Source organism: Roseovarius atlanticus (assembly GCF_001441615.1).
Classification (GTDB): domain Bacteria; phylum Pseudomonadota; class Alphaproteobacteria; order Rhodobacterales; family Rhodobacteraceae; genus Roseovarius; species Roseovarius atlanticus.
Genome location: NZ_LAXJ01000023.1, coordinates 56,146 through 112,671, shown reverse-complemented (window position 1 = coordinate 112,671; position 56,526 = coordinate 56,146). Strand labels below are relative to the sequence as shown.

General features: G+C 60.3%; 51 protein-coding genes and 12 pseudogenes (2 of these 63 cut by a window edge). 33 read left to right on the top strand and 30 right to left on the bottom strand.

What is annotated here, in order from left to right; all coding sequences use genetic code 11:
- The 6 genes and pseudogenes from XM53_RS18050 to XM53_RS24080 form a co-directional block, all read right to left on the bottom strand.
- A protein-coding gene (locus XM53_RS18050; RefSeq protein WP_057795863.1) for an AMP-dependent synthetase/ligase crosses the window boundary here: on the bottom strand, positions 1-1,390 show its 5' portion. The gene continues 530 nt to the left of window position 1, outside the view; the window shows 1,390 of its 1,920 coding nt (coding positions 1-1,390); it begins with the start codon at positions 1,388-1,390; its stop codon lies off the left edge, out of view.
- A complete protein-coding gene (locus XM53_RS18045) occupies positions 1,383-2,189 on the bottom strand; it encodes an ABC transporter ATP-binding protein (protein ID WP_057795861.1) in 807 nt (268 codons plus the stop codon). The genes XM53_RS18050 and XM53_RS18045 overlap by 8 nt, the downstream gene beginning before the upstream one ends.
- A 38-nt stretch (positions 2,190-2,227) precedes the next feature.
- Entirely contained in the window at positions 2,228-3,082 is an 855-nt protein-coding gene (locus XM53_RS18040) for an SDR family oxidoreductase (RefSeq protein WP_057795859.1), read from the bottom strand.
- A gap of 95 nt (positions 3,083-3,177) precedes the next feature.
- Positions 3,178-3,606 (bottom strand): annotated as a pseudogene (locus tag XM53_RS23790) (acyl-CoA dehydrogenase family protein).
- Between the two features lie 132 nt (positions 3,607-3,738).
- The gene (locus tag XM53_RS23785) at positions 3,739-4,353 is read right to left on the bottom strand and encodes an acyl-CoA dehydrogenase family protein (RefSeq protein ID WP_236544553.1); all 615 of its coding nucleotides are present in this window, start codon (positions 4,351-4,353) and stop codon (positions 3,739-3,741) included.
- Positions 4,354-4,706: 353 nt separating this feature from the next.
- Positions 4,707-4,859: pseudogene (locus XM53_RS24080) on the bottom strand (efflux RND transporter permease subunit); the annotation flags it as partial.
- Positions 4,860-4,893: 34 nt separating this feature from the next.
- Here XM53_RS24080 and XM53_RS24125 point away from each other — a divergent pair.
- Together XM53_RS24125 and XM53_RS18030 are read left to right on the top strand one after the other, a co-directional pair.
- Positions 4,894-5,208, top strand: coding sequence for a hypothetical protein (locus tag XM53_RS24125; RefSeq protein ID WP_236544552.1), 315 nt, complete (start codon positions 4,894-4,896; stop codon positions 5,206-5,208).
- Positions 5,209-5,217: 9 nt separating this feature from the next.
- Positions 5,218-5,997: an ABC transporter permease gene (locus XM53_RS18030; protein ID WP_236544551.1), complete on the top strand. Its 780-nt coding sequence runs from the start codon at positions 5,218-5,220 to the stop codon at positions 5,995-5,997.
- A 31-nt stretch (positions 5,998-6,028) separates the two neighbouring features.
- Here the strand turns inward: XM53_RS18030 and XM53_RS18025 are convergent, their stop codons facing one another.
- The gene (locus XM53_RS18025; RefSeq protein ID WP_057795857.1) at positions 6,029-6,487 is read right to left on the bottom strand and encodes a universal stress protein; all 459 of its coding nucleotides are present in this window, start codon (positions 6,485-6,487) and stop codon (positions 6,029-6,031) included.
- A gap of 96 nt (positions 6,488-6,583) precedes the next feature.
- Between XM53_RS18025 and XM53_RS18020 the strand changes: the two genes are divergently transcribed.
- From XM53_RS18020 to XM53_RS17950, 15 genes and pseudogenes are all read left to right on the top strand, one after another.
- A complete protein-coding gene (locus XM53_RS18020; RefSeq protein ID WP_057795854.1) occupies positions 6,584-7,048 on the top strand; it encodes a MarR family transcriptional regulator in 465 nt (154 codons plus the stop codon).
- The gene (locus XM53_RS18015; protein ID WP_057795849.1) at positions 7,041-8,198 is read left to right on the top strand and encodes an HlyD family secretion protein; all 1,158 of its coding nucleotides are present in this window, start codon (positions 7,041-7,043) and stop codon (positions 8,196-8,198) included. Before XM53_RS18020 ends, XM53_RS18015 begins: the two co-directional genes overlap by 8 nt.
- On the top strand, positions 8,185-9,735 hold the full coding sequence (locus XM53_RS18010) for a DHA2 family efflux MFS transporter permease subunit (RefSeq protein WP_057795847.1): 1,551 nt from the start codon (positions 8,185-8,187) through the stop codon (positions 9,733-9,735). The genes XM53_RS18015 and XM53_RS18010 overlap by 14 nt, the downstream gene beginning before the upstream one ends.
- Before the next feature lie 293 nt (positions 9,736-10,028).
- Positions 10,029-10,424, top strand: a complete 396-nt coding sequence (locus tag XM53_RS22700) for a transposase (RefSeq protein ID WP_082631105.1) — start codon at positions 10,029-10,031, stop codon at positions 10,422-10,424.
- A gap of 143 nt (positions 10,425-10,567) precedes the next feature.
- Positions 10,568-11,260: pseudogene (locus XM53_RS22695) on the top strand (IS6 family transposase).
- Positions 11,261-11,311: 51 nt separating this feature from the next.
- Positions 11,312-11,892: pseudogene (locus XM53_RS23595) on the top strand (Tn3 family transposase); the annotation flags it as partial.
- Positions 11,875-12,330: pseudogene (locus tag XM53_RS23775) on the top strand (IS66 family transposase); the annotation flags it as partial. The pseudogenes XM53_RS23595 and XM53_RS23775, both read left to right, overlap by 18 nt.
- Positions 12,331-13,362: 1,032 nt before the next feature.
- Positions 13,363-14,904 carry a class I adenylate-forming enzyme family protein gene (locus tag XM53_RS17985; protein ID WP_057795839.1) on the top strand — a complete coding sequence of 514 codons (1,542 nt, stop codon included), beginning with the start codon at positions 13,363-13,365 and terminating at the stop codon, positions 14,902-14,904.
- Positions 14,901-15,674: an SDR family NAD(P)-dependent oxidoreductase gene (locus tag XM53_RS17980; RefSeq protein ID WP_057795837.1), complete on the top strand. Its 774-nt coding sequence runs from the start codon at positions 14,901-14,903 to the stop codon at positions 15,672-15,674. Before XM53_RS17985 ends, XM53_RS17980 begins: the two co-directional genes overlap by 4 nt.
- A gap of 9 nt (positions 15,675-15,683) precedes the next feature.
- Positions 15,684-16,922 (top strand): ABC transporter substrate-binding protein, encoded by a 1,239-nt coding sequence (locus tag XM53_RS17975; RefSeq protein WP_236544549.1) that lies wholly within the window; start codon positions 15,684-15,686, stop codon positions 16,920-16,922.
- Between the two features lie 55 nt (positions 16,923-16,977).
- Positions 16,978-17,859 (top strand): branched-chain amino acid ABC transporter permease, encoded by an 882-nt coding sequence (locus tag XM53_RS17970; RefSeq protein WP_057795835.1) that lies wholly within the window; start codon positions 16,978-16,980, stop codon positions 17,857-17,859.
- Positions 17,849-18,778, top strand: a complete 930-nt coding sequence (locus tag XM53_RS17965; protein WP_057795832.1) for a branched-chain amino acid ABC transporter permease — start codon at positions 17,849-17,851, stop codon at positions 18,776-18,778. Before XM53_RS17970 ends, XM53_RS17965 begins: the two co-directional genes overlap by 11 nt.
- Positions 18,775-19,527 (top strand): ABC transporter ATP-binding protein, encoded by a 753-nt coding sequence (locus tag XM53_RS17960; protein WP_057795829.1) that lies wholly within the window; start codon positions 18,775-18,777, stop codon positions 19,525-19,527. The genes XM53_RS17965 and XM53_RS17960 overlap by 4 nt, the downstream gene beginning before the upstream one ends.
- Positions 19,524-20,246, top strand: a complete 723-nt coding sequence (locus XM53_RS17955) for an ABC transporter ATP-binding protein (RefSeq protein ID WP_082631102.1) — start codon at positions 19,524-19,526, stop codon at positions 20,244-20,246. Before XM53_RS17960 ends, XM53_RS17955 begins: the two co-directional genes overlap by 4 nt.
- 245 nt (positions 20,247-20,491) lie before the next feature.
- Positions 20,492-21,202 carry an IS6 family transposase gene (locus XM53_RS17950; protein ID WP_057795827.1) on the top strand — a complete coding sequence of 237 codons (711 nt, stop codon included), beginning with the start codon at positions 20,492-20,494 and terminating at the stop codon, positions 21,200-21,202.
- A 152-nt stretch (positions 21,203-21,354) separates the two neighbouring features.
- Here XM53_RS17950 and XM53_RS17945 read toward each other — a convergent pair whose 3' ends face one another.
- Positions 21,355-21,963, bottom strand: a complete 609-nt coding sequence (locus XM53_RS17945; RefSeq protein WP_057795825.1) for a TetR/AcrR family transcriptional regulator — start codon at positions 21,961-21,963, stop codon at positions 21,355-21,357.
- A gap of 158 nt (positions 21,964-22,121) precedes the next feature.
- On the opposite strand from XM53_RS17945, the pseudogene XM53_RS22680 reads away from it, so the two are divergent.
- From XM53_RS22680 to tnpC, 3 genes and pseudogenes are all read left to right on the top strand, one after another.
- Positions 22,122-22,475 (top strand): annotated as a pseudogene (locus XM53_RS22680) (hypothetical protein); the annotation flags it as partial.
- A gap of 20 nt (positions 22,476-22,495) precedes the next feature.
- Complete coding sequence (locus XM53_RS24075; RefSeq protein WP_082631101.1) at positions 22,496-22,594, top strand: hypothetical protein; 99 nt, start codon at positions 22,496-22,498, stop codon at positions 22,592-22,594.
- Between the two features lie 68 nt (positions 22,595-22,662).
- A complete protein-coding gene (tnpC, locus tag XM53_RS17935; protein WP_144435600.1) occupies positions 22,663-24,060 on the top strand; it encodes an IS66 family transposase in 1,398 nt (465 codons plus the stop codon).
- Here the strand turns inward: tnpC and XM53_RS22675 are convergent.
- Positions 24,022-24,498, bottom strand: coding sequence for a recombinase family protein (locus tag XM53_RS22675; protein WP_082631100.1), 477 nt, complete (start codon positions 24,496-24,498; stop codon positions 24,022-24,024). The two genes, tnpC and XM53_RS22675, sit on opposite strands and share 39 nt — an antisense overlap.
- A gap of 130 nt (positions 24,499-24,628) precedes the next feature.
- Between XM53_RS22675 and XM53_RS17925 the strand changes: the two genes are divergently transcribed.
- A complete protein-coding gene (locus XM53_RS17925) occupies positions 24,629-25,855 on the top strand; it encodes an IS256 family transposase (protein ID WP_057795819.1) in 1,227 nt (408 codons plus the stop codon).
- Here XM53_RS17925 and XM53_RS22670 read toward each other — a convergent pair.
- Positions 25,744-26,754 (bottom strand): annotated as a pseudogene (locus XM53_RS22670) (IS110 family RNA-guided transposase); the annotation flags it as partial. The gene XM53_RS17925 and the pseudogene XM53_RS22670 sit on opposite strands and share 112 nt — an antisense overlap.
- Positions 26,755-26,949: 195 nt before the next feature.
- Positions 26,950-28,587, bottom strand: coding sequence for a recombinase family protein (locus tag XM53_RS17915; protein ID WP_082631098.1), 1,638 nt, complete (start codon positions 28,585-28,587; stop codon positions 26,950-26,952).
- Between the two features lie 203 nt (positions 28,588-28,790).
- Between XM53_RS17915 and XM53_RS17910 the strand changes: the two genes are divergently transcribed.
- Together XM53_RS17910 and XM53_RS22665 are read left to right on the top strand one after the other, a co-directional pair.
- Positions 28,791-29,051, top strand: coding sequence for a hypothetical protein (locus XM53_RS17910; RefSeq protein WP_057795815.1), 261 nt, complete (start codon positions 28,791-28,793; stop codon positions 29,049-29,051).
- A pseudogene (locus tag XM53_RS22665) lies at positions 29,042-29,269 on the top strand (transposase domain-containing protein); the annotation flags it as partial. The gene XM53_RS17910 and the pseudogene XM53_RS22665, both read left to right, overlap by 10 nt.
- On the opposite strand, the gene XM53_RS17900 reads toward XM53_RS22665, so the two are convergent.
- Positions 29,252-30,565 (bottom strand): DUF4158 domain-containing protein, encoded by a 1,314-nt coding sequence (locus XM53_RS17900; RefSeq protein ID WP_144435599.1) that lies wholly within the window; start codon positions 30,563-30,565, stop codon positions 29,252-29,254. The pseudogene XM53_RS22665 and the gene XM53_RS17900 overlap by 18 nt on opposite strands.
- Before the next feature lie 134 nt (positions 30,566-30,699).
- Here XM53_RS17900 and XM53_RS17895 point away from each other — a divergent pair, with 134 nt between their 5' ends.
- The 4 genes and pseudogenes from XM53_RS17895 (at position 30,700) to panC (ending at position 33,774) form a co-directional block, all read left to right on the top strand.
- Positions 30,700-31,260: a recombinase family protein gene (locus XM53_RS17895; RefSeq protein ID WP_057795813.1), complete on the top strand. Its 561-nt coding sequence runs from the start codon at positions 30,700-30,702 to the stop codon at positions 31,258-31,260.
- Between the two features lie 71 nt (positions 31,261-31,331).
- Positions 31,332-31,937 (top strand): annotated as a pseudogene (nadC, locus tag XM53_RS17890) (carboxylating nicotinate-nucleotide diphosphorylase); the annotation flags it as partial.
- Positions 31,938-32,062: 125 nt separating this feature from the next.
- Positions 32,063-32,890 carry a 3-methyl-2-oxobutanoate hydroxymethyltransferase gene (gene panB, locus XM53_RS17885; protein ID WP_057795812.1) on the top strand — a complete coding sequence of 276 codons (828 nt, stop codon included), beginning with the start codon at positions 32,063-32,065 and terminating at the stop codon, positions 32,888-32,890.
- A complete protein-coding gene (gene panC / locus XM53_RS17880; protein ID WP_057795811.1) occupies positions 32,887-33,774 on the top strand; it encodes a pantoate--beta-alanine ligase in 888 nt (295 codons plus the stop codon). Before panB ends, panC begins: the two co-directional genes overlap by 4 nt.
- Before the next feature lie 16 nt (positions 33,775-33,790).
- Here panC and XM53_RS17875 read toward each other — a convergent pair whose 3' ends face one another.
- From XM53_RS17875 to XM53_RS17850, 6 genes are all read right to left on the bottom strand, one after another.
- Complete coding sequence (locus XM53_RS17875) at positions 33,791-34,105, bottom strand: CBS domain-containing protein (RefSeq protein ID WP_057795810.1); 315 nt, start codon at positions 34,103-34,105, stop codon at positions 33,791-33,793.
- A gap of 261 nt (positions 34,106-34,366) precedes the next feature.
- Complete coding sequence (locus XM53_RS23155) at positions 34,367-34,738, bottom strand: hypothetical protein (protein WP_144435598.1); 372 nt, start codon at positions 34,736-34,738, stop codon at positions 34,367-34,369.
- Positions 34,686-35,132: an SDR family NAD(P)-dependent oxidoreductase gene (locus XM53_RS22660; protein WP_082631096.1), complete on the bottom strand. Its 447-nt coding sequence runs from the start codon at positions 35,130-35,132 to the stop codon at positions 34,686-34,688. The genes XM53_RS23155 and XM53_RS22660 overlap by 53 nt, the downstream gene beginning before the upstream one ends.
- A 50-nt stretch (positions 35,133-35,182) precedes the next feature.
- Positions 35,183-35,941, bottom strand: coding sequence for a CoA-transferase (locus XM53_RS17860; protein ID WP_057795804.1), 759 nt, complete (start codon positions 35,939-35,941; stop codon positions 35,183-35,185).
- Positions 35,938-36,858 (bottom strand): CoA transferase subunit A, encoded by a 921-nt coding sequence (locus XM53_RS17855; protein WP_082631095.1) that lies wholly within the window; start codon positions 36,856-36,858, stop codon positions 35,938-35,940. Before XM53_RS17855 ends, XM53_RS17860 begins: the two co-directional genes overlap by 4 nt.
- Positions 36,851-38,974, bottom strand: coding sequence for an acetate--CoA ligase family protein (locus XM53_RS17850; RefSeq protein WP_144435597.1), 2,124 nt, complete (start codon positions 38,972-38,974; stop codon positions 36,851-36,853). The genes XM53_RS17855 and XM53_RS17850 overlap by 8 nt, the downstream gene beginning before the upstream one ends.
- Positions 38,975-39,297: 323 nt before the next feature.
- On the opposite strand from XM53_RS17850, the gene XM53_RS17845 reads away from it, so the two are divergent.
- The gene (locus XM53_RS17845; RefSeq protein ID WP_057795798.1) at positions 39,298-40,590 is read left to right on the top strand and encodes a hypothetical protein; all 1,293 of its coding nucleotides are present in this window, start codon (positions 39,298-39,300) and stop codon (positions 40,588-40,590) included.
- A 297-nt stretch (positions 40,591-40,887) separates the two neighbouring features.
- Here the strand turns inward: XM53_RS17845 and XM53_RS23590 are convergent, their stop codons facing one another.
- From XM53_RS23590 to XM53_RS17785, 11 genes and pseudogenes are all read right to left on the bottom strand, one after another.
- On the bottom strand, positions 40,888-41,301 hold the full coding sequence (locus XM53_RS23590; protein ID WP_201455438.1) for an acetyl-CoA carboxylase biotin carboxyl carrier protein subunit: 414 nt from the start codon (positions 41,299-41,301) through the stop codon (positions 40,888-40,890).
- Positions 41,302-41,607: 306 nt separating this feature from the next.
- Entirely contained in the window at positions 41,608-42,666 is a 1,059-nt protein-coding gene (locus tag XM53_RS17835) for an IS110 family RNA-guided transposase (RefSeq protein WP_057795794.1), read from the bottom strand.
- 36 nt (positions 42,667-42,702) lie between these two features.
- Entirely contained in the window at positions 42,703-44,226 is a 1,524-nt protein-coding gene (locus tag XM53_RS17830; protein ID WP_057795792.1) for an acetyl-CoA carboxylase biotin carboxylase subunit, read from the bottom strand.
- Positions 44,226-44,537, bottom strand: a pseudogene (locus XM53_RS17825) (carboxyl transferase domain-containing protein); the annotation flags it as partial. The pseudogene XM53_RS17825 and the gene XM53_RS17830, both read right to left, overlap by 1 nt.
- A gap of 91 nt (positions 44,538-44,628) precedes the next feature.
- Complete coding sequence (gene istB, locus XM53_RS17820; protein WP_057795789.1) at positions 44,629-45,471, bottom strand: IS21-like element helper ATPase IstB; 843 nt, start codon at positions 45,469-45,471, stop codon at positions 44,629-44,631.
- A pseudogene (istA, locus tag XM53_RS17815) lies at positions 45,468-46,700 on the bottom strand (IS21 family transposase). The gene istB and the pseudogene istA overlap by 4 nt, the downstream one beginning before the upstream one ends.
- Positions 46,701-46,853: 153 nt before the next feature.
- Positions 46,854-48,026 (bottom strand): annotated as a pseudogene (locus XM53_RS17810) (acyl-CoA carboxylase subunit beta); the annotation flags it as partial.
- 50 nt (positions 48,027-48,076) lie between these two features.
- Positions 48,077-48,388 (bottom strand): AtuA-related protein, encoded by a 312-nt coding sequence (locus XM53_RS17800; RefSeq protein WP_057795783.1) that lies wholly within the window; start codon positions 48,386-48,388, stop codon positions 48,077-48,079.
- Positions 48,389-48,390: 2 nt separating this feature from the next.
- On the bottom strand, positions 48,391-49,755 hold the full coding sequence (locus XM53_RS17795; RefSeq protein WP_057795781.1) for an acyclic terpene utilization AtuA family protein: 1,365 nt from the start codon (positions 49,753-49,755) through the stop codon (positions 48,391-48,393).
- Between the two features lie 17 nt (positions 49,756-49,772).
- Positions 49,773-51,716, bottom strand: coding sequence for a TRAP transporter permease (locus tag XM53_RS17790; RefSeq protein WP_236544548.1), 1,944 nt, complete (start codon positions 51,714-51,716; stop codon positions 49,773-49,775).
- 51 nt (positions 51,717-51,767) lie between these two features.
- Entirely contained in the window at positions 51,768-52,715 is a 948-nt protein-coding gene (locus tag XM53_RS17785; RefSeq protein ID WP_057795779.1) for a TAXI family TRAP transporter solute-binding subunit, read from the bottom strand.
- Between the two features lie 173 nt (positions 52,716-52,888).
- Between XM53_RS17785 and XM53_RS17780 the strand changes: the two genes are divergently transcribed.
- The 5 genes from XM53_RS17780 to XM53_RS17765 all read left to right on the top strand — a co-directional run bounded on the left by XM53_RS17780 (position 52,889) and on the right by XM53_RS17765 (position 56,208).
- Positions 52,889-53,734 (top strand): enoyl-CoA hydratase/isomerase family protein, encoded by an 846-nt coding sequence (locus XM53_RS17780; RefSeq protein ID WP_236544547.1) that lies wholly within the window; start codon positions 52,889-52,891, stop codon positions 53,732-53,734.
- A gap of 17 nt (positions 53,735-53,751) precedes the next feature.
- A complete protein-coding gene (locus XM53_RS17775) occupies positions 53,752-54,540 on the top strand; it encodes an IclR family transcriptional regulator (RefSeq protein ID WP_057795775.1) in 789 nt (262 codons plus the stop codon).
- On the top strand, positions 54,533-55,453 hold the full coding sequence (locus XM53_RS17770; protein WP_082631091.1) for an IclR family transcriptional regulator: 921 nt from the start codon (positions 54,533-54,535) through the stop codon (positions 55,451-55,453). Before XM53_RS17775 ends, XM53_RS17770 begins: the two co-directional genes overlap by 8 nt.
- 168 nt (positions 55,454-55,621) lie before the next feature.
- Positions 55,622-55,780 (top strand): hypothetical protein, encoded by a 159-nt coding sequence (locus XM53_RS23465; RefSeq protein ID WP_160321413.1) that lies wholly within the window; start codon positions 55,622-55,624, stop codon positions 55,778-55,780.
- A 140-nt stretch (positions 55,781-55,920) separates the two neighbouring features.
- Positions 55,921-56,208, top strand: a complete 288-nt coding sequence (locus tag XM53_RS17765) for an enoyl-CoA hydratase-related protein (protein ID WP_082631090.1) — start codon at positions 55,921-55,923, stop codon at positions 56,206-56,208.
- Here the strand turns inward: XM53_RS17765 and XM53_RS17760 are convergent.
- Positions 56,203-56,526 carry the 3' end of an acyl-CoA dehydrogenase family protein gene (locus XM53_RS17760; RefSeq protein ID WP_057795769.1) on the bottom strand. The gene runs 846 nt beyond the window's last position, so the window shows 324 of its 1,170 coding nt (coding positions 847-1,170); the start codon falls outside the window, past its right edge; the stop codon is at positions 56,203-56,205. The two genes, XM53_RS17765 and XM53_RS17760, sit on opposite strands and share 6 nt — an antisense overlap.

Sequence of the window (56,526 nt, the reverse complement as noted above, 5' to 3'; positions counted from 1 at the left end):
TTTCCTCCAGATAGCCGGCGTCGCCGGTATGCAGCCACGCGCCCTCGAGGGTTTCGGCACTTGCTTCCGGCTTTTTGAAATAGCCGGCAAACACGCTCTCGGAACGCAACAGGATCTCACCGCTTTCATGGATCTTGACCTCGACGCCGGGCGCGGGCTTGCCAACGGTGTGCAGGCGCACCTCGTTCGGTGCCTGCATCGCGCTGATTGCGCTGATCTCGGTCTGTCCGTAGAACTGGCGCAGCTTGATGCCCAGGGCTCGGTAGAAGACGAAAGTGTCTTCGCCGATCGCCTCACCGCCGGTGAACGCATTCTTCAGGCGGCTCATACCGAACTGGTCCTTGATCGGGCCGAAGACGATCGCCTCGCCCAGAAATCTGCCCACCGGCTCCAACAGGCCGCCGCTCTTGCCGTTCAGTTTACGGGTCTCGGCGGCCGTGGCCCGATCCATGAAGAAGTGGTACAGCCACTTCTTCACCGGGGTTGAATCCTCCATGCCGACCTGGATCGTCGTCAGCATCTGGTCCCAGCTTCTGGGTGCTGCCAGGTAGAAAGTCGGGGCAATTTCACGCATATCCCGCACGACCGTTTCTTGCCGCTCCGGCACGTTCACGGTGAACCGGTACAACAGCGCCGCAGCGACCGTAATGGCGTAATCGCCGACCCAAGCCATCGGCAGATAGGCCAGGATTTCCTCGTTCTGGTCGAATGCGCCTGCCTCATGGCCGTTCCTGGCCGCCGCGAGAACGTTCCTCTGGCTCAGAACGACCCCTTTCGGCTTGCCGGTCGTTCCTGACGAATGCAAGAAAATGGCAGGATCGTCGGGTTTTGCCTTGTTCAGCAGTTCCTCTCGACGGTGCGGATCTTCGTTGAGATCGTGTCGGCCGACTTCGATCAGGTGATCCCATGACATGAGACCGTCGTCCTCATAGAACCCGAGCCCGCGCGTTTCATCGTAGATGACATGAGCGATGCCGCGCGCGCCCGCTTTCCGCACCTCGAGGATCTTGTCGACCTGCTCCTGATCCTCCGCGATGGCTGCAACAATATCGACTTCGCCAAGGAAATGCTGAAGCTCTTCAAGCGTCGCCCCCGGATAGGCCGGCATCGCGTAGGCCCCGAGCAGCGAAACCGCAAGCATACCCTGGTATAGCCGCGCACGGTTGTCGCCCAGAATGAGCACGGCCTTGCCCGGCTTTACACCGAACTTCCGAAGACCGGCCGCGCAGGCCAGAACCACTTCCACATACTCGGCCCAGGTGCTTTCTTTCCAGATTCCGCGCTCTTTCTCGCGAATCGCGATACTCGATCCATGGCTTGACGCGTTCCGCGCCAACAGTTTTCCGAATGTCTCGTTGGCGGTATTCTGCAATGTTGCTCCCTCAGCCATGCGACCCTCCAACGTATGCTTCGATCACCCTGGGATCCCTTACGACTTCCTTCGGAACGCCGCTGGCGATCATTTCGCCGTAGTTCAGTGCTAGCATGCGGTCGCAAATGCCGATGATGACATCCATGTGGTGCTCGATCAGAAGGACGCTGACGCCGCGTTCGGCCCGCGCGTCCAGAATGAAGCGGGACATATACCCCTTTTCTTCTTGGTTCATGCCCGCCATAGGCTCATCGAGAATCAGCATCTTCGGTTCTGCAACCAGCGCGCGCGCAAGTTCGACCCGCTTTTTCAGCCCGATCGGAAGCCCATCGACCATCTCGTGCCGGATGCTCTCAAGCTGTAGAAACTCGATCATCTCTTCGACGATCTTGCGGTTCTCGAGTTCTTCGCGCTGCGCGGCCCACCAATAAAGCGCCGTGCGCAGAACGCCCGGTTTCATGTGGATGTGCCGCCCGAGGAGGATGTTGTTCAGAACGCTCATCCCGTTGAACAGGGCGAGGTTCTGAAAGGTTCGGGCGACCCCGAGCTTTGCAACCTTGTGCGGCGCCGTGCCCGTGATTTCATTTCCCGCCAGCCGGACAGTGCCGACATTCGGAGGGTAGAACCCGGTGATCGCATTGGTAAGCGTCGTCTTGCCGCTGCCATTGGGACCGACAAGGCCGAAGATTTCCTTAGGTTGAATGACGAGATCCACACCTGTGACAGCGACGATACCGCCAAACCGCCGTTCAATCCCGCGGCACTCCAGTATTGCCCCATCACCGGTACCGACATCTGTTGTTCTTTGCGTCGTCATCTGGATCCTGTTGTCCCCCGCTAGGTTCGTCGCTTTTGTCAGGAAATCCGGAAGTAGTCCGGTCGTCCTGTCGGCCAGGGGTCCCCCCACATCTGTTGCCCGCCGTCGATGTTCAGAACTTCCCCGGTCACGAATTTCCCGGAACTGGCCGCCATGTATACCACACCTTCTGCGACATCCCATTCGTCGCCGGCGTGCCGCATCGGGTTGGCGTCCTGAAAGGTTGCCGCGCCCTCCTCGGAATAGTTCCCGAAACCGTTGCTTTCGCAGCAACCCGGCGCCACGCAGTTCACTCGGATATCGTGCGGGGCCCACTCCACCGCAACCGATTTGGACAGGTAAACTACCCCTGCCCGGGCCGCACACGTATGCGCGATGCCGGGCATGCCGCGCCAAATATCGGCCACGATGTTGACGATGGAGCCCGATTGCTTGTTGGCAACCCAGTGGCGCGCCGTGGATTGCATCATCCACCAAGTGCCGTTGAGGTTGGTATCGATGACCGCATTCCAGCCCTTTGGACTAAACTCCAACGCGGCTTGCGGAAACTGACCCCCAGCATTGTTCACCAATACGTCAATCGCCCCGAACTCCTGGTTCGTCTTGGCGACAAAATCCTCGACCTGCTCAGGCTCCCGGATGGTCATAGGCACAGCGAAAACTCCGCCCCCGAACCTTTCGAGGAACTCCCTGGCCAAAGCCAGCTTCTCTTCGTTGCGTCCATTGATCGCCAGATTGGCTCCAAGCCTCGCGAACAGAGTCGCAATTGCCAGCCCCAATCCGCCTCCAGCGCCGGTCACCACAACGGTTTTACCGCTGAATAAATCGCTCGCGTAAACGGTTACACGTTTCGACAGGTCCTCCATCGAAGACCCGAACTGCGTCTTAAGCATGACGCCTCCTCCCATTCCCCATTAGGGGCATTTGCCAATAATCTAACGTGTGTTAGAAAAATGGTCAAGACATCTTTTCCCACCAGCCCCACCCGTTATCTCCGATCAGTAAGACTTTGGAAGTCCAAGGGCTTTTTTGCTATGAACGACAAAAGCATCTGCGGTGTCACCGGCACGATGCGGAACAGCAGAGCCTCCCGTGCCAGTCGCTCCACGTGATATTCCTTGGCGTATCCGAATTCGCCAAATGTAATTTGCGCGGCTTCGGTCGCCTCGACCGCGGCGTCGGCGGCCAAAAGCTTGGCGGCGTTCGCCTCGACGCCGCAGGGTTCTCCCTCATCCTAGAGGGCTGCAGCGTGCATCACCATGAGATTGGCAGATTCCACCCGCGCCCAAGCTTTGGCGAGCGGATGCTGAACACCCTGATTTTGGCCGATTGGGCGGTCAAGAATCACACGTTCGTTTGCATAATGCGCCGCTCGCGCCAGTGCGTTGCGCGCAATACCGATGCATTCTCCGGCCACCAGGATGCGTTCGGGATTCAACCCGTGCAGAATTTGCCTAAAGCCTTTGCCCTCCTCCCCGATCAGGTCCTCAAACGGAATCGGCAACCCATCGATGAAAACTTCGTTCGAATCGACAGCCTTTCGACCGATCTATTCTATCTCTCGCACATCGACGAAATTTCGGTCGAGATCTGTATAGAACACGCTCAGCCCTTCGGTCGGGCTGCTCACATCCTCTCGCCGCGTTGTTCTGGCCAGAAGCAACATCTTGTCCGCCACCTGCGCGGTAGAAATCCAGACTTTCTGGCCGTGCACGACATATCTTTCCCCCTGCCGCGCCGCCATGGTCTTCAGCCTTGTGGTATCCAGCCCCGTCGTCGGTTCGGTCACGGCGAAACACGCCTTTTCGTCACCCGCGATCAGAGGGCCAAGCATGCGCGCGCGCTGCTCGTCCGTTCCAAATTTCACCACCGGGTTTAGCCCAAATATGTTCATGTGGATGGCCGAGGCTCCGCTCGCGCCGGCCCCCGACTCGGCAATTGCCTGCATCAGAATGGTTGCCTCGGTGATCCCCAGACCCGCGCCGCCGACAGCTTCTGGCATGGCGATACCTAGCCAGCCGCCCTCGGCCATTGCCCTGTGCAGATCATGGGGAAAACCACCGTTACGATCCCGGTCCAACCAGTAGTCGTCGTCGAACGTTGCGCAAATTCGCAGAATCTGGTCGCGAATCCCTCGTTGGTCAGCGGTCAATCGAAATGTCATAGCGACCCCCCTCCTTCCAATCTTACGAGCCCAGCCTCACACAGGGCAGTGATCCGCTCATCGTTAAAACCAAGATCACGCAGAATGCTTTGGCTGTCTGCGCCAGGCGGTCGCCCCAGTCAACGAAGCTGACCGGGCGTCGCGCTGAGATGAGGGACATTGAGGCTTCATCGGGTTCCGGCCTGACATAAGGCGAGACACACGGACCGTTCGCGCTCTGTCGTCTTGTGGGACAATGCGCGCGCCACAGGTTGACGGCGCGCGTGGGTGCCGCCCAAGGGTCGGAGCTCAGGTCGGTGCTGTGGCACCTGCAGGAGCGCCGTCTTTCTTCGGCGTTTTGATCCGGAAGAACAGCGCAAACGGCTGACCGAGCCATCAACGATTGCTTTAGATTCGGGCACTCCATCGGCGCGCTGTTGGTCGATCTCTTCGACCAGAACAATCGCGTTCTTCATCAACATCCCCGAGAGGGACAGGAACCCGAGAAGTGCCGTGGTTACGCTCGGGGCGTTATTCGTGCGCAAGCAGGAGGCCTGAGCGATGCGACCCCGGCATGTGCTCTCCCTTGCGGTCAAAGAGCTTCGCGGGCTGTTGCGCGATCCGCTCCTGCTGGCGCTGGTGTTCTATGCCTTCACCCTTGACATCTACTCCCACGCCACCGCGATGCCCGAGCCGCTGAACCGCGCCAAGATCGGCATCGTGGATGAGGATGCCTCGCCCCTGTCCCGGCGGATTGCGGATGCGTTCCTGCCGCCCTATTTCGTGACACCCGATCAGATCGACATGGCCGAGATGGATGCGCGCATGGATGTCGGCATGGATACGTTCTCGCTGGTCACTCCACCAGATTTCTAGAGAGACCTCGTGGCGGGCGCACGCCCCGAGTTGCAGCTCAACGTCGATGCGACACGGATCAGTCAGGCCTTTACCGGCGCGGGCTATGTCCAGGCGATCGTCGATCAGGATATCGCCGGCTGGACCGGGCAGGAGGCCGTGGCGCCGGTCGATCTTGCGTTGCGCGCCCGTTTCAATCCGGCAATGGAACCGGGCTGGTTCGGCGCTCTGACGGCGATGATCAGCGCCGTGACCATGTTGTCGATCATCCTGTCGGGGGCCGCGCTGATCCGGGAGCGTGAGCATGGCACGTTCGAGCACCTGCTGGTCATGCCGGTCAGCGCGGTCGAGATCATGACCAGCAAGGTGCTCAGCATGGGCGGCGTGGTGCTGGTGGCGGCAGGGCCGTCGCTGACCTTCATGGTGCAGGTGGTTCTGAGAGTGCCGGTGGCAGGATCAGTGACGCTGTTCCTGGTGGGCGCGGCTCTGCACCTGTTCGCCACCACGTCGCTGGGAATTCTCCTGGCAACGATCTCGGGTTCGATGCCGCAATTCGCCATGCTACTGCTTCTGGTGCTGCTGCCGCTGGAAATCCTGTCGGGTGGGATGACCCTGCGGGAATCAATGCCAGAGGTGGTGCAATACGTCATGCTGGCGGCGCCCAACACCCATTTCATCGCGCTTGCGCAGGCGGTCCTGTTTCGTGGCGCGGGGCTGGCGGTGGTCTGGCCGCAACTGCTGGCGCTGGTGGTGATCGGATTGGCGATGTTCGCCTTTGCCTTGCGACGATTCCGCAGCTTCCTGCGGTAACACGGCGTAGCCGCTTCCTGGCCATACCTCTTCAGTCGTTGCCGAAAAGCTCTGAATCCTCAACGAGTTTTTGTGCGAGAAGAAGGCTACATTTTAGCGAGTCCCCCAACCCGGCCGCGACCGACCGGCTCATCCAGCGCGTCCAGATGCCTTGCTGGTGATGTCCGACGACGACCACATCGGCCCCGATTTCGGTCGCAATTTGGGTAATTTTCGCGACGGGATCGCCAAACTCCATGCGGACCTTGGGTGCCAGCCCCAAGGCGGAAAGTCTTTGATGGCCTTCGTCGAGGATCTCCTCGAAATCGGCTTGCTGGTGGGCCAGCGCGCCCGCATCTGCACCCTGCGCCAGCGCATTGGCTGCGCCCGTCTCGACCACCGCCAGAAGGATCACATCAGCACCTGTGATCTGCGCCAGCCGCGCTCCCTCGCGCAGTGCCAGTCGCCCTTCGCGCGAGCCGTCGTAACATAGCAGGATCTTGGCGTACATCGGCAGGTCTCCGGGGCAGGAATAGCACTTGCAAGATAAGTGACATCATAATAATTGTACTTACAACTATTGGCAAGCTAACGAAAAGCTAAAACGATGCAGTCCGATTCCGACAAGACCGAGCCTCTGGAGGCTTTCGCACGTTCCATGGCGGCGGCAGCACGCTTGTGGAGGCGGTATCTTGACCTCCGGTTTCGCGATCTCGACCTGTCTCAGGCAAGGTGGAGCGTCCTGTTCGAACTATCGCGCAACGAAGAGGTGACGCAGGTCGAACTGGCGCGCACCCTGGGGATCGAAGCGGCGACGCTGGTCCGCCTGCTGGACGGGCTTGAAGGCGCAGGTTTGGTCGAACGCCGACCTTCGGCCAGTGACAGGCGGGCCAAGACGCTCCACCTGACCGAGGCTGCGAGCCCTTTGATCGTCAGAATGGAAGATATTTCGGCGGCCAGCCGAGCAAAAATTCTCGAAGGAATTTCCCGGCAAGAATTGCATATCGCAACAAAAGTACTGAGCCGCATCGCGGACAGATTGGAGATTTTGAGCAGTGGTCAAAATGGATGACATAAAGGCGGGGGCATCCGTTGTGGACGGGGCTTCCGCAGACAAACCGCCGCCGCCCCCGCCCAAGCGCAGCCGCACAAGATGGACCAGGCTGATCGTGATCGGCGCGCTGGTTGCCGTTGCCGTCTGGCTGGCCGCCCCGTGGCTGGCCGCGCGGTTCACCCAGGTGCATATCAACGATGCCCGGATCGCGGCCAAGGTCGTCACCGTATCCAGCGAGGTCGCCGGACGGGTGACGGCGATGCCGGTTCTGGTGGGGGACACTGTCGCAAAAGGCGATCTTGTCGCCGCAATCGACCGCACATCTGCGCAGCCGCAGCTCGATGCCGTCCTGTCGAGACTTGCCGCAACCGATGCGCAGCTGGCCGAGCTTCGGGCACGCAAGGTGCTGCTAGAAAAGCAGATCTCTGCCCGGCGGGACGCGGCCCTGGCCGGGATAGCTGCCGCAGATGCAAACCATGAGGCATCGCTCGCCGTATTGACGAACGCCCGGACCCGTCACGAGAGGGCGATCAAGCTTGCCGAGCAGAACATCACGTCGCAACAAGCCCTCGACGAGTCCCAGGCGGCACTGGACACCGCCGCCCAGCAGGAGCGTGCTGCTTTCGCGGAAATCGAAAACGCGCGCGCCAGTCTGGCGATCGTCGAGGCCGACGGCGAGCAGATGAATGTGCTGGACTCCCAGATTGCGTCCGTTCTGGCCGGACGTGCCGGAATCGAGGCCGACCGCAGCCTGAAGGAAATCAACCTCGCGCACCGCACGATCACGGCCCAGTTCGACGGCATCGTTGATGGGACCTTTGTCGATGTCGGCGAATATGTGACACCGGGCACGCGCATCGCGATGTATCACGCGCCGGATGACGTCTGGATCGACGCAAATGTCAAGGAGACCGACTTCGGCAGAATTCACGTCGGGTCGCGGGCAAGCATCACCGTCGACGCCTTTCCGGGCCGGACCTTCGAGGGCGAGGTGATCGGGATGGGCGGGGTGGCCACCAGCCAGCTTGCGCTTCTGCCCAGCCCCAACCCCTCGGGCAATTTCACCAAAGTGGCCCAGCGTCTGCCGATCCGTGTGTCGATCGACGCCGCCGGTACAGAACTCAGGCCCGGAATGATGGTCGAGGTCTATATCGATGTCACAGATTGACCGGTATTTCGAGCGTTACGGCCCCGCCTACAAGTGGCTCGCAACCGGCACGATCATGGTCGCGACCATTTCGGTCGTTCTGTCCACAACGATCGTCAACGTCGCCATCCCGGCGGTGATGGGCGCTTTCGGCATGAGCGCGGTGCAAGCACAATGGATCTCGACTGGCTTTCTGGCAGCCATGACCGCCACGATGCTGCTAGCCGACTGGACCAACCGCGCCTTCGGGACGCGGCTGACGATGAACGCCGCGATGAGCGTGTTTCTTGCGGGTTCGGTCCTTGGGGGCCTTGCGCCGAACGAGACCATGCTGACACTGGCCCGCGTGGTGCAGGGGGCGGCGGCAGGCATCGTCCAGCCTCTGGCCATGATCATGCTGTTCAAGGTCTTTCCGCCCGATAAACGCGGCGCCGCCATGGGGATCTATGGCGTTGGCGTCGTCCTGGCTCCGGCTCTGGGACCCTGGATTGGCGGCTTGCTCATGGACGCTTTCGATTGGCGCTTCGTCTTCTACCTGGGCCTGCCCTTCGCCGGCCTCGCCATTCTGATGTCAAACCTGTTCCTGCCCAGCCGCGAAGAAAGCGGACCGATTCCGGCCTTCGACTTTGTCGGAGTGGCGATCCTGTCGGTCTTTCTGGCCATACTGCTCAGCACGCTGTCGAACGCGCAGCGGCTTGGATGGGAGTCCAACATCATCCTGGCGGGTTTCACGATTTCCGTTGCTTCGGCCATCGGCTTCGTCGCCTGGGAGATGAATACTGCCAAGCCGATGCTCGATATGCGGCTTTTTGCGAATTTCGCCTTCTCCTCGGCCTCGGTCGTGGCCTTCATCATGGGGGCGGGGCTGTTCGGCTCTACCTATCTGCTTCCGGTCTTCGTGCAGCAGATCCAGGGGATGACGCCGACGCAGGCTGGCCTTCTTCTGATGCCCTCGGGCTTTGCGATGCTGCTGGTCTTTCCCATCGCGGGACGATTGTCCGACAAGGTGCCTGCTCCGATCATGATCGCCCTCGGCATGGCGGTCTTTGCCGGATCCTCCTGGCTAATGGTGGCCGCAAATGTCCATACGGCCTTCTGGACGCTCGCCTGGTGGACGGTCCTTTCGCGCGTGGGGCTGGGTCTCGTGTTTCCCGCTATTTCGTCGGGCGCGCTGAAGGTTCTGCCACCGCACCTTCTCGGCCAGGGCTCGGGCGCATCCAACTTTATCCGGCAACTTGGCGGCGCCTTCGGGGTGAACCTTCTGACCGTGTTTATCGAGCGGCGCACGATCATGCACGCGGATGCCTTTGCCGCGACCCAGACCAGCGACAACGCCACGACGATGGAACTCTTGCGCGAGGTTGCAGGCCTCATGCACGCTGCGGGACTGCCCGACACCCAGCTCATGCCCGCCTCGGCATCTTTCCTGGGTCGGACCGTGATGATTCAGTCCTCGAACGCGGCCTTCCAGGACGGCTTCCTTATCGTATGCGGCATATTCCTGCTCGCGCTGATCCCGACCTGGTTCATGTGGCGCGTCGCTTCCTCTGCTACCTAGACAGCATTGTCGCCTGGCGAAGCGACCGGGTCTGTGGCACTTCCCAAGCTTTCTATCGGCGAGAGTTGTGCCAGGCTGGTTGTGCCGTCTCGTCACCAAACCCCCCGTCACCATACTGCCACCATCGTGTTGTCAGCAGGGAGCGCGGCACGATATGCTGTCACATCGCCGCTCTCACCTGGTGATGCCGCGATAAGCTCTCCGTATGCGGCGATTCCGGCCCATTGATTTGACATGTTTCTGACGCGTGACGCGCCTGCGAGAAGGTCTGCGTCAGCATATGGAGGTATCACATGGCGGATGGTGGTGACGGGTTCATGGGGCGGTGCGAGGTCGTGGATCCTCGGGGGCGCGGCAAGCGGCATTGGCCGGATGATGTGAAAGCGCGGATCGTGGCTGGAAGCCTGCAGCCCGGTATCCGGGTAGTGGATGTAGCCGCGCGCTATGATATTCTTCCGCATCATCTTTCGGATTGGCGTCACCATGCACGGCAAGGTCGGCTGGCTCTGCCAGGTCACGTGATGGGCGCGCTTCATGGATTGCCGATGGAGCCTACCTTTGTGCCGCTGGCCATTCTACCCGAGGCTGCGGGTCAGTGGCTGAGGCATGACCGTATCATCGCCCTTTCTCAACCCCAGGGCAAAAGGGAGAGTACCGCAGAGTGTGGGGCAGTTGAACTTTGCGCATGACACTGCCAAGGATTTTGGATGTCAGCCGTTCCACAACTCTACCAACTGAAAGCCCGCCTTTTAGGGATCAGCCCGTTGGGGATTGCCAACTTGCTGTCCCTGCTGAGGCGGTCTAGCTGGTGGACACGAAGATTCCCGCTGAGATGCCGCGCCTGAAAGGCTTTCGTTTCCCGCGCGAGATTATTGCTTACGCCGTTTGGGCCTACCATTAGTTCGCACTGAGCACGGCGGACGTAGAGGATCTGCTCGCTGAGCGAGGCGTAATCGTTAGCCGGGAAGCCGTTCGCAAATGGGTCAACCGGTTTGGTCGGCATTTCGCACATTGCATCAAGCGCGACCGGCCCGCTGCGGCAGATAAGTGGCACCTCGATGAATTCGTCGTCGGGTCAATGGCGTGAAGATGTGGTTGTGGCGGGCCGTGGATGGGAGCGGTGATGTGCTCGACATTCTGGTGCAGCCAAGGCGAAACGCCAAAGCGGCCAAGCGGTTTCCGAAACAGTTGATCGCCCGTTTTGGCCAGCCCCGCGTTATCATCTCGGACGAGTTGCGCAGCTATTTCAATCCGATCCGTCAGCTAGCCCCAGGACGCCGACCACCGCGCCCGCAAAGGGATTAATAACCGGATCGAGGGCTCGCACCGACCGACGCGGAGGCGAGAGAAGCTCATGGGCCGGTTTAAGTCGCCAAGGCAGGCGCATCGTTTCCTGTTTGCCCATGACCAGATCAATACGATATTCAGACCCCGCCGCTATCGTCTTTCCGCCACCTCATACCGCCACGCCAGATCCGATGCCTTTGATCTGTGGCAGAGCTATGCCCTCGAAATGACCACGTGATCGAAGTAAGATGGAGCGCTTACGAGCAGCGAAGAACAAGTTGGCGATCCCGGGCGGAAGATCACAGAGCAGTATGCCGACACCGGTGGCTTCACCGATCACGTCTTTGCCGTGACCTCGCTGCTTGGGTTCCGATTCATCCCACGTATCCGTAAACTGCCATCCAAACGGCTCTACCTGTTCGACCCGGCGTCAGCACCGGATGAGTTGCGCGGCCTGATCGGCGGCAAGATCCGCTAGGGTCTTATCGTCCAGAACTGGCCCGGCGTCCTGCGCTCCGCGGCCACCATGGTGACCGGCGCTATGCCACCCAGTCAGCTGCTCACGAAGTTCGCCGCCTATCCGCGCCAGTACGAGCTGGCCGTGGCGCTTCGCGAAATCGGCCGCGTCGAGCGCACCCTCTTCGTCATCGAATGGCTCCTTGACGCTGACATGCAGCGCCGCGCCCAGATCGGTCTGAACAAGTGCGAAGCGCATCACGCCCTGAAAACGCCCTGCGCATCGGGCGACAGGGTGAAATCCGGGATCGCACCGCCGAAGGGCAGCACGACCGCATGGCCGGCCCCGGCCTGCTCGCGCATTTGCTGGTCGGCAAATACTGCGATCATCTCCCGTTAAATCGGCAGGCGGAAATCTACGCCCGCGAAAAGCTCGATCCCCATCGATCGACGCTCACCGACTGGGTCGGGCGTTCAACCGCGTTGCAGGAACCGTTGGACGAGCATATCGGCAAGCTGGTGCGCGCCGGACCCGTCGTGTTTGCCGACGACACCCCGGTCAAGATGCAGACCGGCGCGAAGGCAGGCAAGGCCCATACCGCGCGGCTCTGGAGTTACGTCCGCTACGAGAGGCCATGGTGCGGACAGGCGCCGCCCTGTGCGTGGTATCAGTTCAGCGTGGATCGGTAGGGGGAGCAGCCCTCCGCCCATCTTCAGGGCCAAAAGGGCACCGTGCATGCCGACGGATTCACCGGCTTCAACGGCCTGTTCGGCGAAGGCCTCGCCAAGGAACAAGCCTGCATGGTCCATGTCCGCCGCAAGTTCGTGGACGGCTTCGAGCGCGATGGATAGATCATCGCGAGGGGCACCATCGAGCGAATTGCCAGGCTCTCTGCCACCGTTAAACCCGAAAGGCAACTGCCCCACACTTTGCGGTACTCTCTTCCTACCACGCGCTCGCCCAGGCGCTGAAGCTTTGACGCCGGACAAGCCCCGCGAGGACGACGATGCTTGCCACCTAAGCGGGCTCCCTGCCCCGGATGCCGGACATGATAGATTTCATCCTTGTCCCTGACTACGGTTCGCGCTGCGATGCCGCCCGAATGGCGGCGGCGGTGTCGAATATCTGGAAACAGAGCGTCCCCACCGCTGGCATTGCTCCGGACACGGAAACACGCGGCACCCGCCCTGCGACCGGCGTAAAGGACGGGGACACGCGCGTCGACGACCACAGCCCGCACGCTTTGCGGACCGCAAGCAGATTCCCCGCCCCCTCAACCGGCCCCCTCATCCCGGTTCAATGCCGAGGCCTCCGCACCCGAAGGGCTGCCTTCGAGAAAGCCCCGGCCCGACCGGCTGCGCCCCGGCGTCACCTCGCCCGTGTCACCGCCTAGACCGATGTATCCGGTTTTCCGCAGTCGAGGAACAGTTCCCGGCCTTTCGGAACAGGTCAAATCAACTGGAATCCGTGGCGGAGGGCATAGTCCCGACGTCCGGCAAACTCTGCCATCCGGTGTTCCGAAAGTGACACCTGTGACCCGTTTCCATTGCGTTTCGTTGGATGCCGAGGGTGCTCAGAGAATAGTGCAGCTGGAGATCGACGAAGAACTCTCCAATGGCGACGCCTTATCGAAGGTTCCCTCCAAAACCTCACAAAGTTCAAACATATAGCGAAGGCGCAGGGAGAAGACCGTCACGCCCGTGCGGCGATGCCCCCCCTTGTGCGGTTCCCTCATCATCCTAGGAAGACCGTCCAAAAAACCAAAAACGAACAAGCATTAGAAATTTCTTGCGCCTGTATGATCGGTCGGCTAGGACTCCCTTGTTTTCTGAGGGTTGTTGTGCCGGTCAGACGCTGCCCGGTCCGGATTGGAAGGCGGGGGAATGACGGCTACATCGCTGACATATTGTCTGGAAACGGCGGCTACCCTGCTTCGCGATCGACCTTTTCTGATCAACGACGATGGCGAGACCACGTTTGGAGAATTCGACGCGCTTTCCGGTCGGATGGCCAATGTATTCTTGGCGCATGGCGTCGCACGGGGCGACGCCGTAGGGCTCTACCTGCCGAGTTGTCCGTTTCTCAGCGCGGGCTATTTCGCCTGCCAGAAGATCGGCGCCATCGCCGCGCCGATCTCAAGCATGAATCGCGCGCAAGAGCTTCGCCCGCTTCTGGAGCGGACGCAGATGCGCGTGATGTTGGTGGATACGGACACAGCAGCCGAGGCCGTATGTGCCTGCAAGGACGTTGCGCACAAGGTGACGATCCTCGCCAGCGGAGATGCGGTTGCCGGCACCGTTCCGCTCGACCTCGCTCCAGCCAGCGTGCAGTGCCCACCACTGCCGCTGCGCCCGGACGATCCGGCGGCGCTCTTCTTCACCTCTGGGACCACCGGCGCGCCCAAGGGGGCGGTGCAGACCCAGCGCAGCATCACCACGACGCTGCGGGACATGGCGGTTCACGCCGGTTTCAGTTGGGACCGAGAGGTGTTCCTTTGTGCGCTGCCCGTGTTCAACAATTTCGGTGCCACGGTCATGGTGAACGGCGCTGTCTACAATGGCGCCCGCGTTGTCATGCTGGAGCGCTGGGATACCCAAAAAGTGCTCGACGCGATCACTCGGCACCGGGTGACCTATATGGCCGGCGCGCCGACGATGTTCCTGTACATGCTGCGTGAGTTCAATCCCGATCGGCACGACCTGTCCTCAATGCGGCTTGCGGTCGCTGCCGGGGCCCCGGTTTCACCGGAGATTCTGGCGGAGTTCGAAAAGACGACCGGGGTGCCGATACTTGAGCTCTACGGGGCGACCGAGGTTTCCGGCGGAGCCACCGCCCAGCCGCTTGTCGGCGTGCGCAAGCGCGGCTCTGCCGGCGTTCCACTCGGCAATGCGCGCATTGCGATCGTGGACGAGGACGGTGCGCCGGTCCCCACCGGCGAAACCGGCGAGGTGCGTATCTCAGGCGAAATTGTCGGCGCCGGCTACTGGGGCGACGAAGAGACGACGATGGCCAGCTTTTCCGAAGACGGCTGGCTTAGTGGCGACATCGGCTACGTCGACGAGGACGGCTATCTGTTCATCGTCGACCGCAAGAAGGACGTGATCATCGCCGGCGGCTACAACATCTATCCCATTGAGGTGGAAGATCTATTGTTCAGCCATCCGGATGTCGGCGTATGTGCGGTGATCGGCGTGCCCGACGACGTGAAGGGCGAAATCCCTGCTGCCGTTCTCATTCCCCGCGCCGACTGGTCGCTTGACCCCGCCGCGCTGATCGCTTTCTGCCGCGAGAACCTTGCAGCTTACAAGGTCCCGCGCCGCTGGTTCACGGTCGCAGAAATGCCCCATGGCCCCACCGGCAAAATTCTGAAACGCACGCTGCGCGTCTGGCTCGGCGAAGGGCGCCTGACGGAGGTAACGCCATGAGTTGTTCTGAAAAACCGCTTGCCGGACGGGTGGCTTTGGTCACCGGCGCAGGCGGGCCGATGGGTCAGGCCATTGCAACGCGGTTTGCTGCGGATGGGGCCAGCCTTGCGCTCACCGACATCTCCGGCAACCGGCTTGCCGCCGTGCGTGAGGCGATTGCCGAACAATATCCCGACACGGCCCTGCATGCGGTACGCACCGACGCGCGCCGGCACGAGGAAGTAAACGCGGCGGTTGCCGACTTCAAGGACGCCTTGGGCGCACTCGATATCCTTGTAAACGTCGTCGGCGGGATCCGCGGCGGCGCCTTGATGGAGCCGCTGGTCGGGATGAGTGAGGAGCGTTTCGATTCGACCTTCGAGCTTAACCTCAAGCCGCTGTTCTGGATGGTGAATGCAGTCGCGCCTGATATGGCGCAGACCGGCCGGGGCGCCATCGTCAACGTCTCTTCCGTCACCTATGCCGGCGACGGCGATCAGCCAGAATACGCCGCAGCCAAGGCCGCCGTCGCGTCATTGACGCGCTCGCTCGCCGCTGAACTGGCGCCGGCGGTGCGGGTCAACGCCGTGGTGCCCGGCTTGATCCAAACGTCGGTCATGGACAACGCGCCGCGCGAAATGATCGAGACCTACACGTCGCGCACACTCTTGAAGCGGCTCGGTCGGCCCGAAGACATCGCCGGCGCGGTCTCGTTCCTGATCGGGCCGGATGCCGACTATCTGACCGGCGTGCTCTTGCCGGTGGCCGGAGGGATTGTCGCAATTCTCTAGGCCGCCCGCATGAGCCTGGAACAACGATTTAACCAACGGAGGAGATATAGAATGAACATTGGCAAATGCACCCGCCCGCTCGGGGCGGCGACCCTCATGCTGTTGCTTGCCCAGGCAGGCGCGGCGCAGGAGACCCTGAAACTCGGTATTTCGGCGCCCATGTCGGGCTCGGCTGCCACCTGGGGCCTCGGTATGGAATGGGCGGCCGAGCAAGCGGCTGAACACGTCAACGAAGACGGCGGCGTCACGGTGGACGGCAAGACATACAATTTCGAGGTCGTGACCTACGACAACAAGTACAGCGCCACCGAAGGTGCGCGCAATGCCCAGACGATGTTGAACCGGGATGGCGTCAAATTCATCGCCGGCAGCATCGGCACCGCGCCGGTCCGCGCGATGCAGGCCCTGACCGAACGCAATGGCGTCATCCTGTTCAATACCGCCTGGGGCAAGAGTGTGAAGGGGCCGCAGTTTCGCTATACCTTTACCCAGATGAACACGCCGTTCGAAATTCTGGAGCCGTTCTACAGCTTCATCAAGGAACAGCACCCGGACCTCGAAACCGCGGTTCTCATCAGTCCGAACGATGCCACCGGGCAGGAACTAGAGCCGGTGGCGGTAGAGACCTGGAAGAGCCTCGGGGTCGAGATGTTGGCAAGCGACTGGTACGAACGCGGCACCACCGAGTTCCAGCCGATTGCCACCAAGATCGCATCGCTCGATCCGGGTCTCGTTGATTTCTCGGCCGCGCCGCCGACCGACGTCGGATCGATCCTGAAAGAGCTTGACGTGCTGGGATGGGAAGGCGTGAAGGTCATGACCGCCGGTACCTCTGTCGAAGCCTTGATGGCGGTGGCAGGGGACGCGGCCGAAGGTGCCTATCTCGGCGCATCGGCGGACTTCAGCAGCGACTCGGCGACCGAAGTGCAGAAAAAGCTGAACGCCGGGGCCCGCGAGGCGCTTGGCGAGCCGCTGAATGGTATCACCATTTCGTCCTACGACGCGATCCTGGCACTGCGCGCCGCGATGCAAGAGGCCGACAGCGTCGATCCGGAGAAGATCAAGGACGTGCTTCCTTCGGTGCGCTTTGACTCGTCGTATGGCCCGTCCGGCTTCGGTGGTGCGGATGTCTACGATTATCCGCAGCAGATGCTCATCCCGGTGATCGTCACTCAGGTGGTGGACGGCAAGGCAGTCGAGTTGACGCGGAGCAATCCCGCCGAACTCGAGGCGTTGAGCAACGACTGAAAAGGTCATTGCCGCAGGCGATTGTCGCCGCCTGCGGTGCCACGGATGAGGTGTCATGGAACTGTTTGTCCAACTACTCGCCAATACCCTGCAAATCGGCGCGGTCTATGTGCTGTTCGCCCTCGGGCTGACGCTGATCTTCGGGGTCATGAAGATCGTGAATTTCGCGCATGGTGCCTTTTTCACTGCTGCGGCCCTGATCGTGACATCGATGGTGCCCTTTGCCACCGTCGAGCTTGGGGTACCGCTTTGGGCTGGCTACCTTCTGGCGGCCTTCGCGGCGATCGCTGTCGTCCTCAGTATCGGTGCACTGGTCTACAGTATCGGCTTTCAGCATGTGCTGAAGGATCTCAACGGGTCCTTCATCCTGTCCATCGGACTGCTTCTGATACTCAACGGGGCCTATCTTGCGATCTACGGCGGCGCGCCGCGTTCCGTACCGCAGGTCCTGCCCGGCACCGTCAACGTCTTCGGCGCCACCCTGACGGCACAGCGACTGGCGCTGGTGATTGTCGCCGCCGTGGTGACCGGCGGACTTTATCTTCTCATCGAACGGACGCGGCTCGGGCTTGCCTTGCGCGCCGTGGCGATGGACCAGGAGGCGGCGATGCTACAGGGCATTCCGTATCGTCGTGTCGCTCTATACGGTTTCCTGATCGGCGCCGCGCTTGCCGCCTGTGCCGGCGTTCTGATGGCGCCTATCAACGCCGTGACTCCGGTCAGTGGCGATGAGTTCCTGATCAAGGCTTTCATCATCATAATCATCGGCGGTCTCGGCTCTGTCACCGGCGCCATCATTGGCGGGCTTTTCATCGCAATGGTCGAGAGTGTGGGCGGGTACTTTTTCGACCCGTCGACCGCGACCCTGGCCATGTTCATTCTGGTCATCGGCTTCTTGCTCGTACGTCCCCAGGGAATTCTCGGAAATGTGGAATAAATCGTTCGGGGTATGGGTCTGCGTGGCCCTTGCCATAAGTTCCGTGTTGTTTGCCTTGCTGGCGACGAATGGCTATTACGCCTCGCTTCTCGTCTGGATCCTGACGAATGCGGTGCTCGCCTCGGCCTTGCGTTTCGTGTTGCAGATCGGCGAACTCAATATCGCGACAGCGGCTTTTTTCGGCATCGGCGCTTACACCACGGCGACGACGGCAGTGCTGCTGGGTTGGCCGTTCTGGCTGACGCTTCTGCTTGCGCCGCTGATGGCGGCCGTGCTGAGCGCGCTGTTCGGCTGGGTCACGCTACGCACCAAAGGGCCATACTTCTTGCTGGTCTCGTTCGCGGTGACAGAGGTCATCCGCCTGATATACACGCAAACCAACGTGATCGGGGGCAATTCCGGCCTTGTCGGCATGTTCCCCCCGATGGCGATCGACGCCTATTATCCCGCGCTCGCTATCGCGCTTCTGGCTGCAACGCTGTTCGCCCTCTACGGGTTTGAACGCAGCGATCTCGGTCGGCTGTTCAAGGCGATCGAGAACAACGACGCGATTCCTCGTTCGGTCGGTCTGAATGTTGTCTTCCTGAAGGTCTTGTGCGTCGTAATCGCATCTGCGGCGGTCGGGTTGGCCGGCGGGATCCACGCCTATGCAAACACTGTCATCGCGCCGTCCGACTTCGCCTATTTCGTGGCCGTCCTCGCGCTGGCCTACGTCAAGATCGGCGGCGAGGGTCACCCCTTCGGGCCCATCCTCGGGGCGGCGGTGCTGACCCTCGTGGGCCAATGGGTCGCCGGTATCTCCGCGTGGGAGAACATCTTTTACGGCGCGGTCATCGTGATGACGCTTCGCGTCTTTCCGGGCGGTCTGGTCGGTCTGGCCGAACGCGCGCGCGGACTTGTCACAAGGAGCGCACGATGAACGCGGCGACGAGCACGCCCGCGGGTGGCGACGTGATCCTGCGCGCAGAGCATCTGGAGCGACGCTTTGGCGGCCTGACAGCCGTCAGCGACTTCACCTTCGAACTGCGCCAAGGCGAGATCCTCGGTCTTATCGGCCCGAACGGCGCCGGCAAGAGCACAACCTTCAACCTGATCAGCGGCTTTCTGCGACCGAGCGGTGGCCGTCTCTTTTTGAAGGGGCGCGACGTGACCGGCGCGAGCACCAAGACGATAAGCCGTCTCGGCCTTGTGCGCACTTTTCAGCACCACAGCCTGCTCAGCGAAATGAGCGTTGTCGACAACATCCTCATCGGAACCTTTCACCAGCGGCTTGCGCATGAAAAGCGCATGGAAAAGGTGCGCGAAGTCGCATCGATGACCGGTCTGGCCGACCATCTGCAAATAATTGCCGGCAACCTGCCGCATGGCCTGCAGCGAATGTTGAGCATTGCGATCGCCCTCGCCGCCGAGCCGCAAATCCTGTGCCTCGACGAGCCGCTAACCGGGTTGCAGGGCGCCGAAGTTGGTGCGGCGTTGGAACTCTTCGAGAAACTCCGCACGACGCATGGCCTGACCATCCTGCTTGTCGAGCACAACGTGCGGGCGGTCATGCGCGCCTGCGACCGGGTGATTGTGCTCAACTACGGTCGCCTCCTGGCCGAGGGTTCGCCGGAAGCGGTCAGTCGCGATGAGGCGGTGATTGAGGCTTATTTGGGGCGCGGCCGATGACTGCTGACACCGAAATTCTATCCGTCGACGGGCTGTGCGTCAGCTACCATGGCGTGCCGGCCTTGCTGGATGTTTCGCTCGAAATCGAGCGTGGAGCCATCACGACGATCGTCGGCTCCAACGGCGCAGGCAAGACGACGCTGATGAAGGCAATCGCCGGATTGCTTGTTCCCGACCGCGGAAGCGTTCACCTCTTTGGCCAGGACGTCGGCGGGAGGACGCCGGCCGAGATGGTGCAGGCAGGCGTGACGCTGGTTCCCGAAGGGCGCCGTCTGTTCGGTCAGATGAGCGTGCGCGACAACCTGATGACAGGCGCCTATAGTCGCGACGACCGGTCGGCAATCCCGGCGGATTTCGAAACCGTGCTCGGACACTTTCCCGCGCTGCGCGACCGGCTGAACGCGCCCGCAAGCGACCTCAGCGGGGGGCAGCAGCAGATGCTGGCCGTCGGGCGCGCATTGATGGCATCGCCTCGTCTCGTGCTGCTCGACGAGCCGACGATCGGTCTCGCTCCGGCTGTCGTTAACACCATCTGTGACATCATCGAGACGATTTCTCGCAACGGTGTCGAGGTCCTGCTGGTAGAACAGAACGCGCATATTGCTCTGGAACTCGCCACGCGAGCCTACGTCATGGAGAACGGGCGCATCGTACTCAGCGGCAGCGGAAAAGAGCTAGAGCACAACGATCAGGTGCGCGAGGCCTATCTCGGCCTTTGAGCGAGGCGCTGCTGGAAGCAGCGGCCCGTCGCGCTCGTCTTCGCTGGCGCTTTGGGTCGAAGATTACGCGCGCATAGGAGTGGGCAAAACCTGGTGGTCGACGTGGTAGGTGTCTAACGTCAGCGCCAATGGGGCAGTTTAGGGCGATTTGATAAGAGAGGGTTTCTGGCACATCGTAACCTCTTAGGAGGGGACTGTTGCAATATTTGGCGTGCGCGGACAGTTTGAGGCTTTTGAGGTTGGATATGCCGCGCCCATCACCGTTCAAACATCACCGTTTTCCACGTGATATCATACTTTGCGCTGTGCGCTGGTACCTAAGGTTTCCATTATCCTATCAGGACGTGGTCGATCTTCTGGCTGAGCAAGGCATCACCGTCGACAGGTCGACCGTCTATCGATGGGTTCAAAAGTTCGGGCCTGAACTGACGAAGCGCACAGAGAAACACCTGCGTCGGGCGAGTGTCGATTGGCACGTGGATGAGACATATATCCGCGTAGGCGGCAAATGGCGTTATCTCTGGCGCGCGGTCGATGCCAATGGCCAAATGGTAGATTTTCGTCTGACTGCGCGGCGGGATGCCAAGGCAGCCAGGTCATTTCTCAACAAGGCGATCGAACGCGTGCGGCTGCACCGGCCAGTCACCATCTGCACAGACAAGGCGCACACCTACCGGCGCGTCATTCGGGAAATCAATCATCGGTATGACCCGCATTTCGACGGCATTCGGCATATCGATCGCAAGTGGCGAAACAACCTAATCGAGAGCGATCACGCGGCCATAAAGCGGCTGTTTGGATACCGGCAAAGTTTCCGATCATTGCGAACGGCTAAGGCGACGCTCAGCGGGATCGAGACGATCCGCACTGTCAAACGAGGTCATATCCAACACAAAGAACCTGGCGTCCGAGGCGAAATCAAGTTCATCCGCGAGCTGTTCGAAGCCGCCGCGTGACCCCAGCATCCTGCCGGACCAATGTGCACCGGCGGAATTAATGCAACAGTCCCTTCTTCGGTTGCTTTTTCACTTGTGCAGTCACCCTGTACCGTCCGGTCGGTTAAGTCATTGGGTGAGCTAATGCGCTGCCCCGTATTTGGCAAGCGAGCTCAATCTGAAAAATTGTCTCTGTGGCCGCTACCGTAGAGTCGCAGGAATGCAGCGACCGCTTCGCCCGCATGTTTATCGCGGTGGACTGCTCGTTTCACTGCGAGAAGGCGCGGCATAAGTAGCCCCGAAACGCAAAGGTGTATGAAGTGATCGGACGCGCGCCGGACGTCATCGACATCGAGCGCGCCTTCGCGCGTAAGGCGCTCCAGAATCCGACCGACGAGTTCGCGGGCAGGTTTCGGGCCTGCGCGAAAATAAACCTCACTCACTTCGGGCAGTGCCTCGGAGGCGCCAACGCACGTTCGCAGGAGACGGATGTAGGTGTCGTCCAAGGTGAGGTCGACCATGCGCAGGGCGAGTTCTTCCAACTGGGCGCGCGGCTCCAAAGACGCGATCAAGGGCCGGAGGATTTCGTCCGCAAGCCGACCGCATTCGGATTCAACCACGCTCAGGAACAGTTGCTCCTTGGTCGGGTAATACGAATACATGGTTGCCTTCGACACTTTTCCTTCAGCGGCAATCGCATCGACCGTGGCTCCTTCGTAACCGCATCGGAAGAAAACCTCGCGCGCACCAACCATGACGTCGGCCATTTTTCTCTCGGGCATCTCGTTCTCCTTGTCAGGCGCAGGACCGTAAGATTTCGAATCTTTACTGTACAGTCTATTCGGTAAAGTAAATTTGATTTGGCTTAGCAGCAAACCGCAGTGGTTTCAGTGGCATTGCCAAGTTGTTCAGTCCTGTTGAGTTGGCTATAGGGTGGCGCATGAAAATACGGGGCACAATGCTACGCCTTAAGGGCTTTCGTCACCCCCGTGAGATCATCGATTACGCGGTCTGGGGGTGCCATTGGTTCGCGCCTAGCACGGCGGATGTCGAGGATCTGCTTGCCGAGCGTGGCGTGATTGTAAGCCGCGAAACGATCCGTCTCTGGGTCAATCGTCTTGGGGCGCATTTTGCTGGCTGCATCCGCCGCGACCGGCCACAGCCGAACGACAATTGGCACCTCTATGAGGTTGTGGTTCCGATCAATAGCGGGAGTGGAAAGAATTGGCACATCGCGATGCCGTCTGGGGAGGGCGGCAACCACCCCATCTGGAAGGCGCGAAGTTTGTCTGGCCCAAGGCGCAGGACGGCGTGATGAAGATGTCGCCTGCGCAGTTCTCGGCGCTGTTCGAAGGTCTCGATTGGCGGCTTGTCCGTCCCGAACGTGTGCGGCGACCGGAACTGGCCGGGTAACTGCGGCAGAGTGACTCGGCGATGATTTGTCGGTGGTGGGGATCCCGCCCATGTGCTTGATCGCAGCCATGACCGACACCGCCCTGGCCGAAGAGAATGCGCTTCTGAAGGCCCGCCTCGCCGAGACCGAGGCGGCACTGGCAGATGCGGTCGAGTCCCAGAAACGGCTGGAAAGCATTGTCAGCGAGTTGCGGCGGGAGAAGTTCGGGCGGAAATCCGAAAAGCTCGATCCGGAGCAGTTCAACCTGCCGCTCGAAGATGTCGAACTGGCGCAGGGCGTGCTGGACGCGGCGCAGGAGAAGGTGCGGCGCGCGCTGAAGGGGCAAGGTGCTGCCGAGAGCGGCGCGCCGAACCGCAACCGCGGGCATCTCCCGAAGCATCTGCCCCGGGTCGAACGGATCATCGAACCGGAGACCACGATGTGTCCGTGCGGTTGCGGTGAGATGGCCAAGATTGGCGAGGATGTCTCCGAGCGGCTGGACGTGGTGCCAGCCCAGCTCCGCGTGCTGGTTACCCGGCGCCCCAGATATGCCTGCCGGCGTTGCTCCGGCGCGGTGGTGCAAGCGCATGCCCCGGAACATGTCGTGCCCGGCGGGCTGCCTACCGAGGCGCTGATCGCGCAGGTCATGGTGGCCAAGTTCGGCGACCACCTTCCATTCTACCGCCAGGCCGAAATCTATACCCGGCAGGGGATCACCCTGGACCGGGCGACGCTCGGCAACTGGGTCGGGCGCGCCTGCTTCCACCTGCGCCCGATCGCCGATCACCTGCAGGAGCGGCTGAAGGTCGCGGATCGGGTGTTCATGGTTGAGACCCGGGCCCCGGTGCTGGATCCTGGACGACGAAAAACGAAAACCGGCTACTTTTGGGCCATTGTCGCCGATGACCGGGGTCACGGCGGTGCCGGCCCTCCCGTGGTGATGTTCCACTACGCGCCCGGCCGCGGCGCCGTGCATGCGCTTCGCTTCCTCGAGGGCTATCGCGGGCGCTTCGTGCAATGCGACGGTTATGAAGCCTATGACAAGCTCACCAAGGTCGACCGGCCTGTGGGCCCATGGACCCTCGTCCATTGCTGGACCCATGCGCGTCGGCGGTTCGTGAAACGCCTGGAAAAGGACGCCTCACCGATTGCCGAGGAAGCCCTGCGCCAGATCGCCGAGCTCTATGCCATCGAGAAATCCGTGCGCGGGCTGGGTCCCGAAGCACGGCTTGCCGCCCGGCGCGAACTCTCCGCACCGATCATTGCCGCCTTCCGCCCTTGGCTCGAGGCGCAGCTGTCGCGCATCCCGCGTTCGTCAAAGCTGGCCGAGGACATCCGCTACACCCTGGCGCGCTGGCCCGGCCTGACGCGCTTCCTTAAAGACGGCCGTCTGGAGCTGGACACCAACCCGGTCGAGAACCAGATCAGGAAAATTGCCGTTGGTTGGTCATTGTGCACCCCCTTCGTAAGCGCTTGTAAACATTGAAAGCTGCTCGTCACACTCGTCGCGACACGGGCGTCTTTTTCGTGAAAGGGCGGCTTTGACGTTATCCGAATGCAGGTCGGTTGTCCGTATTTGGTACGGTGCGCCATCGACCACCTGATTTGCGGGCAGAATACCGTCCTTTATCAGCTTGCGGATGACGTGATTGGTGACACCAAGCTCTTTCGCCGCCTCGGTCATGGTGCGCCACGGGCCATCCTTGTCGGCAGACAGGTATCCGTGAATATCATTTACACGCCGGATGGATGAAACACGTTTCGCATTCCATGTCTTGCCCTGACCGGTCGGCATGCCCATGCGGTTGAGACAGGCTGCGATCGCCTCATCGGACCAGCGTCCCGCCATCTCGCGGATGATCCCCAAAGCTTCTTCACTGGTGCGGGCATTGTGTTCTCCGGACTTCGGCTTTTTAACGCGCAATTCCGTATGGTTAGTGTCCGAGCACGTGGTGTAATTTCACCGGCACGATCGGTGTAATTCTGGTGGCCATCGAGGTGTATGGTCGAGGTGGAGTTTCGCAGCTTCAACCACGAACCACACGGAGACCCCGATGACCAAGACCAACATGGACCTTTCCGAGCTTCTGCAAAAGCACGATCAGGGCGATTTTCTGCGCGCCGTCGCCGAGGCCGTTCTTCAACTTCTCATGGAGACCGATGTCGAGGGACTGATCAGCGCCGGCCGGCATGAGCGGGCAGAGGGCCGCACGACCTGGCGCAACGGGTATCGAGAACGCGCGCTCGACACCCGCCTTGGCACGCTGAACCTGAAGGTGCCCAAGTTGCGGCAGGGCAGCTATTTCCCCGGCTTCCTGGAGGCGCGCAAGACCTCCGAGAAGGCGCTGGTTGCCGTGATCCAGGAAGCCTGGATCGGCGGCGTCTCCACCCGTCGTGTCGACGAGCTGGCGCAGGCGATGGGGCTCTCCGGCATCTCCAAGAGCACGGTCTCCAAGCTCTGCAAGGATATCGACGAGCGGGTGAACGATTTCCTGAACCGTCCGCTCACCGGCGACTGGCCCTATGTCTGGCTCGACGCCACCTACCTCAAGGTGCGTCGGGGCGGACGGATCGTCTCGGTGGCCGCCATCCGCCAGGCCTTCGACCAGCCCGACCGCACACAGGCCGGGCAGATGTGGCGCCACGTGGCCGATCAGCTCCGGACGCGCTGGCCCACACTCGCCGAGCTGATGGACGCCAGCGAGCACGACGTGCTGGCCTACATGGCATTTCCCCGCCAGCACCGCACCAAACTGCATTCCACAAATCCGATCGAGCGCCTCAACAAGGAGGTCAAGCGCCGCGCCGACGTCGTCGGGATCTTTCCCAACGAGGACTCCATCACCCGCCTGATCGGCGCCGTGCTGTTCGAGCAGAACGACGTGTATGGACCACCTCTTCTTTGCAAGGGATTTATTCGATCGTGGCGATACCGGTGCTTGCAGTCGTGTATCCGGCCTGTTGGTGCGGCGTCACCGCCGCTGGCCTTGATGGTTTCCGCGGTTCGACGACCAGACAAATGGACGAGCTCACGTCGGCTCACATCATTTCATGGGCCTTTGCCGAACCCCGGTTGCCCGGGTCTGCCATCATCGTTTGCTTCCCTCGCAAGCCGACGTCGCGGCTTGCGCGACGCCGATCTCTATCAGGCGGCGGTTACGAATACGGCGGGCTGCCGATACGTCTCCTCCCGTCGGATCATCGCCCAAAGTGCGCGAGCCGTCTTGTGTGCAACGGCCACTGCCGCAACGTTAACCGGGCGTCGGCCAATCAACGCCTGAAGCCACGGGCGTGGCTTTACTCCACGCCGGAAGCTGGTGCCGACCATCGCTCTTGCGCCATGGATCAATAGCGTTCGCAGATAACGATCCCCGCCCTTGCTGATCCGTCCGGTGTGTTCTCGACTTCCGCTCGCCGACATTCGCGGTGTAAGACCCAGCCAAGCGGCAAAGTGGCGTGCCGACACGAACTGGGAGGCATCTCCAACCGCAGCGATCAGAGCCGTCGCCGTCAGTGGGCCGACGCCCGGTGCCGTGGCGAGTCGTTGACTCGCCTCGCTTGCCTTGTGCCAGGCGAGGATCTCTTGGTCGACGGCATCGAGCTTCGCCGTCAGTGCATCAAGATGCTCGAACAACGCATCGAGCGCCGCCCGAGCTTCCCGCGGCAGAACCTCTTCGTTGGCAGCCTCCATGTCCCCCCGGAGGGCGCCAACACGACAGATGCCTTTAGCAGCGACAATCCCGAACTCACTGAGAAGCCCCCGTGCCGCATTCACGCTGGCCGTCCGTTGCCGCAAGAGGAGCGATCGCACACGGTGCAATGTCAGCAGCCCTTGGCTTTCCCGGGATTTGATCGGAACAAACCGTATGTTCGGACGGCCGACAGCTTCGCAAATCGCCTCCGCATCTGCCGCATCCGTCTTGTTCCGCTTCACATAAGGCTTCACGTATTGCGGAGGAACTAGCCGAGCGTCGTGGCCCAATTCGACCAGTTCGCGCGCCCAGTGGTGTGCGCTCGAGCATGCCTCCATGCCGACCAGACAGGGCGGTAACGCTTCGAAGAAGGCCAGTAGGCCATGACGCCGAATGCGCCGCTTGAGAACGAGATGTCCGGCGGCATCGACGCCGTGGATCTGGAAAACCGATTTTGCGAGATCGAGACCGATAGTGGTAACAGACATGGCTGGCTCCTAATTTGATTGCGCCGACCAGCCTACATCGCAACGATGTCGAAGAGGTGGTCCATGCCATCAAATGGCAGACCCAGAAGCGCTACATGCAGGTCGAGGCCTTCGCACAGATCGATGAAGAGGAGACAGACCCCATTCTCAGCACAACAACACAAGCCGCCTGATCATGACCTCGGGCCACCAAATTTACACCACCTTGACGGACGTGACCTCCGTATGCCGGCCGCCTTTCCAATGAACGACCAGAACGATTTCCCCTGTATCGTCATCGATATCCGCCGCGATGTCTTCGATCAGTGTTCTGATCAATCGTTGCTTGTCGCGCATGGATGTTGCTGGAGCTGTCCAGGCGGTCTCAAGGTCCTGCGCCAGCCCTTCAAGGCGCGTGACATCTACCTTCGGTACTGCTGCAATATCTGTATCGAGACGCTGCTCAAAACTGCGAACGCGTACCAAGGCTTTTTCCCACCGTTTCTCCAGTTCTGATGCGATAAGGCGGTTATCAGGGTCACATGCGGCATAGCGTCGTTCCGCCAAGGACGCCTCGTATCTGGCTTGCTGCAACTCCATCTCGAGCACCAACCGCTTGTCTTCGACCGCTTGGTTCAACATTGCACGTGCCTCGATGGCAGCATCGATGGCAAATGGCGCGACAGCCTCGAGAACAGCGTCTGCAATGAGCTTGTCAGGGCGGAACCCACCGAAGGTGATGCAGCGTTTCTGTCCGAGAAGAAGGTTTGGATTGTCACAGCGGTAGACGGGGCGTGGCGTGCGCCCTGTATAGACCACATGCAACCGCCGCCCGCATCTCGCACAGCAGAGGAGACCGGCAAGAAGCGCACCGCCGCCGCGACCGGATTTGACCCCGCCAGCACGTCCGAAAGCGTTCTTGGCCAGTTGCGCCTGATTGCGTTCATATTCCTCCCAATCGATATAGCCGACATGGTGATCCCTGATCACAACATCCCAATCTTCAGGGGACTTGCGGTTCTTGTAGGTGACATGCGCACGGCCGTCCCGGATTTTTGCTTGCCGCCCGGTCTTACCATAGGCGTAGACCCCGGCATAAAACATGTTCTTCAAGACGCTGATCACGTTGCGGTAGCGAATGGGCTGCCATTCGAAACTTGTCAGTCGAATGCCATCGGAGGGTCGAGGAAAGTGAATGGCCTCGCTCGACATGGCCAGAAGAACCTGCCGGGCGCTTCCAAGCTCACGAAACCGGTGGAAAATCTGACGGATGACCTCCTGGATGCGGAGATCGGGATCGAACATCACACCGGCGTCGCGATCCCACAGGTAGCCGATCGGTGGCGTGTACCGCAGTTCGCCTCGGCGCGTTTTGGCCCTTGCCGCTTCAACCATGCGCGTGCGCAGGACGCCAAGCTCGAACTCGCTGATGCTGCCCTTCATACCAAGAAGCAGCCGGTCATTCGGATGGCGCGGGTCATAGACGCCGTCATGGTCAACGACACGCGCATCTACCAAGCCACAAAGCTCTAGCATGTTATGCCAGTCCCGCCCATTGCGGGCCAAGCGCGACACTTCCAGGCAGAATACAGCGCCAACTGACCCCGAACACAGCATGGCGACAAGCCGCTCGAAGCCAGGACGAGCCTGGCAGCCGCTGGCCGATACACCAAGATCGTCGTCGATGACATCAATCCCGGCAAAGCCAAACCCGCGGGCCATCTCGACAAGATCGTATTGTCGGCGTTGGCTCTCGAGGTTTGTCATGACCTGGCTCTGCGTCGACTGACGCACATAAATGACCGCCTGACGCTTGAGCAGTTCGGACGGAAACGTGAGGGTCATCTCATTCATCGGGGCGCCCTCCCGGATCGGATTTTGCTGCTGCGAGGAGCATTTGCGCCAGTGCCGTCACGATCGACCGGTATTCTGGTTCCGTCAGCAAGGGCGCCGGTGCCAACGGCAATGGCAACTGGGTTGGTGTCGGGGATCTGTGATACGTCATTCGGGGCCTCCATGGGTGAGTCGTCACCCTTGAACCCTCGCCGGAAACCGAGGTGCTGGAGAACCGAATAAAGATCGAAAAGCGCCTCAGTGGACACCACTGGTTCGCCAAGATCGAAACCCTGACATACAGAAGCATCCAGAATCCAGGCGGGTGCAAGGATCGCGATACCTGGATCGCGCTCGAGACCTACGTGTTGGCCATCACCGCGAATGAAGGTCTGGAAAACTCTTACATCAGCGCCAAAATAGGCATGCCATCGATAATGGACACGATAAACCTGCCCGACATGGGCAGAATGAACGGGAACTGACTCTGACCCGGAAAAACGCCCTCTTCGCCGGGCACGAGGTCGGTGCAGAGAACTGGGCATTGCTCGCAAGCCTGATCGCGAACTGCAAGATGTGCGACGTCGATCCGGTCAGCTACCTCTCCGACACGCTGCGCGCGTTGCTTGACGGTCATCCCAGAAGCCGCATCGACGATCTCATGCTCTGGAACTTCGCGGCCGCGTCAAGCCGCGCCGCGTAGGGGATCGCCGAGGCGCTTACGCTTGTTCGTGTTGTACATGATGCGCAAAACATCCACCGCACGAAGAAGGCTGGCAGCGCTGGCCGCGCCTTTGAAGTCGAAGCACTTTATTATCAGGGGCGCAAACTGACGGGCCGTCTGATACTTTCCGATGAGTTCGGAGTATTTGTCGGGCTTTCCGTCTCCTAGGGCGGTTTCAATTGCGGATGTCGCACTCTCGATCTCCCCCCAATTGGCCGTGTCCAGCATCCCGTTGAGATGACCGGTTTGCAGGCGGGCCGTCAGTGCCTCACGGCAGAAGGCTTTGAGAGACTGCAAGGGACGGATGATATTTATCAAGAGTGTGGACGCCTTGTCAGAGCTTTGTTGTTCCGCCTTTCGAAAGCTGCGCCCCAGCAATTTGTCGAACATATCCAGTGCAAGATCGGTGAGTTGCTCTTCAAGCCGCAAGCAGGCGGCGGACAAAACCGCCCACAACCGTGGCACGGCCATACGGCGCAGGTTTTGCACCGTGATCCGCAAGCCTTCACCGGCCAGACTGTCGAGTGCCGATGTCGAGATGTTCTGACGCAAACTGGCGGGCAGGCCGATCGCTCGAACCACCATCAGGCGATCCAGAACAGCCTTGATGGATTTGGCCGAGGCTGATTTGGGTGCCGCCTTCAACCAACTCAGCGTCGACACCTCGCCCGATTCAGGGGGCGCAATCAAAGCGCGCAGAGCATTGTGGTGGTCCGGATGCAAGTCCTGGATCAGAGCAGAAATCCTGACATTTTCCGCGCGTTGGATTGCGTGCCTGTCAATCAGTTCAACGGTCCGGCGGGCCGGGACCAGGATACGCCGGCGCCTCAGTTCTTCAGTCAACGAGATCGCCAAAGGCTCGGGTCGCGGGTCTTCTCCGGCAGATGGTGTCAGCCAATGAACAAGCTCCCGCACAAGGGATCCTGAGAAGGCCTGATATCCGAACCGACCCATGATTTGCCCGATATGTTCGCGTCGCGTCTGCGGGCGTCGATCATAGACCGCGAGATCGGAGACGCTGGCATCAACCTGATCTGCAAGGAAAGCCAGCATAACGTCGTTGGGCTGCTCTCCAACCTCGCGAACCCGCCCGGGATGACGCAGGTAAGCCAATGACACGGCGTAGCCCAAACGCGTCGCAGCGGTTCGCTTTCTGGCGACAGCCTCGATCTCATCTGGGGTGAGCGTGCAATGCATCGCAACTTCCCGATCCTCCGAGGGCGGCGCCATCAGCCGAGACCAGAAACTTGCCGTCAATATTTGTCGCCGTGCCATGAAATACCCTTCTCACATGCATGTCCGTGAAACGCTCGTTTGGCGGAATCTCCTACTCCGTCCGTCAATATGGCTTGACAACGGGAAAACGGACAAGTTGATTTAAGGACAGGAAAACGGACAAGGCTATCTTCATGGCGCTGATTGGATATGCGCGGGTCTCGACCACTGAACAAAAGTTGGAAACACAGGTTGATGCGCTCAAAGCCGCGGGCTGCGAAACCGTATTTGAGGATGTCATCTCCGGCGCCAAAGCCGAACGTCCGGGCTTGAATGATGCCTTGGCCTTTCTGCGCAGGGACGACGCGCTTGTAGTCTGGAAACTCGACCGCCTTGGCCGGTCCATGACGCACCTGGTGGAGACAGTGGCCGATCTCGGAAACCGCGGCATTGGCTTCAGATCCCTGACCGAAGGCGTGGATACGACCACCACCGGCGGCACTTTGGTGTTCCATCTGTTCGGCGCGCTTGCGCAGTTTGAGCGCGACCTCATCATCGAGCGCACACAGGCCGGTCTAAAAGCCGCCGCAACGCGCGGTCGAAAAGGAGGGCGTAAACCTGTCGTCACATCCAAAAAACTGGAGCAGGCAAGAGCCTATATCAGTGACGGATTGACCGTACGAGAAGCCGCCGCGCGCCTCAAAATCAGCAAAACCAGCCTCTATAACGCCCTCAGAGACCAGAAATCCGACTGAGAACGTAGATGTTCCCCTAAAGTTCGCGCGAACCGGACAATAATGTCACTTTTATGCAGTGACCCCATGTGGTAGCGCCGGGCGATCTGCTGATGGAGATTACCGGCGACGCGACGTCGATCCTGTCAGGCGAACGGGTCGCGCTGAACTTTGCCGGGCGCATGTCCGGCATCGCCACGCTGACCGCCGCTTTCGTCTCGGAAACGCGAGGTACTGACACCCGCGTGACCTGCACCCGCAAGACCACGCCAGGGCTTCGGATCGTCGAAAAGCAGGCCGTGCTGCATGGCGGCGGGTTCAACCACCGCTTCGGCCTGTCGGACGCAATCCTGATCAAGGACAACCACATCGCAGCCGCCGGAGGCATCCGTCCAGTGCTGCAATCGGTCAAAGAGCGGGCCTCTCACTTAATCCGCTGCGAGATCGAGGTCGACCGGCTGGATCAGCTGTCCGAGGTTCTGGACGAAGGTGGGGCGGATGTTGTGCTGCTGGACAATATGGACACGCAATCCCTTGTGAAAGCGGTGGAAATGACCGCCGGACGCGTGGTGCTCGAGGCTTCGGGCAACATGAAACTGGACCACATTGCCGAAGTCGCGGCGACGGGCGTCGGCTATATTTCGTCCGGGGCGCTGACTCATTCGGCGCGAGTTCTGGACCTCGGGCTGGACTTCTGAATCAGCAATCCCTCGCGCACGGATACGCCATTTTTTGCATATTAAAACGCAATAATATTACGCTGCACTTGCGAAAAGACGCCCAAGCGGGTATCCCCTCGCAAGCCTGTCTCTGGAGGATCGACATGAGCCAATCCGCCCCGCAACGCAGCCTCACCGCGTCGGACATCCGCGCGCGCAAGGGTGCCGATCCGCTGGTCTGCCTGACGGCCTATACGACCCCCGTGGCACAGCTGGCGGATCCGGAATGCGATCTGGTCCTTGTCGGCGACAGTGTCGGCATGGTGTTGCACGGGTTGCCCTCGACCCTTGATGTCACGATGGAGATGATGGTCATGCACGGTCGCGCCGTCGCCCGCGGACTGAGCCGCGCGCTGATGGTCGTCGACATGCCCTTCGGTAGCTACGAGGAAAGCCCGGCGCAGGCCTTCCGCAGCGCGGCCAGACTGATGGCTGAAACCGGGGCCGGCGCGGTCAAGCTGGAAGGCGGGGCACATATGGAAGAGACGATCCGCTTCATCGTCGATCGTGGCATACCCGTCATGGCCCATATCGGGCTGACGCCCCAGGCGGTGAACGCGCTTGGCGGTTACAGGGTGCAGGGGCGCGGCGCGGATGCGGACCGGATCGCGCAGGACGCCCGCGCGGTGACCCGCGCCGGGGCTTTCGCGGTCGTGCTGGAGAAGATGCCCGCTGCGCTGGCCGATCAGATCACTGCGGACATCGACATCCCCACGGTCGGCATCGGGGCATCAGTGCGCTGTGACGGGCAGATCTTGGTGATCGACGACATGCTGGGGCTGTTCGACGCCTTCAAACCGAAGTTCGTCAAACGCTATGGCGATCTGGCCAGCGACGCGCGCACCGCCATCGGCACCTATGCCGAAGAGGTCCGCACCCGCAGCTTCCCCGCCGCCGAACATGTCTTTTCCCAGGAGGAACCAAGCACATGAAGATCATCCGCACCAAGGCCGAACTGCGCAACCTGACCGACAGCTGGCGCCGCGCCGGTGAAAGCATCGGCGTCGTGCCGACCATGGGTGCGCTGCATGCTGGCCACCTCAGCCTGGTGGAACGCGCCTGCGCCGACAATGACCGGGTGATCGTGACGCTGTTCGTGAACCCCAAGCAGTTCAACAACCCCGAGGATCTGGCAAAATATCCCCGGACCGAACATAGCGATGCCGAAAAGCTGACGCCTTATGGCGTGGACGTCCTCTATGTGCCCGACGGCAGCCAGATGTACCCCGAGGGCTTCGCCACGACGATTTCGGTGACCGGTGTCAGCGAAGGGCTGTGCGGCGGAGCACGGCCGGGGCATTTCGACGGGGTGGCCACAGTGGTGACCAAGCTTTTCCTGCAGTGCGACGCCGACCGGGCGTATTTCGGTGAAAAGGATTACCAGCAGCTCCAGGTGGTGATCCGACTGGCCAAGGATCTGGACCTGAAAACCCAGATTGTCGGCTGCCCCACCATCCGCGAGGAAGACGGCCTCGCCATGTCCTCGCGCAACCTCCGGCTCACCGCGGGGCCGCGCGAAACGGCGCCGGTGATCGCCCAGGTTCTTGAAGACGCTGCGCGTGCCATCGCCCGGGGCGGACACGTCACGCAGATCCTCTACGAGGCCAGGGAGGCCCTGCTCTCTGCCGGGTTCGACACCGTCGATTACCTCGAACTGCGCAGCGATCCCGACCTGCAGCTGATGACCAGGGCAGACCGCGCCAGCCGCCTCTTCCTGGCGGCCTGGATCGACGGAGTGCGCCTGATCGACAATGTCTCCGTTGCGGGCCTCACGGACGTCGGAATTTCGGAAAACCAAACGCTTGCACCGGCCTGAGCCAAACCGCCGCCTCTCAGCCCTTCGCCCGCAGGCCGGATCGTGCGAGGGCGGCGATCAGGTCCGTCCTCGTGACGATGCCGACGATCCAGCCCTTTTCAAGGACTGGCGCCGCATCGACGTCACCATCAGCTATCATCGGCAGAAGTACCCCAACCGGAGTCGTTGGTACCGCCCGGGTGCCGGCGACGCTCATGATATCCACGGCACGGACCGGTTGCGTGCGGTCCCGGTCAATCAGGCGCCGAAAAGCCGCAAGGTAGCCGCGGTCGAGCCGAAGCGCGTCCTCTCGCGCGCGGTCGATCACCTGCAGGAGGGTCGGTGATCCCATTCTCCCGGCGTGAATCGTAATAGGGTCGGCACATGCGCGTGAAAATCGATGTCTCAGAAGAGGAACTGGATGGTGACTATGGCGCGGTTCCTGGGCTCATCATTACCTGTACCCGGTGTCGGCACTCCGTGGAGGTGTTCGGCACCGAAAAAAATTCGGTGAAACGCGGAGCGGTCATGCTTCGGGAGGAATGCCCTTTTGATGAGGACAACTTCTACTCGGCATAGATCAAGAAGGGCTATTCGAGTAGACTTTGCGCCGCTACCGCCCTCGAGCGAACTTGGGGGTCCAGCTCTCAATCAATGAGGCTTCTTCTTCGTAGGCTTCGTCATCAGGGTCGTCGGCAAGTTCTTCGCTGGAAAGGACGGTAAGGGTGAAGCCGTAAGCGCCGAGACCGATGACTTCTTCATCCAACGCAAGCCGTCGCCCGCAAGAGAACCATTCAGCAAGACTGGTCTGACCACATATCGAGCGCGCGGACCGGATGTTTTGCGTATCAGCGTTGAACCGCAGGGTATGGGTTCGTGGCAGCGGAGTACCCTTTTTGAGGAATGTGAGCTTATCGAGCTTTTTGAAGCTTTCAGACAAGAACGCATATGCGACCTTGTCGCCGGAACTGACGACGACCGCCATCGGGATTGCCAGCCTTGAGCGTGCAGTAAGCCGTGCCATTGAGCACGATGTTCACAATCGTATTCCAGCCGTTCGGCGAAATATCCTCGGCGCGGGCCAAGAAATTGCCCGCAGCGTTGTTGATCAGCACGTCAATGCCGCCTTCTTTGGCAATCACGTTGTCCATTTGTCTGGACACTAGGTCGGGATCTCGGATGTCCATTGGACAAACCACGGCACGACCACCGGCTTCAGCGATTTCATCCGCGACCTTTTGCAAAAGTTCCTCGCGACGTCCGGCAAGGATTGGGGTGCCGCCGAGTTCCGCCACCCGCAGGGCAAAATCACGACCAATCCCTGTTCCGGCACCCGTTATGAAGACGCGTTTCCGATCAAATGTACCTTTTGCGAGCATAGATGGCCTCTTTGCTTGAGCTTTGTTAAAAAGCCAAAAATTCGGAAAATTCAGCGAAGATATCCGCGGGGATCGACTATTTCTCGCAACAAGCGAAGTTCATCTCGCGTCGGCGGTTTGGACATGTGGACATTCCGGTTTGCACCGAGTTCAAAACCCGTATTTTCAACCACTTCTTCAACCGAGCTGTGGGGATGAACCGAATGGATTCGCATGCGCAGTGTATCAGGATCAAAATCCAGAACAGCCAATGGTGAGACACAGAGATGCGGACCACCATTCATTCCAGCTGCGGCGAAACTTTCGGGGCCATCTAGATACCCAGGCGATGTGATGAAATCCACGCGTTCCACGAAATTCCGGCGGGAGTGAACCGTCGGGCAGATATAGAACCGCTTTGACTGCCCCGCATATGAAATATTCGCGGCACCAGGCCCGCGCATTTTCGGCTCGTGAAGCGTGCCCCCGATGTGGTGAAGATTGATATTGCCGTGAGCATCAATCTGCAAACCGTTGTGAAAGAAGAAGTCCAGACCGCGATGGGAATGCCCAAAAAGCTCCAGAAATGTCTCGGCCGCTTCGCAGGCGCCCAAGGCCCGGTCATCCAACATCGACGGCCAGAGTTGCGTGGGGTTCGGGTTGACGAACATTTCCCCCGCGATTTGTAGGTCGGGCGCGTGAGTTAGCCGTGCCAACAATATCGCCGCCATCGGGATCGCCGCCGCAGCGCCAGCGGCGCCCAGTTCGCCGTTCTTCAGTTCACGCGACAACAGAACCGCCTGAAGTTCCTGAATGGAATAATCGCTCATAGGTTTCTGGCCTCTTCTTCCAATGCGGGCAGACGGGTATCAGGGAGGCGCGAAAGGTAGTCCCGCTGCGATGCGCAGCCTGACACATCTTGCTCAAGAAACATGCGCAGCCCCTCCGGCGCGCCCTTGCGGGCAGCTTCCGCCAGGTCGGCATAGGCGTCGATATAGGCCTCATCGATGCTGTAATGCGGGAAACTGCCGCTGGGATGGGCCGCGTAGGGCAGTTCCACGATGGCATCGACATAGATGTTGGGCACCGAGGTTTCACGAGGCCGCGACAGGATATCATCGGGTGCCACGATACGGTCCACGCTGGCAATCACGAAATCCGAGGCCCGCGCGATCATCTGGTCGGCATAGGTCATCGTACTCAGATGCCGCAAATTGCCGTAGACATCGCCTTCCTGCGCATGGATCAGCGCCAGTTTGGGGCGCAGGGCCCGTGTCGCGAAAAGCGTCTCACCGGTAAAGGGGCAGGTGATATGCGCCACCAGCGGGTTGTGCTTTGGCACATCCGATCCTTTCCAGGCGGCGACCGGCTGAAACGGCACCCCGTTGGCCGAGGCCAGGTAGCCGCCAACCACTGAAAGCGCGTCGACGCAATGGGCGCGGATCCGCCCCTCTTCCACCGCATGACGGAAGCTTGGGCACATGCGCTCTTCCAGTGTCACGGCGGGGCAGTAGGTTTCGGCGACACAACCGGTTGCGATCAGAAGGTCGACATCAAAGCCGGATCCAGGCGACGAGCTGACCTTGAGGTCTTTGAAGTCCGCCTTGATGACTTCACGCACCAGCGCTGTCGGGCGCCCCTGTTTGAACAGTCCGCCAATCGCCAGAAGATCGCCATCGCTCAACTGCGCACGCAGGCATGCGCCTATCTCATTTTCAGCGATTTGTTTGGTATAACGTTCAGACATCCTTTCCCCCCGCCGAGAACACAGTTGCGTCGAAAATCCACGCGCCCTGTCCGGCGGCGCCGACGCCCACCGGGTTAATTTCTAGCCCAGCGAAATCCGCCGAAAGCTTGCCGCCAAGGTCAGCCAGCTTTTCGATCAGGCCAGTCAGGGCTTCGATATCAAGCGCTGCTTTGCCCCGCGCGCCGCGCAGGATTTTGCCGATCTTGCAATCATCGATCATGTTGGTGATTTCGCCCCGCGCCAGGGGCAGAAGACGGGTGGTGACGTCCTTGAACACCTCGGTATAGATGCCGCCGCTACCAAGGGTCAGGCTAGGGCCGAATTCCCGGTCATAGCTGACCGAAACAAAAACCTCTGCCTCGGCCCGAAGCGTTTCGGCAAGGATGAACCCCCTAAGGTCCAGCCTGTGCGCCCCGGCGCTGCGCTGCATCTCGTCCAGCACGGCGGTCAAGGCGGGTTCATCTGCCACGCCTACTGCAACGAGGCCGTATTCCGATTTATGCACGACCCCTTCGGCGATCCCCTTGACGGTGACCGGATAGCCCACGACCCTTGCCTGCGCCAGGGCGGTGTCTCGGTTACTTGCGATGACGAAGGTCTCTTTCGTGAATGGAATGCCCAGATCCTGCAACCGCTTTTTGCTGCTGGCCTCATCAAGGCTGTGCAGGCCGCTCTGTCCCAGCTGAGGATAGGACAACGGCAGCGGCCCGGCGTCGAGGATCGAACTGGGCCGGTCCTGACACTTGAGATACGCCGCCTTGCCGTTCAGCGCCGCGACAGCGGTGTCGATGCGGGTGAACACGGTTTTCCCGGCTACGCGAAGGTCACGCAGCGCTTCGGCATTGTAGATATCAGAAGGCCAGAGTGCGACGATGGGTTTGCCGGTTTCCGCCTCGACACGGCTGATCGCATCAACACTGTCCTGTGCCCAGGTCGGAACAACGGGGGTATTGGCAACGGCCACGGCTTCAAACGCGGGATCGGAAGCAAATGAACCAAGGCATTGCGAAAAGCCGCCCTGTTCTCGGAACGGGCTGCCGCCAACATCCACCGGATTCTTTGGCTTAAGAAAATCAGGTAGATATTGCTGCAATTGCTGAGAGACAGCTGCACCGGGGTTGGGCAGGTCCACGTCCCCGGCATGCGCCAAGGCATCCGCAAGGCAGCCTCCAAGACCGCCCGAAACCGTCAGAACCCCAACCGAGCGGCCGCCACCGGCATGGGCAAGATAATGGGCGACCGGAAGCAGGTCTTCGATATTCTTGACATCCGTAAGCCCCAGTTGTCGCGCGGCGGCCTCATAGGTGCTGCGCGCGCCCAGCAGCGCGCCGGTATGGCCCGCAGCGGCAGCGGCGCCCGTGTCCGAACGACCCGCTTTGTAGATCGCAATCGGCTTGCCCGATGCAAAGGCACGGCGGGCGGCGGCGACAATGCGCTTGGGGTGGCGGAACGCCTCGACATAAAGGGCAATGCTGCGCGTTTCGGGATCATCGATCAGGAAATCCACGCAATCGGCAATATCGGTGACCGCCTCGTTGCCGGTGGAGATCAGATAACTCATGCCAATCTGGTCGCGCTCGGCAACATCCATCAGCAGGCTGCCCAGGGCGCCGCTTTGCACGACAACGCCAATATCGCCCCTGGGGGCGCTGTGGGTTGCAAGGCGACTGGTGGAGCTGAGCGCGGTATCCCGGCCGAAATTGATCAGGCCGGTGGTGTTCGGCCCCAGCATCACGGCACCATGATCGCGCAGCATCCCGACGAGGCGCTCTTGCAGAGCGGCGCCTTCGGCCCCGGCTTCTGAGAAACCCGCGCTGATCGTGACGAAGGCCCGGATGCCCATGTCCAGCGCCTGCTGAACCGTGTCGGGCACCTGCGCGGCAGGGATCGACAGGACCACGCATTCGGGTGCCGTCGGGAGATCCGCCAGAGATGTCACCGAGGTTATGCCATGCAAGGTGATCGGTGAGCGGGTGACCATGTCGATTCGGCCCCTGAAGCCGTGTTTGACAAGATGTTCCAAAACGGCGCGCCCGCCCACTTGAAACGTTGTGTCCTTGCCCGACACCCCGACAATAGCAACGGACGTTGGTGAAAATAGTTGGGTGATGCTCATCTTGGCGCCATGGTCCTCTTTCAAACTGCGCGGGTATGGGCGTCGCCCATCCTGCCCGCGCTGCCTCCTGACTTCGGGCCACCCCTGCACGGGTGCCGACCCATCTCGGCCTTGCTATATCGAAGTCGAAATTGGACTGTGAAATTTCTGATTAGTGGTTTCGCATAGTGGGTTGTTTTGCCAAACCTCGTCACTATGCGGTTCGCTGCGGCATTTGAATGGATATTCCCGCACACAGCGCCATAGCTGGGGATACGTGGACTGGCAATCAGTTGCGGCCCTATTGATACAGTTCACCCGCAACATCACAAAGACTTATCACAATGCAAATCGACCGCCATCGCACCGCGCCTCAATCGGCCTGTCTTGCAGGGTTATTCCTGGTGGCAACCGCCTGCGTCTTTGTTGCGGACGAATGGGCGCAGGCCATCGAACTGGAATGGCTGACGGCCGCCCTGGCCATCTTGGTCGCCCTGACCCTGGCCCTTCGCTCGCAAACCAAAGAACGAATATTTCTTGCGGTGGCGCTTGTCCTTACGGGGATCGCCTTGGCAACATTGCACAATGCCCTGGCACGCATTCTGCGCGCTCTGCAAACTGCGGGTTTTATCGCGGCGATTTTTACGGCACTGGCGACCCTGCGTGCGGTGGCCGAAAGTTCACCCGCCATCCAACGATCAGGCCAATATCTGGCGGCGCAACCGCCAGAGCGAAGGTATCTTGCTCTTACGCTGGGCGGGCATGCCTTTACCCTGATCTTGAACTATGGATCGATCGTCTTGCTGGGAAGCACGGCGATGGCGTGTGACGACGCCAATCAGGATCCGCGCATTCGCGCGCTACGCGCCAAGCGCATGCTATCGGCGGTTCAGCGGGGATTTGTCGCGGCGGTGATCTGGTCGCCGTTATCCCTGTCGGTGGCAATCACGCTGACACTGCTGCCCGAGGTGCATTGGATTGATATCGCTTTTCCCTGCCTTGTTTCGTCCTTTCTTTTGTTCGTTTGCGGCTGGGCACTTGATTCCCGTATCCGCCCGCCTGTCAGAACTCAGGCCCCTTCCCGGACTGCGGCGGTTGGTGGTTGGCGTGCGCTGGCCCCGCTTGGCCTGTTGCTTTGCCTGCTTGGCATGCTTCTAAGCGGGCTGCACGCCCTGACCGGTATCCGAACAATCGGACTGGTTGTCGGGGTGGTGCTCTGTATCGCTGCGGTCTGGCTTTGGCGTATCACCCGCGATCCAGATAACGGGCTGGCCTTCGGGGCGCGGGCAAAAGCCTATCTCACGCAGGATTTACCCGGATTGAGCAAAGAGATCTTGCTGCTGATGTCGGCGGGATATATCGGCAATATCGGCGCCCCGATAATCGCCCCATTACTGGCCGCCGCCGGAGTTGATCCTTCGGGGTTGACCGGCTGGGCCGTGCTTTTGATACTGATCTGGGCGCTGCCCCTGGCGGGACAATTCGGAATGAACCCGATCCTTTCCTTTTCGCTGATTGCACCGTTGCTGCCATCCGCTGAGTCCCTTGGCGTATCCGCATCCGCCATCGCCGCGGCGGCGCTGGCCGGGTTCGCCCTGAGCGGCGCAAGTTCCCCTTCACAGCAACCAACCTGTTGACCGGGGCGTTGGGCAAAGTCTCGGCCTTCGAGGTCGGCGCCAGATGGAGCGGCCCCTATACATTGCTGGCAGGGGCCATAATCTCGGCCTGGATCGGGGTATACGGGTTCCTGCTTTAAAGCGTTTCAGACCCTGTCGGAGTTCTTCCCGCCATGGAAACGGCCCATTGACCTCCCCGCCGGAACAGCACCGTCAGGCCCCCTCAAGGGCCTGACAGCGGGGCTCCTTGCATCAGAGGGATGGTTTGTGTTGAGAGCAAAGAAACACGTTCCCGTTACTGACGAAATCTGAAATCCTTTAGCCTTCCGTGTCCAGACCAATCTCGACCAGGACCTGCCCGGCGACCACCTGCTGTCCCACGGCGCAGCGTACCTTGGCCACCGTGCCGGAAAGCGGCGCGACAATCGTGTTTTCCATCTTCATGGCTTCAACCACGACCAATACATCCCCTTGCCTGACGCTGTCGCCAACCGATGCGGCCAGGGCCACAATAACACCCGGCATGGGGGATTTGCAGGCCGGGCTTAGATCAGCATCCCGGGCGGGCGGCATGGTGCTGAACTCCAGACGAAGACCGTCTAAGACAAGCTCCACCCCGGTGCGCTGGCAATGCGCATGCCAGACCTGCCCCGCACAGTTGCCAGAAATCACCGCCCCCTGCTCAGCAAAGGTGATGTGAACCGGGGACCCTTCATCAAACGAAACCGTCACAGAACCCTCCTGACGTGCCACTAACTGCGCCAGTCTCGGCTTGCCCTTGTGGTAGAGCGCCAGACGGCCCAAATGTATGTACCGGCTGCTGTTCGCAAATGATTTCTCGCATGTTCTCGGAATTCGCTCATATGTATCCGGCCTACTGATCGACACGCGGGTCGTGGCCTTGTTGGGGTTACGCACGCGCCGTGGTCTAATTAGCGGCAAGGTCCAAGTTGACCGAATGGGCCGTCAGACTCTGGGGGCGTAATTGTTCCGTTCCATGCTTTCTGTCAGTCGCGAACTCCTCTGGGTCGATCCGGCTTACACGCCGATAGCGACCTCGTCTCTGGGCGCGTCAAACGCCGTTTTGTATCTCAAGATGCTCCAGGCCATTCTTGCCAGCTTGTTGGCCAGTGCGACGGCCAGTTTGTTGCGGTTCATCCGTTCTGCAGCTTTGGTCAGCCAGTCGCCAAAACTGAAGTCGGGCCATCGGTTGGTACGCATTAAGATGACCTTGGCGGCCTGAACGAAGAGCATTCGCAGGTATCGGCTGCCGCGTTTGGTGATGCGCCCCAGAACCGTTCGCCCGCCTGTACTGTATTGTCGCGGTACCAGGCTAACCCAGGCCGCAAAATCGCGTCCTCGACCAAAGGCCTCGCCCGTTCCAATGGCTGCCACCAACGCGGTCGAGATCATCGGGCCGATGCCAGGGATCGTCATGACGTTGACGCAGTTCTCTTCGGTGCGACTGATCTGTTCGATCTCTTTCGAAACGGATTCGATCCGATCATCAAGCCAGAGCCAATCGCCATAGAGACCAATCAAGATCGACCGCATCCGCGGAGATATCTCTTCCTTGCGTTCTTCCAGGATCGTCTCGAATGAGTTCTTCAGAGCCCGCAAACCTCTGCGCACCGTGATGCCTTGTTCGATCAAGAAGGCGCGGATCTGGTTGATCGTCGCTGTGCGTCGCGACACGAGCCTTGACCGAACGCGATGGAGCGCCTGCAAGTCGAGCTGTTCCTGGCTCTTCTCGGGGACAATCGGCAGATTGGGTCGCAATGCCGCTTCAGCTATCGCCTCCGCGTCGTTGTAATCGTTCTTCTGGCCCTTGATGAACGGCTCTACATAGATTGCAGGTATGATCCGGGGCTCGAAACCCATCTTTCGGAGCGTCCGGCTCACAAAATGAGCGCTCAGACACGCCTCCATGCCAACAACGCATCGGGGCAGCTTCTCAAACGTCTGGACCAGCGCCAACCGTTTGATCGGCTTGCGCATCACCAACAGCCCGTCAGGGTCGAATGCCACGATATGGAATGTGTCTTTGCCGATATCGATGCCAACTGACATCAGCTCATCAAAATCGTTCTTTGCCATGCTACTTCTCCTCTCTGCAGGTGAAATAGGCCAAGCCTAACCTGCTGGGTGAAGCAGCCGGTACATCCCATTAGGGGCAGACGGGTCCAACGCCGCGCGGTCAAGCGCAAGCTCTACCCCCGCCCGTTCCCAAAGGGACCCGCCACGCGCAGAGATGCGCGACTGCATCACAGCAAGGGCCGCCGCAGCCCAGGCGGTATCCTGCGGGGTGACGTCGGCGGGCATCAGGCCCTCGGCGCGGTCAATAAAACGTGTATCCGCCTCTCCGGCAATCACCGCGGGATGGCTGCACAGCCGCTTAACGAAACCAAGATTCGTGGCGATCCCAAACACATTTGAGCGATCCAACGCAGCGCACATACTTGCCAATGCGACCTGCCGGTTCGCACCGCGCACAATCAGCTTGGCAATCATCGGGTCATAAAATGGCGAAACGTAATCCCCCGCGTCCAGCCCCAGGTCACAGCGCGCCGTACTGTCCCAGGTCGTGGCGGTGACCCGGCCCGACGACGGGCGGAACCCGTCCAGGGGGTCTTCGGCATAGACCCTGGCCTCGATGGCGTGTCCGGTACAGGTGATATCATCCTGCGCCATTGGCAGCCCCTCGCCCGAGGCGATGCGCAATTGCCATTCCACAAGGTCCTGGCCCGTGACCTCTTCGGTCACCGGATGTTCCACCTGAAGCCGCGTGTTCACTTCAAGAAAGTAATAGCCATTTTCGTCTACGATGAATTCGAACGTGCCCGCATTGCGATAGTTCAGTGCCTCGGCTCCGCGCACGGCAGCGGCGATCATCTCGTCCCGAATGGCCTGTGGCACATGGCTTGCCGCCGGTGCCTCTTCGACCACTTTCTGGTGCCGGCGCTGGAGCGAACATTCGCGGTCGAACAAATGCACGACATTGCCATTGCCGTCGCCAAAGATCTGCACCTCGACATGTCGCGGCGACCGAATGAGCCGCTCCACCAACAGGGAGCCGTCGCCAAAGCTGGCGCGTGCCGTGCGGATGGCCGAGGCGATCTCGTTACCCTTGGGGGGCTCTTCCAGAACCACCATGCCCTTGCCGCCGGCGGCGGCGGCGGGTTTCAGCATGACGGGAAAGCCAATTTCGGTAATCCAGCCTGCGATCCGATCGGGATCTTCCGAGGCCTCGGCTCCGCCGGGCACAGTGGCGACATTGGCGGCGATCATCGCAGTTTTGGCACGGGATCTGTCGCCCATCCGGTTGATCGTTTCGGGGTGGGGACCGACAAAGATCAGTCCCGCCGCTTCGACCCGCGCCGCGAAATCGGCATTTTCGGACAGAAACCCATAACCGGGATGCACCGCATCACAGCCCAGCCGCAGTGCAGCATCAACGATGGCCTCCTGGTTCAGGTAGGACTGCGCCGAGGGGGCGGGGCCAAGCCGAGCCGCCACGGGGGCAAGCCGGACATGGCGCGCCTCGGCATCGGCATCCGAGTAGCCCACGGCCACCTCGATGCCCAGACGTTGACAGCTGCGCATGATCCGGCAGGCGAATTCACCGCGGTTCGCTATGAACAGTTTCCGTATCTTCATCACATTCTGAACACGCCAAACTGCGTGCACTTTTTCGGGGTCGAACGCGCAAGGGCAAGCCCCAGCGTCAACCAATTTCGGGTTTCATCCGGGGCGATAACCGCATCCACCCAAAGCCGCGCCGCGGCGTGAACCGGCGTGCCCTTGGCCTCATAGTCGTCACGGATGGGGCGCTCAAACGCCTCGCGCTCGTCATCGTACATCGAGGTGCCCGCCTGCCCTTCGCGCACAAGGCGCAGCACCTTCGCGGCCTGCTCGCCCCCCATGACCGAGGTGCGCGCATTGGGCCACATTGCCATAAGGCGCGGACCAAATGCGCGGCCGTGTCAACGCCGACTTAAAAATCCCCAAAAGTGCCGAAGTAAAATTCCCCACTTGCACGGGTCCGGTGATCAGCCGGTTTCAGTGATCTGAGGCTCCGTTGTTGGTTTTTGGCGGCCGCCCGCGCCGCTTTGGCGGCGGAGGTGGCGTGATGGGTGCGTTGGCGCGGACATGCTCGGGGATGAGGTCGGCATGGCTGCGGAGCCGGTAGCTGGCGCCTTCGATCTGGATGATCACGGCGTGATGCAGCAGCCGGTCGAGCAGCGCGGTCGCGACAACCGGGTCACCGAAGACCTCGCCCCACTCCGCGAAGCCACGGTTCGAGGTGAGGATCATGGCGCCCTTTTCGTAACGGGCGTTGACGAGCTGGAAGAACAGGTTGGCGCCGCCGGTGGTGATTGGCAGGTAACCGATCTCGTCAACGATCAGCAGTGAGGCCCGGGTATAGAAGCGGATCTTCTCGACCAGCCGGCCCTCTCCTTCGGCCTGGCTCAGCGCGTCGATCAGATCGGCCAGTGTTGCGCGGTAAACGCTTTTGCCGGCCTTCACGGCGGCGACGCCGAGCGCCGTGGCCAGGTGCGACTTCCCGGTGCCTGGCGGTCCGAGGAAGTGGACGACCTCGGCCCGGCGGATGAAGTCCAACTGGGCCAGGGCCGCGATGCGCTCCCGGTCGAGCGACGGCTGGAAGCTGAAGTCGAAGCTTTCGAGCGTCTTGGCGGGCAGGAGTTTGGCGGTGCGCAGGGCCACGTCGATGCGGCGCGTCTCCCGTGTCGCGTATTCCTCACTCAGGAGCGTGTCGATGGCCGCGATCGCGGTGATCTCGCCTTTCTCCAGTTGCTGCAGCGTGTGATCGAGGGCTTCGAGTGCGCGCGGCATCTTCAGCCCGACGAGGGCGCCGCGGATGCGGTCCAGAAGATCGCTCATGACCGTGCCCCCTTGGCCGCCAGGCGCTGGCCAACGGCCCCGTAGAACTCAAGCGGTCGCCTCAGCCCTTACGAGGGCCGCGACAGGGATGGTCTGGGAGGTGGTGCCTTGCGATGCGCCGGATCAATGCGGCGCCGGGCCTTGCCCTCCAGTACCGGATGGCAGGCGATCAGTTGGTTGTCCTCGTAAATCCGCAACTCGGTGGCGTGATGCTGGACCTCGAGCGTCCGGCGCCGGGTGGTGTCCGGGACGGAGTAGAAGTTGCCCCCGACCGCTATCATCCCGTCCTTGCTGACCCGGCGCTCCACCGACAGCACCGCGCTGTAGGGGATTGCCGGAAGCTGTTTCAGATGGTGAACTTCCTCGGCGAAGGCCTCGTCTACCACGCGCCGCGTGGTGGCGTGAACACGCGGATTGGCCACCTCGGTTCGCCAGGCGTCGAACTGGACATTGAGATCGTCCATGTTCCGGAAGGTGCGGGCCAAAAAGAAGTCCTGCCTGATATAGCGGAACGGCCGCTCGACCTTGCCCTTGGTTTTGGCCCGATACGGCTGGCAGGCGCGCGGCACCGCGCCATAATGGTTCAGCAGCGCCACCAGAGAAGCGTTGCAGGTCACCACCCCGGCCTCGTCCTCGCCGATCACCGCAGTCTTCATCCGGTCATAGAGGATTTCCTCGGGCACACCGCCCATGTCCGAGAAGGCCGCGATATGGCAGCGAAGGACCGATTGCAGGTTCTGGCTGGCAACGAACCGGCCCCAGAGCCAGCGGCTGTGCCCGAGTACCATCGAGAACAGCCAGACCTTGCGCACGACGCCAGGTTCGTCGGTGAACTCAACCGTGAACTCGGCAAAATCGACCTGGGCCTGCTGGCCCGGCGGGGTTTCGAACCGGCGCTCGAACTGTGCCTGCTTGGGCGGGCGCGTGAAGCGCAGAAAGTCCGTCACCGCAGTATAGCCGCCGTCATACCCCAACTCCCGGATCTCGCGCAGCAGGCGCCCCCCGCTCAGATCGGGAAAAGCCAGAATGCGGTCCTGCAGATAGCGCTCATAGGGCTCGGTCACGCGCGCCCGCCGCCGGCGCGGCCCATAGACCGGCGCCTCCAGCCCACGGTCGAGATATTTCCGCACGGTCTTCCGGTCAGAGCCAACCTTCCGCGCGATCGCGGATATGCTCAGACCCTGCTTCTTCAAATCTTGGATCAAAACGATCTCCCTCAGTCCTTTCACCTGCCTGCCCCTGTCAGTTGCTCGTTCAGGACATCAGGCTTGCATCCCGCGCCAGCGACAATTCCGAATAGATGTAGTTCGGAATTGCCCCTGACGCTCACCACTGGGGAAAATTCAAACGGCGGTTTTGGGGAGATTACATCCGGCGGTTACACGGCCGCACATGGCATAGTTCCCGGCCCCATAGCTGCCGCCGATCACGACACTGAACTTGGGCACACGCGCGGTGGAAACCGCATTGACCAGCTTGGCCCCATGCCGGGCGATGCCGCCTGCCTCATATTCGGCCCCAACCATGAAGCCGCTGATAGTGTGCAAAAACAGCAAGGGGATATTGCGCTGGCAGCAAAGCTCGATGAAGTTTGCGCCTTTTTGGGCGCTTTCCGAGAAGAGGATACCGTCATTCAGCAAAATGCCGATCGGGTAACCGCCGATGTGTGCGGTGCCGCAAATCAGCGTCGTGCCATAGCGGGCGCGATATTCGCTGAAGCTGTCGGCATCGATCAGATGGTTCAGGATATCCCGCACGGGCAGTTTCTGACGCGGGCTTTCTGGGATAAGCCCGACCAGATCTGTGGCCAACCCAAGTGGCGCGCGCGGTTCTGTGGGCGGGGCGGGCAAGGCATTCGCCTCCTGACGCCCGAGGATCTCACGCACCAGCTGAAGGGCCTCAATATCGTCCGCAGCATAGTGATCGGCCACGGCGCTTTGCTGCGTATGCAGGTCCGCGCCGCCCAGGGTTTGCGGGTCCACAACCTCCCGAGTGGCCGCCTGAACCAATTGCGGACCACCAAGGAAGATCGTGCCGGTTTCCCTGACGATGACCGTCTCGTCGCACATTGCGGGGATATAGGCACCACCCGCCGTACACGACCCCATGACCGCCGCAATTTGTGGAATACCCTGCGACGACATTTCGGCAATACTGCGAAAGATACTGCCAAAGTGATGCTCGTCCGGGAAAATTTCGTCCTGAAGCGGCAGAAAGGCACCACCGCTATCGACAAGGTAGATACAGGCCAAGCGGTTTTCGCGGGCGATCTTCTGCGCGCGCACCTGCTTTTTGATGGTTAGCGGTTAATAGGTGCCGCCTTTCACAGTGGCGTCGTTGGCCATGATCATGCAGGGCCGCCCCGCGATCATCCCGATGCCGGTCACGATTCCCGCACTTGGCACCGCATCATCATACAGGCCCGAGGCCGCCAGCTGGCCGACTTCAAGAAACGGTGTTTCGGGGTCCAGCAGAAGCGATATCCGCTGCCGCGCCGGAAGCTTGCCGCGCGCTTTATGCCGCTCTTGCGATGCCGCGCCACCGCCGGAAATCGCGTGTTTTTGCGCTGTGCGCCAGACGTCTATGTCCTCTTGTCTCATCTGTCTCAGTTCGTTTTCACGGGAAGGCGCAGAATGCCGTTCCCCATGGCTTTGCCAGTCTGATCGAGGCGCAGGGTGCGTGTCGCGCCACCGCCCAGGGCCCGGCGCATTATGACGGCAAGGGAATGGATATTCTCCATCGGGTAGATTGCCACACCGCCTTTCACCCAGTCACCGAACAGTTCTTTGACGCTGTCCTCGGTCACCGAGTTCACCAGCTTGGGGTAAAGGTCGGGCGATTTGGCAATGACACCGATCGAGACAACGTCCCCTTTGTCGCCGGATCGCACATAGGCGATTGTATCGAGAGTTTGCATTGTTACGCCTCCAGGATTTCAACGGTTTGTTTGACGAAGTCACGCGGGATCAGTGTCGGCCATGACCCGACGACAGGGCGCGGCTTCATCGGTGTACCAAAGGATGTTCCCCCCGGCCCCATGATCCAAAGCTGTGCACAGGCGCGGCGCACCTTTTCCGCTTCGTCGCGTGTTCTGGTGTGCACGGCGACACGCAGGCCGATTTCAGCGGGATCATATTCCGGCATGGGCGAGGCCGGACCATGTAGCATGTTCACACCGACATAGTCGAAATGAAGAGCATCATATTTCAGCCCCAGCCGGTCAAATCGGGTCAGAAGCGTACCCCTGGCCTTCTCGGCCCGCTGCAAAGCATGTGGCCAAGGGAAGAACAACATGCCTTCGCCGATCCAGCCATCCTCGTAGCCGACCACCAGCTTGAGCGTTTCGGGCCGTCCGCGCCCGCCCATATCGCTGACTCGGACACGATCCTCCCCCAGCTCTTCGATGGACAGGCGGGTGAAATCGGCAACGCCATCAGGCATCAGATATTCGTTCGGATCGCCGATCTCGTAGACCAAATGTTCTTTGACGGTGAATTGGTCCACCGCGCCGCCGCTGCCCTCAACCTTGGTGATAATGGCCGTGCCGTCTTCGTGGAACTCGGCAATCGGAAAGCCGACGCGGCCCATGTCTGGCATTTCATCAAAGCGCGAAGACATGCCGCCGGTGGCGCCCGCGGCGCATTCCACGATATGGCCGACAGTGATGGCCGAGGCGATGATATCAGCGTTGGTCTCGGTGAAGTCGAGTCCAAGCTCATGCATCACCGGCCCGACATAAAGCGCATTATCCGACACCCGGCCGGCAATCACCACATCCGCGCCTTTGGCTAGGGCCTCGATAATCCCTTCAGCGCCGGTATAGACGCTGGCCGCAACGACACGTTCGCGAATGGCGAGAAAGTCGCTGTCGCCCGTGTCCATATTAGTCAGGTCGCAACCGGTTGCGACCAGTTCATCCACCTGATCCAGAATGTTGTCCCCGCGCACGGCGGCCACCCGCAGCCCGCCAAGGCCAAGCTCTTGCGCCAGGTTGCGGATCACCTTTGCGGCCCCTTCGGGGTTGGTGCCACCGCCATTGCAGATGATCTTGGTCTCCTTTTCCCGCGCCAGGGGCAGCAGCGCGCGCATATGGGCCACCAGATCGGGCACATATCCGGCCTCGGGGTTACGGGATTGCAGCCGTTGCAGCAGAGCCATCGTCAGTTCAGCCAGGTAATCCATCGACAAGTAGTCGATATTTTCCTTTTCCAGCAATTCGATGGCGGGGTCGAGCGCATCGCCCCAAAAGCCAGAGCCTGCACCAAGTCGTATCGTCTTACCCATGGGGCTTGTCCTCTGTTTTACTGTGTTGAGTGCTCAGGATTAGCGGTCTGAACAGACCCGCCACCTGAAAACCGATTGTGAAAAGCAACTGCCACGATCAGCACAAGCCCCAGGCAGTTGCTCCAGATTTCCGTGTAGAAAAGGCAGGCCGCCGCCAGATAAAGCACAAGGCGCGCCACATGATTGAGCGGAGCCAGCAGAAAGCCCGATGACGATGCGGTGATGGCCAGGATCGCCGCCGCTGCCATGAAACCGTCAACCGCGATCTCGGCCATTGTCCCGTCCATCAGAACGCCGGGGCGGAAAATGAAAAGGAAAGGGATCAGGTAAAGTCCGACCGCCATGACAATGGCATGGCCCGCGACCTTCCAGAAATTGATCTCGGCGATGGAGGCCGCCGCAAAGACCGAAGCGCAGACGGGTGGTGTGATCGCCGACATGATCGCGAAATAGAAGATGAAGAGATGCGCGTTCAGCGGCGCAATGCCGAACTTTATCAGGATCGGTGCGGCCACGGCCGATGCAAGGATGTAAGAGGCTGTTGTCGGCACATCCATGCCCAAGAGAATGGCCAGCACCGCCGACAGGATTAGTACAAGGATAAGATGCCCGCCCGAGACGGACATGATTCCGCCTGCAACTTTGGCCCCAATCCCTGTGGTCAGCAGCACCTTGACGACAATCGCAGCACAGGCCAGCAACACCGCAATCATCGCCACTGCGCGCCCTGCATCAAACAGGCCTTTCAAAATCTGGCGAACCAGCACATCAACGGTTTTGACAATTTGATCCTGCTCGCCATGGACGATGCATCTCAGGACCCGCAGCACTAACTGGCAAATCAGCAACATACCAACAGCGGACGCACCGGCCAATGTCGGAGTGTAGTTCATCGCCAGCAGGGTAATCATGGTGATCAGCGGAAGATACAGCGGCAGCGAAGTATAAGGATCGAAAATCTCGCTCAGCTTGGGAAGCTCATCCTTTCGCAAAGGTGCAATCCCGCGGCGGCGCGCATAAAAACCCACGCTGAGCCAGACAGTCATGAAGAAAAAGAGCGCAGGAAGGATCGCCGCAACGACAATCTGTGAATAGGGGATCCCAAGTATTTCGGCCATTATGAAGGCCCCTGCCCCCATAACAGGCGGCATGATTTGACCCCCGGCCGAAGAGACCGCTTCGACCGCCGCCGCATATCCCCTAGAATATCCGGCCCGGCGCATGGTCGGTATGGTGACCTGACCCATCGCCATCACATTGGCCACGGCTGAACCCGTGACTGTGCCGAACAAGGCCGAGGACGCGATGCAGACTTTGGCCTGCCCCCCATAGGACCGCCCGGCAATCCGTGTGGCCAGCTTGACGAAAAGGTCTGTCGCGCCTGTGCTCAGCAGCAACGCACCAAGGATGATATAGATCGCAATCACCCGCGTGCCGAGATCCGTCATGTAGCCAAAAAGGGTTTCGGTAGAGGCATAATATGTCTCCACCAGCGTAAGAAAGGACACACGCGGAGGCTGCCAGGGGCCTTCGATATACGAATGGCCAAAGTAATAGTAACACAACCCAAGCACAGCCAGCGCAGGCAGAAATATCCCGATGGTACGACGCGCGGCCTCAAGAACCAAAAGGATAGCAATCAGCCCCAGCATTTTATCCAGCGCGGTCAGCTCATTCATGAAGTCTGAAATGCGCTCGTTGCCGATGGCGATGTGCAGGCCCACGTAATATCCCGCAATGGCCGGCACCAGATAAAACCAGCGCAACGGGTGCGACGTTTTTGAAAACTCCAGAAAAAAGACCGACCCCAGCCCAATTCCCAAGAACAAACTGCGTTGAATCAACGGCTCCAGCATCCCGAAGAACGAGGTATATATCTCGAAGCACGCATATCCGATAAGGAAAACGGCAAGAATGGGATTGGGGCGCGTCAACGCGTTATTGTTTTCAGAACTGGACATAGCACCGGCCATCTTTGGAGTTTCATAAAGCGGGTATGCGGTTCGCAGCGCTTATTGCTGCCAATACCCCAATGCGCCCGGGTGCACGGCGATGCCGATATCTTGCGTCTCAAGGATCGACGCACGGAAATCATAGTCAGCCAGTTGCGGCCATGTCTCGATCAGAATGTCGGTATGCTCACCAATGCCACGGGCAACTTTTTCCGCAGTGGCATCATCCATCAGAGATTTTCGCGTCGCATAAACGATCGGGACTGCGGGCGTGACAAAAGCATCGTTTCCCTCGATGAACCCGGCCGGCACTTCAATGAATCCCACGCCGGCAATTTTCTCTTTGATCAGGGCCTGCTGCTCTGCGTTAAAGCCTAGCAGGCGCATATCTGTTGAGGTCATTAGCTCTTGCAGGGCGGCATCCACCCGATTGGCCGCCGCATACTTGCTGTAGCCAATCAGTTGACCATTCGCGACCCCTTCCTTGGCATCGGTCACGGTCCCGTAAATGTAGTTCGGCTCAATCCCGAACAGTTCGAAGGCTGCGGAGATTAGCGCCTCGCCACCACTGCCACGAATGCCTGGTGTAAAGTTCTTGCCTTCCAGTTCTTGTAGGTTGGTGATGCCACTGTCCTGACGCACCGCGATATTGATAATGGATGTGCTGTAGGGGTAAAGCGCGACCAGATCGTCAACAGCATGACCTTCGAACTTGCCAGTTCCGGTCAGCGCCTGAATGAAAATATCCCCGGCCACCAAGCCCAGGTCGATCTCGCCGCGTGCCAGGCGTTTGATATTGTCGACGCTGGCACCGGTTTCGACAACTGTGACCGTGATGCCGTCATTCTCGGTTTCGATGGCTTTCGCCATAGCCACGGCGATCTGGTAATGACTTGAGGTGGCATTGGTTGCGCCCAGGCTCAGTGTTTCAGCTTCGGCCATGGCCGACCAGCCTAGCGACGCGCCAATTACAACGGCGCATAGGTTTTTGCTCTTAGAAAGTTTCATCGGTTGTCTCCTCCTTGTTGTTGTCGCGCGTCCTCCCCGCGACATTACAGCTCCGGTCCTTGAGACTTTCGCAGTGCCCACTACCTGCTACGAATCAGTAAAGACCCTCAATATTTTTGATCTTGAGTTTCGCATAGTAGAAACTCACTATGCGAAACCGAGAGCCATTTTTATTGAGTGAGACGTTTTCCCGTTCCAAGTTTTGTAAGAGCTTAAATTTTCGGGAAGACCCAATGACCAGCCAAGATGTTGTTACCCTTGAAATCCTCGATCACGTGGCCACCGTCTCGATCAACCGCCCGGAGCGGCGCAATGCCTTGTCCATTGTCGCCGCGAACGAGTTGCACGACATCTGGGAAAAGATCGATGCAGATCGCTCGGTGCGTGCGGTGGTCCTAACCTCCGCCCAATGCGGCACGTTCTGCGCCGGCATGGATCTCAAGGAAGCCGCTGAGGTCAAGCGCGAACAGGGCCGTGATATTCTCGATCTAATTCATGATCCGTTTCACCAGCGTATGCGCCGCGTGAAAGTCCCGATCATCGCGGCAATGACCGGGCATTTCGCGGCAGGCGGCTTTATGCTGATGCTGAATTCGGACATCCGTGTTGGGTTGGAGGGAACGACTGGCGGTGTTACCGAGGTCAAGCGCGGGCGCGGCTCGCCCTGGGCCGTGCCGATCCTATGGCAATTGCCCTTGCCCTTCGCAATGGAGATCTTGCTGACAGGAGAGTCGCATCCAGTCGAGCGGTATCGCGATCTCGGGTTCGTCAACTATGTGGAGCCGACGGCTCAAGACGTGATGAACCGGGCCTATGGCCTTGCGCGGACCATCGCGGAAAACGCCCCCCTGTCGGTCAGTGCCGCCAAGGAATCGACCCTAAAAGCAATGTCTCTGGGCTGTGAACCGGGTCTTCGCGAGGCGGAGGGTATTTTCGAAATGGTCTATGCCAGCGAAGATGCACAGGAAGGTCCCCGTGCCTTTGCCGAAAAACGTGCGCCTGTCTGGCAGGGGCGTTGAAGACAGATCGAGGTTTAATGCAAGACAAACGTGACACGCCGACCGAGATTCTTTCCCTGACGCGGGGGCTTGCGATACTGCAGGCTTTTCGGTCGCGGCAGGCGCCCATGGGCAACAAGGAAATCGTCGAGCGCACAGGCCTTTCGAAGGCCACGGTCACCCGCCTCTGCCATACGCTGGTCAAGATGGGGTATTTGAGGCCGGCTGGCATGCATGGCAAATATCACCTCGATGACAATGTCACAAACTTGGGGCAATCCTATCTGAAATCGCTCATCCTGGCCCGCGTTGCGGAACCGTTGATGATGGATTTTGCCGAACGTCACCAGATGTCAGCCGCGTTGGGGGTCGGTTACGGGCATCACATAATCTATCTGTGCTATTGCGCTGGCGACCAGTCTGCCACGATGCGTCTGCGCGTGGGAACGCTTGTGCCGATGCACCAGTCGGCCATTGGCCTGGCCTTTCTCGCGGCCTTGCCCGCCGATCAGAGGGAGAGCCATCTGCAAGCCATCGCAGCGCAATATCCAGACGATGATATTGCCGATCTGCCCGACAAGATTTCCGAAACCCAACACGTCGGCTTCTCGGTGTCTTTCGGCTCATGGCGGCCGGATATCTATGCTGTCGGTGCCCCGGTTTGGCTGGATCGCGGGGAATCCGTTGCCGCGATTAATTGTGGTGTCCGCCAGCGCAATCAAAGCCGGGGTCATTACGTAAAAACGCTGGGACCCGAACTTATGGTTCTATCAAGAGACATTAGCGACGGCATGGAGCAGATCGGAGCGACATTCTCCGATGACTAAGCAAAAACGGACAGAAGATATCAAATGCAGCGACACAGCTAAATCGCCCCGTGATATGGCCCGAGCGCGCTTCGAGCCGGGTCATGTCGCCACAGACCGCCATTTCGTGAAAGCCCTGGCGCGTGGGCTGATGATTCTGGAGACCTTCGCCAATTCCGGAAAAACCTGGATGCAGGTCTCCGAAATAGCTGACGCGATCGACCTGCCCAAGCCGACAGTAGCACGCTTCGTTCGCAGCCTCGAAAATCTCGGGCACCTGCACTATTCTTTCAACTGGCGCGCATACCGTCTGGACGCGCCGGTTCTGACCCTCGGATTCGCGGCGCGGCAACCATTTACGCTAGGCGAAATCCTACGACCCCATCTTCAGAAACTGGCCGACACATACAACGTCCATGCGTCGTTGGCCAAACGCGACCGGTTGGATGCATTGGAAGTGCTGGTCTGTCACAGCCAGTCCACGCTAATGACCCTGAAGCTGGATGTTGGGTCACGCCTGCCGCTTGCGGGCACAGCCACCGGCATTGCACTTCTTGCGCACCTGCCCGAGAAAGAGCGCGACGTGATCTATCACCGCTTGCGGGAAAGACATGGACGCAACTGGGAGCGATTACTACAACGGATCGATGACGGCTTTGGCGAAATCGAGAACCGCGGGTTCGTCACTGCATATAGGAGCTGGGCAACGGATATAAATGGGGTTTCGGTGCCGATCCATTCATTGAACGGGGCGCCAACCTATGCGCTGGCATGCGGGGCGCCTGCGGCACTTCTTCCCCCCGAAAAGCAACACCAACTGGGATACAAGCTGCTGGAAATCAAACGTGTAATCGACAAGATAATTCAGCGCAACGACCATTCCACGAAGAACCATCACCATGAACGAACCGAAAGTCCTGTTCGAGATCCATGAAGAGGGGATTGGGCTTCTTACCTTGACTGATCCCGCAAAGCGCAATCCGGTGTCAGATCGCTCGATTATCGAAGCTATCGTCTCAACGCTTCAAAATTCTGCGTTGAATCCCGATTTGTGCGCCTTCATCATTACTGGCGCCGGTACGTCTTTTCTTCGGGAGGTGACGTGCGTGAGATGCAGGCCAAGGACGGGATGTTCGCCGGTGAACCGCATCAAGTTGCGCGAGCCTATACCGATAGCGTTCAGCGCATCCTCTTGATCATGGAACAGCTGACCATTCCGGTCATCGCCGCCGTCAACGGGCCTGCCATGGGTGCCGGATGAGACATTGCACTGATGTGCGACTTGCGGCTTGCCCGCACGACCGCCGTTTTCGGGGAGTTCTTTGTCAAGCTGGGCCTTGTGCCGGTAGTGGGGGCGGCTGGTTCCTGACACGATTGCTTGGATATTAGCGCGCCGCCGAGATCAGTTTCCGGGGTCGCCCGATACCGGCGGACGAGGCCCTGGAACTTGGTCTGGTGCTGGAGGTGGTCCAGGAAGACACCCTTATGTACCATGCGATGGACCTTGCGCGGGACATCGCGCAGAAACCACCAGCCGCCGTGCGGATGACCAAGCAACTTCTGAAAATGGCCGCCCGATCAGAACTGAAGGATTATCTGGCAACCTGTGCTGCGATGCAGGCTGTCGCCCATGAAAGTACGGACCACGTGGCCGTCCTTACGGCACTGATCGGCGCGAAGCGATCATAGCTCGTAAGTGCCGGTCTCTTCGAATTGTGCCTTGAGCGTGCGGGCGATGATCCCCTGCTGGATCTGGGTCGTTCCTTCGAAGATGCGAAACAGGCGGACATCGCGGTAGAAGCGCTCGACCGCGTATTCCGACATATACCCTGCCCCGCCGTGAATCTGTACGGCACGGTCCGCAACCCGGCCTACCATTTCCGAGGCGAACATCTTGGCGCTTGCCGCAATCAGGGTGGTGTTTTCCCCTGCATCACGGCGCCGTGCGGCATCCAGAATCATGGTCTTGGCCGCATAGGTATCGGCCTGGCTGTCGGCAATCATCGT

Coding starts and splice junctions, on each gene's coding strand:
- XM53_RS18045 (WP_057795861.1), bottom strand. CDS start 2,189: ATGACGACGCAAAGAACAACAGATGTCGGTACCGGTGATGGGGCAATA.
- XM53_RS18040 (WP_057795859.1), bottom strand. CDS start 3,082: ATGCTTAAGACGCAGTTCGGGTCTTCGATGGAGGACCTGTCGAAACGT.
- XM53_RS23785 (WP_236544553.1), bottom strand. CDS start 4,353: ATGACATTTCGATTGACCGCTGACCAACGAGGGATTCGCGACCAGATT.
- XM53_RS24125 (WP_236544552.1), top strand. CDS start 4,894: ATGCGACCCCGGCATGTGCTCTCCCTTGCGGTCAAAGAGCTTCGCGGG.
- XM53_RS18025 (WP_057795857.1), bottom strand. CDS start 6,487: ATGTACGCCAAGATCCTGCTATGTTACGACGGCTCGCGCGAAGGGCGA.
- XM53_RS18020 (WP_057795854.1), top strand. CDS start 6,584: ATGCAGTCCGATTCCGACAAGACCGAGCCTCTGGAGGCTTTCGCACGT.
- XM53_RS18015 (WP_057795849.1), top strand. CDS start 7,041: ATGGATGACATAAAGGCGGGGGCATCCGTTGTGGACGGGGCTTCCGCA.
- XM53_RS18010 (WP_057795847.1), top strand. CDS start 8,185: ATGTCACAGATTGACCGGTATTTCGAGCGTTACGGCCCCGCCTACAAG.
- XM53_RS22700 (WP_082631105.1), top strand. CDS start 10,029: ATGGCGGATGGTGGTGACGGGTTCATGGGGCGGTGCGAGGTCGTGGAT.
- XM53_RS17985 (WP_057795839.1), top strand. CDS start 13,363: ATGACGGCTACATCGCTGACATATTGTCTGGAAACGGCGGCTACCCTG.
- XM53_RS17980 (WP_057795837.1), top strand. CDS start 14,901: ATGAGTTGTTCTGAAAAACCGCTTGCCGGACGGGTGGCTTTGGTCACC.
- XM53_RS17975 (WP_236544549.1), top strand. CDS start 15,684: ATGAGCCTGGAACAACGATTTAACCAACGGAGGAGATATAGAATGAAC.
- XM53_RS17970 (WP_057795835.1), top strand. CDS start 16,978: ATGGAACTGTTTGTCCAACTACTCGCCAATACCCTGCAAATCGGCGCG.
- XM53_RS17965 (WP_057795832.1), top strand. CDS start 17,849: ATGTGGAATAAATCGTTCGGGGTATGGGTCTGCGTGGCCCTTGCCATA.
- XM53_RS17960 (WP_057795829.1), top strand. CDS start 18,775: ATGAACGCGGCGACGAGCACGCCCGCGGGTGGCGACGTGATCCTGCGC.
- XM53_RS17955 (WP_082631102.1), top strand. CDS start 19,524: ATGACTGCTGACACCGAAATTCTATCCGTCGACGGGCTGTGCGTCAGC.
- XM53_RS17950 (WP_057795827.1), top strand. CDS start 20,492: ATGCCGCGCCCATCACCGTTCAAACATCACCGTTTTCCACGTGATATC.
- XM53_RS17945 (WP_057795825.1), bottom strand. CDS start 21,963: ATGCCCGAGAGAAAAATGGCCGACGTCATGGTTGGTGCGCGCGAGGTT.
- XM53_RS24075 (WP_082631101.1), top strand. CDS start 22,496: ATGAAGATGTCGCCTGCGCAGTTCTCGGCGCTGTTCGAAGGTCTCGAT.
- tnpC (WP_144435600.1), top strand. CDS start 22,663: ATGACCGACACCGCCCTGGCCGAAGAGAATGCGCTTCTGAAGGCCCGC.
- XM53_RS17925 (WP_057795819.1), top strand. CDS start 24,629: ATGACCAAGACCAACATGGACCTTTCCGAGCTTCTGCAAAAGCACGAT.
- XM53_RS17915 (WP_082631098.1), bottom strand. CDS start 28,587: ATGAATGAGATGACCCTCACGTTTCCGTCCGAACTGCTCAAGCGTCAG.
- XM53_RS17900 (WP_144435599.1), bottom strand. CDS start 30,565: ATGGCACGGCGACAAATATTGACGGCAAGTTTCTGGTCTCGGCTGATG.
- XM53_RS17895 (WP_057795813.1), top strand. CDS start 30,700: ATGGCGCTGATTGGATATGCGCGGGTCTCGACCACTGAACAAAAGTTG.
- panB (WP_057795812.1), top strand. CDS start 32,063: ATGAGCCAATCCGCCCCGCAACGCAGCCTCACCGCGTCGGACATCCGC.
- panC (WP_057795811.1), top strand. CDS start 32,887: ATGAAGATCATCCGCACCAAGGCCGAACTGCGCAACCTGACCGACAGC.
- XM53_RS17875 (WP_057795810.1), bottom strand. CDS start 34,105: ATGGGATCACCGACCCTCCTGCAGGTGATCGACCGCGCGCGAGAGGAC.
- XM53_RS23155 (WP_144435598.1), bottom strand. CDS start 34,738: ATGGCGGTCGTCGTCAGTTCCGGCGACAAGGTCGCATATGCGTTCTTG.
- XM53_RS22660 (WP_082631096.1), bottom strand. CDS start 35,132: ATGCTCGCAAAAGGTACATTTGATCGGAAACGCGTCTTCATAACGGGT.
- XM53_RS17860 (WP_057795804.1), bottom strand. CDS start 35,941: ATGAGCGATTATTCCATTCAGGAACTTCAGGCGGTTCTGTTGTCGCGT.
- XM53_RS17855 (WP_082631095.1), bottom strand. CDS start 36,858: ATGTCTGAACGTTATACCAAACAAATCGCTGAAAATGAGATAGGCGCA.
- XM53_RS17850 (WP_144435597.1), bottom strand. CDS start 38,974: ATGAGCATCACCCAACTATTTTCACCAACGTCCGTTGCTATTGTCGGG.
- XM53_RS17845 (WP_057795798.1), top strand. CDS start 39,298: ATGCAAATCGACCGCCATCGCACCGCGCCTCAATCGGCCTGTCTTGCA.
- XM53_RS17835 (WP_057795794.1), bottom strand. CDS start 42,666: ATGGCAAAGAACGATTTTGATGAGCTGATGTCAGTTGGCATCGATATC.
- XM53_RS17830 (WP_057795792.1), bottom strand. CDS start 44,226: ATGAAGATACGGAAACTGTTCATAGCGAACCGCGGTGAATTCGCCTGC.
- istB (WP_057795789.1), bottom strand. CDS start 45,471: ATGAGCGATCTTCTGGACCGCATCCGCGGCGCCCTCGTCGGGCTGAAG.
- XM53_RS17800 (WP_057795783.1), bottom strand. CDS start 48,388: ATGCAAACTCTCGATACAATCGCCTATGTGCGATCCGGCGACAAAGGG.
- XM53_RS17795 (WP_057795781.1), bottom strand. CDS start 49,755: ATGGGTAAGACGATACGACTTGGTGCAGGCTCTGGCTTTTGGGGCGAT.
- XM53_RS17790 (WP_236544548.1), bottom strand. CDS start 51,716: ATGTCCAGTTCTGAAAACAATAACGCGTTGACGCGCCCCAATCCCATT.
- XM53_RS17785 (WP_057795779.1), bottom strand. CDS start 52,715: ATGAAACTTTCTAAGAGCAAAAACCTATGCGCCGTTGTAATTGGCGCG.
- XM53_RS17775 (WP_057795775.1), top strand. CDS start 53,752: ATGCAAGACAAACGTGACACGCCGACCGAGATTCTTTCCCTGACGCGG.
- XM53_RS17770 (WP_082631091.1), top strand. CDS start 54,533: ATGACTAAGCAAAAACGGACAGAAGATATCAAATGCAGCGACACAGCT.